This is a genomic window from Paenibacillus radicis (ex Xue et al. 2023), assembly GCF_024722015.1.
Lineage (GTDB): Bacteria > Bacillota > Bacilli > Paenibacillales > NBRC-103111 > Paenibacillus_S.
In genome coordinates this window covers 115343-170104 of record NZ_JANQBD010000021.1, presented here as the reverse complement: position 1 = coordinate 170104, position 54762 = coordinate 115343, and the positions used below count along the sequence as shown (strand labels likewise).

Annotated in this window: 41 protein-coding genes, 1 pseudogene and 1 riboswitch (1 of these 43 running past the window's edge); of the genes and pseudogenes, 8 read left to right on the top strand and 34 right to left on the bottom strand. The window is 44.9% G+C overall.

Annotated features, from left to right (window positions below; all coding sequences use genetic code 11):
• Positions 1–247: 247 nt before the first annotated feature.
• From NV381_RS26335 to NV381_RS26255, 17 genes and pseudogenes are all read right to left on the bottom strand, one after another.
• Positions 248–1552: a polysaccharide deacetylase family protein gene (locus NV381_RS26335; protein WP_258216274.1), complete on the bottom strand. Its 1305-nt coding sequence runs from the start codon at positions 1550–1552 to the stop codon at positions 248–250.
• A 281-nt stretch (positions 1553–1833) separates the two neighbouring features.
• Positions 1834–3015 (bottom strand): MFS transporter, encoded by a 1182-nt coding sequence (locus NV381_RS26330; protein WP_258216273.1) that lies wholly within the window; start codon positions 3013–3015, stop codon positions 1834–1836.
• A gap of 12 nt (positions 3016–3027) precedes the next feature.
• Positions 3028–4032, bottom strand: coding sequence for an ROK family protein (locus NV381_RS26325; protein ID WP_258216272.1), 1005 nt, complete (start codon positions 4030–4032; stop codon positions 3028–3030).
• A 148-nt stretch (positions 4033–4180) separates the two neighbouring features.
• Positions 4181–5155, bottom strand: a complete 975-nt coding sequence (locus tag NV381_RS26320; RefSeq protein ID WP_258216271.1) for an SGNH/GDSL hydrolase family protein — start codon at positions 5153–5155, stop codon at positions 4181–4183.
• Between the two features lie 684 nt (positions 5156–5839).
• Complete coding sequence (locus NV381_RS26315) at positions 5840–7240, bottom strand: sulfatase-like hydrolase/transferase (RefSeq protein WP_258216270.1); 1401 nt, start codon at positions 7238–7240, stop codon at positions 5840–5842.
• A gap of 58 nt (positions 7241–7298) precedes the next feature.
• On the bottom strand, positions 7299–8942 hold the full coding sequence (locus tag NV381_RS26310; protein WP_258216269.1) for an ABC transporter substrate-binding protein: 1644 nt from the start codon (positions 8940–8942) through the stop codon (positions 7299–7301).
• 14 nt (positions 8943–8956) lie between these two features.
• The gene (locus NV381_RS26305) at positions 8957–9850 is read right to left on the bottom strand and encodes a carbohydrate ABC transporter permease (protein WP_258216268.1); all 894 of its coding nucleotides are present in this window, start codon (positions 9848–9850) and stop codon (positions 8957–8959) included.
• Positions 9851–9866: 16 nt separating this feature from the next.
• On the bottom strand, positions 9867–10841 hold the full coding sequence (locus NV381_RS26300; protein WP_258216267.1) for an ABC transporter permease: 975 nt from the start codon (positions 10839–10841) through the stop codon (positions 9867–9869).
• A 96-nt stretch (positions 10842–10937) separates the two neighbouring features.
• Positions 10938–12743, bottom strand: a complete 1806-nt coding sequence (locus NV381_RS26295) for a cache domain-containing sensor histidine kinase (RefSeq protein ID WP_258216266.1) — start codon at positions 12741–12743, stop codon at positions 10938–10940.
• The gene (locus NV381_RS26290) at positions 12743–13765 is read right to left on the bottom strand and encodes a response regulator (RefSeq protein ID WP_258216265.1); all 1023 of its coding nucleotides are present in this window, start codon (positions 13763–13765) and stop codon (positions 12743–12745) included. Before NV381_RS26290 ends, NV381_RS26295 begins: the two co-directional genes overlap by 1 nt.
• Positions 13766–14316: 551 nt before the next feature.
• Positions 14317–16731, bottom strand: a complete 2415-nt coding sequence (gene helD / locus NV381_RS26285) for an RNA polymerase recycling motor HelD (protein WP_258216264.1) — start codon at positions 16729–16731, stop codon at positions 14317–14319.
• Between the two features lie 659 nt (positions 16732–17390).
• Positions 17391–18500: a GerAB/ArcD/ProY family transporter gene (locus tag NV381_RS26280; protein WP_258216263.1), complete on the bottom strand. Its 1110-nt coding sequence runs from the start codon at positions 18498–18500 to the stop codon at positions 17391–17393.
• A gap of 33 nt (positions 18501–18533) precedes the next feature.
• Positions 18534–19742, bottom strand: coding sequence for a Ger(x)C family spore germination protein (locus NV381_RS26275; protein ID WP_258216262.1), 1209 nt, complete (start codon positions 19740–19742; stop codon positions 18534–18536).
• Complete coding sequence (locus NV381_RS26270) at positions 19739–21355, bottom strand: spore germination protein (protein WP_258216261.1); 1617 nt, start codon at positions 21353–21355, stop codon at positions 19739–19741. The genes NV381_RS26275 and NV381_RS26270 overlap by 4 nt, the downstream gene beginning before the upstream one ends.
• A 223-nt stretch (positions 21356–21578) precedes the next feature.
• Positions 21579–22997 (bottom strand): group II intron reverse transcriptase/maturase, encoded by a 1419-nt coding sequence (ltrA, locus tag NV381_RS26265; protein WP_258216260.1) that lies wholly within the window; start codon positions 22995–22997, stop codon positions 21579–21581.
• A 76-nt stretch (positions 22998–23073) separates the two neighbouring features.
• Complete coding sequence (locus NV381_RS26260) at positions 23074–23319, bottom strand: hypothetical protein (protein WP_258216259.1); 246 nt, start codon at positions 23317–23319, stop codon at positions 23074–23076.
• Between the two features lie 301 nt (positions 23320–23620).
• A pseudogene (locus NV381_RS26255) lies at positions 23621–24743 on the bottom strand (amino acid permease).
• 136 nt (positions 24744–24879) lie between these two features.
• On the opposite strand from NV381_RS26255, the gene NV381_RS26250 reads away from it, so the two are divergent.
• Positions 24880–26235: a cytochrome ubiquinol oxidase subunit I gene (locus NV381_RS26250; protein WP_258216258.1), complete on the top strand. Its 1356-nt coding sequence runs from the start codon at positions 24880–24882 to the stop codon at positions 26233–26235.
• Positions 26232–27251 carry a cytochrome d ubiquinol oxidase subunit II gene (locus NV381_RS26245; protein WP_258216257.1) on the top strand — a complete coding sequence of 340 codons (1020 nt, stop codon included), beginning with the start codon at positions 26232–26234 and terminating at the stop codon, positions 27249–27251. Before NV381_RS26250 ends, NV381_RS26245 begins: the two co-directional genes overlap by 4 nt.
• Before the next feature lie 84 nt (positions 27252–27335).
• Here the strand turns inward: NV381_RS26245 and NV381_RS26240 are convergent, their stop codons facing one another.
• From NV381_RS26240 to NV381_RS26225, 4 genes are all read right to left on the bottom strand, one after another.
• The gene (locus NV381_RS26240; protein ID WP_258216256.1) at positions 27336–28418 is read right to left on the bottom strand and encodes a Gfo/Idh/MocA family protein; all 1083 of its coding nucleotides are present in this window, start codon (positions 28416–28418) and stop codon (positions 27336–27338) included.
• Between the two features lie 233 nt (positions 28419–28651).
• Positions 28652–29377, bottom strand: a complete 726-nt coding sequence (locus tag NV381_RS26235; RefSeq protein WP_258216255.1) for a response regulator transcription factor — start codon at positions 29375–29377, stop codon at positions 28652–28654.
• A 45-nt stretch (positions 29378–29422) separates the two neighbouring features.
• Entirely contained in the window at positions 29423–31222 is a 1800-nt protein-coding gene (gene pnpS, locus NV381_RS26230) for a two-component system histidine kinase PnpS (protein WP_258216254.1), read from the bottom strand.
• A gap of 364 nt (positions 31223–31586) precedes the next feature.
• On the bottom strand, positions 31587–33119 hold the full coding sequence (locus NV381_RS26225) for a fumarate hydratase (RefSeq protein ID WP_258216253.1): 1533 nt from the start codon (positions 33117–33119) through the stop codon (positions 31587–31589).
• A 269-nt stretch (positions 33120–33388) separates the two neighbouring features.
• Here NV381_RS26225 and NV381_RS26220 point away from each other — a divergent pair, with 269 nt between their 5' ends.
• Positions 33389–34543, top strand: coding sequence for a polysaccharide deacetylase family protein (locus NV381_RS26220; protein ID WP_258216252.1), 1155 nt, complete (start codon positions 33389–33391; stop codon positions 34541–34543).
• Between the two features lie 41 nt (positions 34544–34584).
• Positions 34585–35175 (top strand): 5'-deoxynucleotidase, encoded by a 591-nt coding sequence (yfbR, locus tag NV381_RS26215; protein ID WP_258216251.1) that lies wholly within the window; start codon positions 34585–34587, stop codon positions 35173–35175.
• Between the two features lie 202 nt (positions 35176–35377).
• On the opposite strand, the gene NV381_RS26210 is transcribed toward yfbR, so the two are convergent.
• From NV381_RS26210 to NV381_RS26195, 4 genes are all read right to left on the bottom strand, one after another.
• On the bottom strand, positions 35378–35935 hold the full coding sequence (locus tag NV381_RS26210) for a YdeI/OmpD-associated family protein (protein ID WP_258216250.1): 558 nt from the start codon (positions 35933–35935) through the stop codon (positions 35378–35380).
• Complete coding sequence (locus NV381_RS26205) at positions 35922–36380, bottom strand: VOC family protein (RefSeq protein WP_258216249.1); 459 nt, start codon at positions 36378–36380, stop codon at positions 35922–35924. The genes NV381_RS26210 and NV381_RS26205 overlap by 14 nt, the downstream gene beginning before the upstream one ends.
• A 238-nt stretch (positions 36381–36618) precedes the next feature.
• Positions 36619–36741 carry a hypothetical protein gene (locus tag NV381_RS26200; RefSeq protein WP_258216248.1) on the bottom strand — a complete coding sequence of 41 codons (123 nt, stop codon included), beginning with the start codon at positions 36739–36741 and terminating at the stop codon, positions 36619–36621.
• Between the two features lie 233 nt (positions 36742–36974).
• Complete coding sequence (locus NV381_RS26195; protein WP_258216247.1) at positions 36975–41735, bottom strand: alginate lyase family protein; 4761 nt, start codon at positions 41733–41735, stop codon at positions 36975–36977.
• A 182-nt stretch (positions 41736–41917) separates the two neighbouring features.
• Here NV381_RS26195 and NV381_RS26190 point away from each other — a divergent pair, with 182 nt between their 5' ends.
• Entirely contained in the window at positions 41918–42808 is an 891-nt protein-coding gene (locus tag NV381_RS26190; protein WP_258216246.1) for an AraC family transcriptional regulator, read from the top strand.
• A gap of 94 nt (positions 42809–42902) precedes the next feature.
• On the opposite strand, the gene NV381_RS26185 is transcribed toward NV381_RS26190, so the two are convergent.
• The gene (locus tag NV381_RS26185; RefSeq protein ID WP_258216245.1) at positions 42903–43127 is read right to left on the bottom strand and encodes a hypothetical protein; all 225 of its coding nucleotides are present in this window, start codon (positions 43125–43127) and stop codon (positions 42903–42905) included.
• 448 nt (positions 43128–43575) lie between these two features.
• Here NV381_RS26185 and NV381_RS26180 point away from each other — a divergent pair, with 448 nt between their 5' ends.
• Positions 43576–43779 (top strand): hypothetical protein, encoded by a 204-nt coding sequence (locus tag NV381_RS26180; RefSeq protein ID WP_258216244.1) that lies wholly within the window; start codon positions 43576–43578, stop codon positions 43777–43779.
• Between the two features lie 90 nt (positions 43780–43869).
• Here NV381_RS26180 and NV381_RS26175 read toward each other — a convergent pair whose 3' ends face one another.
• The 3 genes from NV381_RS26175 to NV381_RS26165 all read right to left on the bottom strand — a co-directional run bounded on the left by NV381_RS26175 (position 43870) and on the right by NV381_RS26165 (position 48132).
• Positions 43870–44286, bottom strand: coding sequence for a hypothetical protein (locus NV381_RS26175; protein WP_258216243.1), 417 nt, complete (start codon positions 44284–44286; stop codon positions 43870–43872).
• Positions 44287–44407: 121 nt separating this feature from the next.
• Complete coding sequence (locus NV381_RS26170) at positions 44408–47542, bottom strand: efflux RND transporter permease subunit (protein ID WP_258216242.1); 3135 nt, start codon at positions 47540–47542, stop codon at positions 44408–44410.
• A complete protein-coding gene (locus tag NV381_RS26165) occupies positions 47539–48132 on the bottom strand; it encodes a TetR/AcrR family transcriptional regulator (protein WP_258216241.1) in 594 nt (197 codons plus the stop codon). Before NV381_RS26165 ends, NV381_RS26170 begins: the two co-directional genes overlap by 4 nt.
• Positions 48133–48340: 208 nt before the next feature.
• Between NV381_RS26165 and NV381_RS26160 the strand changes: the two genes are divergently transcribed.
• Positions 48341–48844 carry a GNAT family N-acetyltransferase gene (locus NV381_RS26160; RefSeq protein ID WP_258216240.1) on the top strand — a complete coding sequence of 168 codons (504 nt, stop codon included), beginning with the start codon at positions 48341–48343 and terminating at the stop codon, positions 48842–48844.
• A 14-nt stretch (positions 48845–48858) separates the two neighbouring features.
• Here NV381_RS26160 and NV381_RS26155 read toward each other — a convergent pair whose 3' ends face one another.
• Together NV381_RS26155 and NV381_RS26150 are read right to left on the bottom strand one after the other, a co-directional pair.
• Positions 48859–49236: a (2Fe-2S) ferredoxin domain-containing protein gene (locus tag NV381_RS26155; RefSeq protein WP_258216239.1), complete on the bottom strand. Its 378-nt coding sequence runs from the start codon at positions 49234–49236 to the stop codon at positions 48859–48861.
• Between the two features lie 615 nt (positions 49237–49851).
• Positions 49852–50043, bottom strand: a riboswitch (cobalamin riboswitch).
• Between the two features lie 140 nt (positions 50044–50183).
• Complete coding sequence (locus tag NV381_RS26150; protein WP_258216238.1) at positions 50184–51023, bottom strand: helix-turn-helix transcriptional regulator; 840 nt, start codon at positions 51021–51023, stop codon at positions 50184–50186.
• A gap of 162 nt (positions 51024–51185) precedes the next feature.
• Here NV381_RS26150 and NV381_RS26145 point away from each other — a divergent pair, with 162 nt between their 5' ends.
• Entirely contained in the window at positions 51186–52562 is a 1377-nt protein-coding gene (locus tag NV381_RS26145) for an MFS transporter (RefSeq protein WP_258216283.1), read from the top strand.
• Between the two features lie 73 nt (positions 52563–52635).
• On the opposite strand, the gene NV381_RS26140 is transcribed toward NV381_RS26145, so the two are convergent.
• From NV381_RS26140 to NV381_RS26130, 3 genes are all read right to left on the bottom strand, one after another.
• Positions 52636–53763, bottom strand: coding sequence for an NADH:flavin oxidoreductase (locus tag NV381_RS26140; RefSeq protein WP_258216237.1), 1128 nt, complete (start codon positions 53761–53763; stop codon positions 52636–52638).
• 268 nt (positions 53764–54031) lie between these two features.
• The gene (locus NV381_RS26135) at positions 54032–54499 is read right to left on the bottom strand and encodes a DinB family protein (RefSeq protein ID WP_258216236.1); all 468 of its coding nucleotides are present in this window, start codon (positions 54497–54499) and stop codon (positions 54032–54034) included.
• 41 nt (positions 54500–54540) lie between these two features.
• Positions 54541–54762 carry the end of an ABC transporter ATP-binding protein gene (locus NV381_RS26130; RefSeq protein ID WP_308862294.1) on the bottom strand. 774 nt of this gene lie beyond the right edge of the window, so only the last 222 of its 996 coding nucleotides appear in the window; its start codon lies off the right edge, out of view — the gene reads right to left on this strand; it ends in the stop codon at positions 54541–54543.

The window sequence follows — 54762 nt, the reverse complement described above, 5'->3', positions numbered from 1 at the left end:
ATTTCCCCATGCGACTTCAACCTCCTGTGGTAGGGTAGGTATAGATTGAAGCTCTTTGTCAGGTGCTTCGTATCTTCGATAGTTGCTGGGGATTTCCCTTCTTTAGTGGATTATATTACACGCCAGACTTTATAAGTTTTCAGCAGAGCTGAACAAGTCTGATATTGCAAGAAAAGCTACAACTTAGTCACGAATGTATCTTCCTCGAAAGGGCTTCGATCAGAAGCTTTTCTTATTATTCTTTGATTTATTTATAAGCATGAATGCCTAACAAGGTCTCCAAATTGACGATGGAAAATCCTTTCTTCTGCAGCTGCTCAATGATTATTGGCAGTGCTTTGATATTCACCGTTTGTACTTTGCTGGAGTGCATTAGAATAATGTCCCCGTTTCTTACGTTGGAAATCACATTATTTACGATATTGTCGCTTTCCTTTTGAGACCAATCCAGTGTGTCTATGGACCAAAGTACAACGGTGAGTCCCTCTTTTTTCACGGCGGCTAATACATTATCATTCGTTGCCCCGTAGGGCGTACGCATGATAGATGGAGTTTTACCAATTACGGATCGAATAGCGTCTTCTGTTTCTTTCACATCGGTATGAATTTGATTCGCATCCAATTTGGTATAGTCATCATGTTTAAAACTGTGATTTAGCACCAAATGCCCGTTTTCATAAACTTTTTTGACTACGTCAGGGTACTGGTTTACTTGTTTTCCGATAAAGAAAAAGCTTGCTTGTACCTTATATTTATTCAAAATATCCATAATAGCAGGCGTTGTTTGATCATCTGGACCGTCGTCAAAAGTGAGGGCGACCTTTTTTTCATCGGGACCGTTAATAAAAATATCTCCTTGATGGGATTTGGCAAAATCGACGATCGTTTTGCGCCAAGCGAGCATATCTGCCCAAGCCTTCTGTGTTAATTGATTGGACTTCCCTACAATGCTCAAAAAGTAATCCCCCTTGGAAGCAGGTGGCTTTTCCGGCCCCTTTTGAACGCTTCCTTCAGAGAAAACGGAGATATGATCAACATTGGATGTACCTTTTGGGATAATAAACTTCAATTGATATTTCGAAGCTGCGTTATAGCTATAGATATCATCCGTGCCGATTTCTGTTTTACTTTCTGGGGGGCCTAATGATTCTACAATGCTTTGGAGTGTCAAATTTTGAAGGCTTTGATCATAGGAGCGGCTGTCAAATACAAGCCGATTTATTTTATTATAACCAAAGGATGCTTGAGGTCCGGTAAAAGACGCGTACATTCCCCTGCCCGCTTCAACATCGGTATCCGGATTCCCCCATTGACCTTCGATTTGATCGATCGTACTTTGACCGACGGAAAATACGTTCTTCCAAGCCTTTCCTTCCCGGGCTGATTCCAATAATTGTTCAGGAAGGTCGGTATCCTTGGCAGGCGATGGAACCGTAGAGCTAATAGGAGCATGGGTTGGGTTAGGCAAGACTGTGGAAGATTTGCAGGAACATATAAAAAAAGTCATTGCAAACACCGTCAGCATCGGACAAATAAACCATTTCGTCTTCATAATACTGAAATCTCCCTCATCCTATTAAGATTGACCTTCTCTGGACATTATTTCCTGAAATTCCTCGGAAAATGCATTCACTGCAAGTATAACTGTTTTTTACGCAGGAGCCAGAATATTTCCGTAGTATTGTTGTGGTTTCGGGAATATGGCTCCAAACGCACTGCTTAGCATGATGCCATTTTTGGCTCTCAATCGAATGAACCCCCATCCTCACCGTACAGTGCAGCTTCCTGGAATGCTGCTCAACGATAAGGACGGGGGTTATTGGTTGTATCATCTTATCCTGCTTGGCGCCCAGCCACTGCACGATTGGTCTTCTCCGACATGTAGATCAGCAGCAGCAGAATCGCTAACAGGAAGTACGGAAACCAAGCAATGTTTACATGCTGCACGATCAAGCCGAATAGCGGCGGCATCAGTATTGTGCCCACATAGGCCGATGCCATCTGGACGCCCATGATGGACTGGGACAGCTCCTTGCCGAAGTTATGCGGTGTCTGATGCAGCATGCTCGGATAGATCGGTGCACAGCCAAGTCCTATCAACCATAGTCCGATTGGATAGACGAAATCCCCTAATGGCAGCACAAATAACAGCACGCCGACCGCTATACCGCCCAGTCCCAGACGAATCATGGTCACGTTATCAAACTTGGTGGACATGAAGCCCGAAGCTAGACGCCCCAACGTTATACCAAGGTAGAAGAATGAGATCCACTGTGCAGCCGTCTCCGCACTAATGCCGCGGTGAATAACTAAGAAGCTGCTTCCCCACAAGCCTGTCGTCGCTTCGAGCGCGCAATAAGCGAAAAAAGCTATGAGTGCAGGCTTCATGCCTTTGATCTTCAACAAGTCACTGCGCTTTATAAGTGCGGATGCAGCAGAAACTTCTTCTCCTGCTTTCATTGCTGCATCTGCCTTCCTCCACAACGGGAGTGTCAGGATGAGGATCACAACCAAGCTGATCTGAATAAATCCAATCGTCAGATATCCCATATTCCAGCTGCTATCGCTTATGAGGTACATCGACATAATGGCAGGACCCGCGGTCGCGCCAATCCCCCAGAAGCTATGCAGCCAATTCATATGCTTGGCTTTATAATTCAGCGCCACGAAGTTGTTAAGCGCGGCATCCACCGAGCCCGCTCCAAGTCCGAGTGGAATTGCCAGCACACATAGCCAGATAAAGGACGGTGCTATTCCGAAGCCGAGCAATGCAACTGCTGTCATTAGCACACTAACCGCGGTAACGCGCCCTGTCCCCCATTTTCGAATAACCGGTTCACTGTAGAAGCTTGAGACAATGGTGCCCCCTGCTATGATCATAGACACGATACCGGCATAGGATACAGGCACCGCGAGATCACTTTGCATAGCCGGCCATGCAGACCCCAAGAGGGAATCCGGTAAGCCAAGGCCAATAAACGATAAATAAATAATGATCAGCAATAATGTCATCATATGAAGGTCCCCCTACTCTCTCCTATTCTCCAGTTCATGCAGTGATATTTGAATTAACCCCTGCTCAAAGTGATTCTCGAATTGATTCGAAATCGCCACTTGTATGCAGAAGCTGTCTCGAAGAAGCTGTTCTGCATATTTCTTAACCGATTGGTCATTCCCTTCGCTCCAGAAATCCCCATACAGTATAATCTGGTTCGGGGCAAGCACAGTACAGATCATAGCTACAAGTTGACCTACGGCTTCGGTAAGCTGCTGTTCATCACTATAATCCAATGTGAGCCAGTCGCATCCTAATGGATAATGTCCAACCTCACCCGCATAATTCTGATAACCTGTATACACCCCTCCATTTATGATGATGCCTGCACCCGGAGGGTAGCTTCTTGGAAAATATATTCCCACCACTGTTTCCGATTCACCTTCAGCGCAATGCTGATGGTAGTAGCCGTTTACAGCTCCGTTAATGTCATTGACAAAGATGACAGGCACACCATAGCGAGCTTCATAATACGGGATAAAGGTGCTGCCCACTAGCGCGGGGTGGTCATTGATCGTAACTATCCCATCCTGCTCCGCCCCTGGAAGACCAAAAGCAATTAAGTGAATAGTCGGAAACTGTGCAAACACGCGATCTAGAGCTTCCTCGAAGCTTGATACCAGCACCTGCTCCATATATTCGGCTTCCTCATAAACAGATTCTTCAAAAAGGTTCACAACGAGCAGCTTCATATAATTCCGTTTGTCCTTCTGATATCCGTAAAGGATGACCGCGTGCTGATAACCACCCATATAATGATACAAGCTTGAAGGCCGTCCGCCGTTGGATGGCACCATCTCCCCCTGGTGTACCTCGCCAGCGGCGATCATATCCATGAGAAGTGCATTAATGGTCACCACGCTTAGGCCTGTCTTCGCTGCAAGCTCCTGCTTCGTCGCTTGGCGCATATATTTGAGCGTATGGCGGACAAGACGCTGGTTCATCATTTTGACGAGTAAATTGTTGGCCCCCTTCATAATTCCTCCCCTTAATAAACATCTTATTAAATGTTCTTTAATAAGTATATTAATCACAGTCTCGGCTGATGTCAATGAAAAAAAGAACCGCTCCTTCGTAAGAGAATTACAAAGAAACGGTTCTAATTCAAGACTTCCTTATTAGTTGTTAAATATTCAATTTACCCCGTATATGATTAGCCATAATTTTATATCCTTCAGCGTTCGGATGCAGTTGGTCTGGTAGTTTGTCAACAAAGGCTTCTCCAAAAATATCCAAACCGTCTACATAAGTAAGATTTGAATCCCCGTAAGAGGTTAGAATATTCACCGCTTCCCGGATTTCTTTCCTCATTGTAACCAAGGTCATCCCTACTAAGTTTTCGTCTGTTTCTCTGTGAGGACAATAAATAGGTGAAAATAAAAATAGGGGTGTGCTGCGATGCTTTTCCCGAATGATCGATACCATGCCAATAATTGCAGAACGAAACGTCCGAATATTTAAGCTATTGCCACCCATTACATTAATGCCGAGGCACATGGAAATGACGTCTGCGGGAAGGTCACGGATGACGCGAGCAACCATTGGTTCCAAATGACATTGTCCGCCAAAACCCATGCAGGTCAGGTCCCAGCCTTTGTTGCGTGCTACGATTGCCGGCCAAGTTTGAGCCGGACTTTCAGCTGCGCTGCATTGTGTAATGGAGCTGCCGTATGCAACCCACCGTGGTTGATTGTTTGACAAGGGAGTGGCCGATGCCCCATCATCAACTTTTAGTGCTTTCACAACAACGGCAGCCTTTTGTGAAAAATAAATTTCAATCCTCTTCATACCGCCTGGTAAGTTTGTAAATAAACAAATTTTTTCTCCTGCAAGGAGAGTCTTGGTATCGACTAATTCATCTTCAATAACTATATCAAACAGTATATCTTTATCCGTTATACCGACATGCAGCTCCACTGAAGTGGAATCGCTTAGAAAAGCAAGTCTAACACCCGCTGTTTCCCCTGCCTTCTCCACTAATTCAGATGCAAATAAGCTGAGCTGATCATGTGGCAACCGCCATGGCCGGAGTCCGGTGTCATTCGTTTCTATTGAAACGGCCCCCCGAAACCACTCTTTATTTATTTCGATAGTTTGCATTTTTCCATTCACCTTTCTATCGTTATTTGAGTGCTATTATTGTGGCTCTAAACCGAAATCAGCGCTTGACGAAGCCATCCGATTCTATCTCCGTGTCCAGCCTAACCCTAGACAAAAACTTAAGAACGGTAATGACAGGGCATACGACTTTATTAGAATTAATTCGATTCGAAGCCCCTGCCTTCTCCCAAAAACCTGCATCTATACAGCCTTTGGGCCGGTATATCCGAAGTCTTATTAAATTCATGCAAATATGCATTTATTTCTTTATTCTTAGCTCAATCGGAGCGTTTTCCATGAAAATGGATGTACTTTTGCAGGTCTGTTCTCACTACAGCAATTTCGGCAGGAAAATAACTGCATGTTTGCAGGATTTTGTGAGACTAGAAGCCGGAGGAGGGTCAAGTACTGATTTTGAGGCTGAGCTATTATTATATTACAATATTTCGATCTAATATTTCCCAGTAATTTCAAACAAGCTCTCCGTGAAATAATTTTGATTAGATGGATAACGAAAATAGGCTGCCTTCATTGTGATGAATAGTTTTTATTGGGAATGAGATAAACATCTTGTCATTGACGCATCACAAGATGTTTATCCCATAAAACAAAAAAGTCGCGATTTACGCGACTTAAAATTGATTGGAAATCTTAGATCATTTCATCGTTGGTCATTACTCCAATCTACGATGTAACAGGAATGACCGGCTTATTCTGTAAAATATCGCTGGAAGCTTGCATCCATAAAGCCAAGCCGGAGGCAAGCCGTTCGATCTCCCCGGCATTTGCCGGCTCTGCCGACAAATCTTGCGTTTCCCAAGGATCGTTTAGTAGATCGAACAACTGGATTCGTTCTGTTCCTGTGTTCGTTAATGGCGAGCGATAATAACGAATCAGCTTCCATCGACCGTCCGTTATCATCCGCTGGGTATCTCGATAAACCGAGCACACGATTCCGCGAACGCCATCGCTTTTCCCTGCAAAGATTGGACACAGACTTACGCCTTCCGTTTCCTCCGGCAGGTCGATGTTACATAGCCCTGCAACTGTAGGAAAAATATCGATATTGCTTGCCAGCGCAAGCTCCTGCTTGTTCTCCGGTACACCCGGCCCCCGGAATATAAGCGGAATGCGCACGCTGTGCTCGTAAACGTTCTGTTTGCCCATCAGTCCGTGCTGCCCGACTGCCAAGCCATGGTCGGCGGTATACACGATGAGCGTGTCGTCATAGATGCCCTTAGCCTTCAACGCTTCGACGACTCTACCGATTTGCGCGTCCAAATGGCTTATCATCGCGTAGTAATCGGCAATATGTTCACGAATTTCGCCCTCGTCCCTCGGCATTATAGCGAGTTTCTCGTCCCGAACCATCATATCACCTGTATCGAATGGATGCTCCCGCATAAAGTTCGGAGGCAGCGGAATGGCGGCTTTATCGTACATGCTTGCATAAGGCTCGGGCGCCGTTCGGGGATCATGCGGCGCTGTATAAGCCACATACAGGAAAAACGGCCGATCCTCCCGATAATCCTCAATAAACTTGACGGCGGAGTCCGTAAACAACTCTGTTGAGAACGTCCGTTCAATATATTCCTGTTCCTTAGGATAAGCCCCGCTCGGATCATAATCGTGTACGGGAACCTTTGTATGCTCGCTCATTCCGTGAAAAAGCAGCTTATCCCCTCCTTCGAAACTTCGGGCGAAGCTTGCCTTGTCGTTATGCCATTTGCCGACCGCATGAGTTTGATATCCAGCTTCGCGCTTCGTTTGCGGCATTAGCCGAACATCTGGGCGAATAACGCTCGAATGCTCCCGGTTCATCATGTCTTTGCCGATCATCGCCCGAAAGATCGATATGCCCGTATTGACGCACGCTCTGCTCGGCGCGCAAACCGCTCCGGTTAGGCCGCCGAATATATGCGTGTTACGGCAAGATGTCCCGCTTGCGGCCAGCGAATCCAAAACCGGTGTCTGCACGGTTTCATTGCCAAACGCTCCAATGGATTCACCACGATGATCGTCCGCTATTATAAACACTACATTAGGTCTTTCGGCTGAAAGCTTCTTTTTGATCTGCTCTTTCATCTTATGCTCACTCTCACGAGACAGGATTGTTGAATTCCGGATTGCACAAATATCACAATTACTTTTTCGATTTATACTGGGTATAAGCTTGCTGATAAATTTCCAGGTAACGTTTAATGTTCATTTTATCCAAGGTGCTCAAATAGTTGCTCCACTCCTTGTCAATGTCCAGCGAGCCTGTAACCGTTTTTGCAAAAAATTCGGTTCTGTAGTCCGTAATCGTCTTCTCAAGCGTGGCAAGCTCCTCCGCTTGTTCGTTGGTGAAGAACAATGGCGGCACAATTTTGCTCGGGTCGGTTTCGTAAGGCTCGTATTTTTTAGTTTCATTATACAAAATAAGTTCAAGCGAGTTTTTCGGATCAGCTGCCACGCTTAATCGCAACTCGTTGGTTCGCAGCGACGGCCCCGCCTGCGCCCAGTGTACGTTTTGCAGCTTGCCAAACGTAACAATTGGTTTCCATTTCGCTTGCTTCCCGTTAACTCCAATCTCTCCTGGCGCCGAACGCACCCACTCCTGATCAGGACGGCCCTGTGTGCTGCGCAGCGTCGCTTCTTCTGAAAGCAGCAGGTCAGCCATACGGAATGCGGCAGCAGGATTTTTCGCCTTATTGGTGACAACGAATTGACCGGTAGAGACCGCGTAAGGATTATATGCAGTTGAACGTATACCTGCCGGCCCTTTAAGTGGCGGCACGGAAATGTAGTCTTTGAATCTCGGGTTATCGACATCGACAAATACCGTTTGGTTTTGCGAGGCAATAGCTCCTACGATCGGGATTTCCGGGTTCAAGCCCATTTGTTTCAGTTGGTTTCTGTCCTGTGTAAACGTTTGCGGAGATATTAAACCCTCAGCATATAGTTTATTAATATACTTCAAAGCATCCTTCCACTCCGGTTGATTAAAGGCAACTTGAACCTTTCCATCCTTAACGAAGCGCAGGTTGAAATCCTTCTCGATAAAAGCGCTGGGCAGAAAAAGGTCCAATGTCGAGGATGGGCCGTTAGTAGCGCCAACAAGCGGAATCTCATCTGCCTTGCCGTTCCCGTTAGGATCTTTTTCTTTAAAAGCTTTAAGCACTTGATAAAATTCGTCAGTCGTTTCCGGCATTTTTAATCCGAGCTTGTCTAGCCATGGTTGATAAATCCACATCTTTTGACCGAGCGAGCAGTGGTAGCAATCATTAACCTGAGGTACCGAATAAATATTGCCGTCAGGCATAGTAATCAAATCTTTTACATAGGAAACCTGCTCGAACATCTTTTTCATTTCCACGCCATATTTATCAATATACGGGTTCAGCGGAATAAATACGCCATCCTTACCGTAAATTGACTGCTGGATCGGCGATACGCTCATATTAAGCAGCACATCCGGATAATCACCGCTTGCGAGTGAAACGTTAAGCTTCTCTGCAAATGTTTTTTCCGGAGCGACTTCCCAATCGATATGAATGTTCGTTTTCTCCTCCAGCCACTTGGTGAACTCGTTGGTTGCAAAATTTTCGACAATGCTGGAGCCTTTTACCATGACCTTAAGCGTCGTCTTTTCTTTCGTGATCGGGAATACGCCCGCTGCCGTTACTTGATCGTCACTGCTTGCTTCCTTCTTTTGAGCAGCTTCCTTTTGTCCACTATCTGCACATGCGCTTAGGAGCGCTAAAGACGTCGTAAGCGCTACTAAAGCTGTTAAACCTTTTTTCATGTAAAGACCTCCCTTTAGCCTTTTAATGATCCAATCATCATGCCTTTAACAAAATGCCTTTGTATAAATGGATAGATGATGAGCACGGGCAGCGTAGACACGACGATAAGGGAAAACTTCAACAGCTCCCGCAGACCATCCCTTGCCGCTTGATCGGCAACGTCAGTTATCATCGACGCATCGACCTCGTTTTGCACCAAAATATCCCTTAAAACCAATTGAATCGGATACAACTCCTGATGTTTTAAATAAAGCAGTGCGTTAAAATATTGGTTCCAATGTCCGACTGCATAAAACAAGGAGATTACAGCTATAATCGGACCTGACAACGGAAGCACGATTTTTCGCACAAACGTAAAATCGCTGCATCCATCCATTTGAGCGGCTTCAAGCAATTCATCCGGAATGGTCGTTTGAAAATAAGTGCGGGTAATGATCATATTCATAACGGCAAGAGCTCCCGGAATAATTAAAGACCACCTTGTGTCAATCATACCAAGCCCTTTCACAACCAGGTAAGACGGGATCAATCCGCCGGAAAACATCATTGTGAATACAAACAAAGCCATAATTGCGTTTCGTGGCATAAAATCTTTTCTTGAAAGCGGATACGCCGCAATGAGTGTAAAAAGCACATTGATCGTCGTTCCCACTACCGTATAATAAACCGAATTCAAAAAGCTCGACATAATTAAACGATGCTTAAATACCGCTTCATAACCCGCTAGCGTCGGCTCTACCGGATACAACCAGACTTTACCGGAAATAACCGCTGTGGATGAGCTGAAGGAAGCACTGACAATGTAAACCAGAGGGTAAAGAATCGTAATCGTAAAAATGGATAAGATGATGTAATTCAGAATTGTAAAAAGCCTGTCATCCGCACTTTCTTTAATGCTTCCCGTCATAGATGCGCCCTCCTTTTTACCACAGACTGGTTTGGCCCAATCTTCTCGCTATCCGATTGACGAGAACCAGCAGGACCAAATTAATTACTGATTTAAACAATCCAATGGCAGACGAGTAGGAATAGTTGATTGCTGTTGATGCCAAGCCAACTTTGTACACAAAAGTATCGATTACCTCAGAAGAGCTCATATTCAGCGGATTCTGCATCAGCAATACCTTTTCGAAGCCTATATCCAGCACATGACCCGTGTTCATGATCAGCAAAATAACGGCAACCGGCATAATACCCGGCAAGTCGACATGCCACATTCGCTGCACTTTATTCGCTCCATCCACAACAGCAGCCTCGTGCAGCGAAGGATCAACAGCTGCAAGCGCCGCCAGGTAGATGATGCAGGAAAAACCAACATTTTGCCAAATACCGGACCAGACAAAAACATGTGAGAACCATTCGGGTATGCCCATGAAATTGATTGCAGGGAATCCGAAATATTTCATAATCGTTTGAACCAGGCCAATACGTGGGTCCATCATTTGCAGTATGATGCCAACCATAACGACTACGGAAATAAAATGCGGCGCGTATGTGACCATTTGTACGGTTTTCTTAAAGAAACGAGCGTTTACGTAATTTAAGGAAAGCGCAAGTATGATTGGGAACGGAAACCCCGCAAGTAAACTATAGATGCTGATCAGAATCGTATTTTTCATAATTCGAACAAACTCATACGAATGGAAAAAACGATCGAAATGCTTCAAGCCTACCCATTCGCTACCCCATACCCCTTTAGTCGGAATATAATTTTTGAACGCAATCAAAGCCCCATACATCGGCACGTACTTGAATATGAGCAAATAAATAATCGGCAGCAGCATTAGCAAGTAGAGCTGCCAATGGCTGGTTGCGTTCTTCCTCAGTCTGGACAAGTAATTTTCCTTTTTACGGACAACTGTAGACAATGTGTTACTCTTGCTAGCCGAAACTTCCATAAACCCCTCCCTGTTTCGATGACCCTTAACTAGGTATCTTTGATGTCTTTCTTTGTTTAGAATACGAAAAAAGGGCCCGCCGAGCATTATGCTCATTTACACCGATATGACTTTATTTGCACTGGATGACGGCATGCGAATCGTAACCTTCGTACCCACTCCCCGCTCACTTTGCACGGAAAGCCCATACTGCTGCCCGAACACCATCTGAATCCGGTTATGCACATTGAGCAGCCCAATGCTGCCTTCAAATGTTGGTTGTGTATCCAACAGACTCTCCTCCCGGCTGTTCATGAGTCGTGTGCTTAATTGCAGCAGGGATTCTGCATCCATGCCGCAGCCATTATCTTCTACGGTCACATAAAAATCCGCTTCATCCTTCCAGGCGTCAATAATAATCGTGTGAGTATCCTCGATCCCATCGGGAAACGCATGTTTAAACACATTTTCGACCAAGGGCTGCAGCGTCAAGCGAACCATGCTGTCCAGAAAATAATCCGCGGGGATGCGAACATCGATTTCAAATTCGCGCTGGTTGCGGTATTTCATAATAGACATAAAGTACAGAATATGCTTAAGCTCGTTGACTACCGTTATTTCCTCCAAATCAGTGCGTATGGAATAGCGCAGCATATACGACAGAGAACGAACGATGTCTTTAATTTCGCTTGATTTCTGGATAACGGCGTAACAAATAATAATTTCCAAAGTGTTGTACAAGAAATGCGGATTAATCTGTAATTGCAGCGATTGAAATTCGGCCAGCTGCCGTTTCATTAAATTTTCTTGATTGCGCAGCTCGGTCTCGTAAACCCGTTCGACAAGCTCCTCCAGTCGGGAGACCATCGTATTGTAACTGGTAATAAGCTGATCCATCTCATCACGGCTTCCGGTCAGAGGTACTTTGGTCCACTGGCCTTTGGCCGTCTGACGCATCCCGTTTTCCAGTAGTCGAACTGGACGAACTATAGATTGACCGAAACGATAAGCTAGAAATGAGGCCAAAATCAATGTGACGATACCTACGATTAGCGTTGTTTGCCGCAAGTCTGAAATCGGCTTCCTCTGTTCAGCAACCGACATGCTTGCCACCAGCGTCCATCCGGAATAGTCGGACTTTCGACTAAAGAAAACACGCCCCGGTTCTCCGGGCAATTCAAATATTTGGTCTTTATTGGCTTCAACCGAATTGAAATGCATACCGTCAAGCTGTTTGCCGATTCGGCTCGAATCTGGATGATATAATATTTTTCCGCGATCGTTGACGATAAAAAAATACCCGGATTGTCCGAGCTTTATGCCCTTCCAGAGCGTGTTCAACTCTCCTATCTTTAGTTCGAAGCCCATAATGCCTTTAAATGATTTGGATGAGGTTCGGTCCGCCAATTTGCGAACGAGTGTGAGGTGACCGTCCAGAAATCCGGAGTCCTGGATCGTCAGCTTCCCGTTTATTTCATCGTCTTCCTTCATCTGTTCGACATATTCTTGAAAAGCTTTGTAATTAAAAGAAACAATGTGAATATTGAAATCCGTTGCCTGGAACCCGTTGTAACCGATGATGTACGTCATTGATATTTCCGGGTTGTTGATGAGGACCGGTTGAAATACCCCCTTCATGGCAATTTCGGATGTATAAAAGCCGGTAGTAGTATTGCGTGGAAGATCCAGAGCCTCTTTCACTACAGGAGACGTCAGAATAGATACCGTTGCCCTCTCGTAGTTTTTCAAATATAAATCGGTTTCATGTAAAACATTATCAACGATTTGAGTCAACAGCCCTTCATACTGATTCTCCAATTCATTGGACGACCGCCAATAGCCGGTGACCCCCACCGTCACCAAGGTCAGCGCGATAATAATGACAAAATAAATGTAAACCTTGCGTGCCAGCCTGTTATTCATTACTTGATCCCGAGCAGCCCGCGATATTCGGTAGGGGAATATCCGGTTGCCTTTTTGAACACTCTCGAAAAGTGTGGGTAGCTTTCGTAACCGACCTCGGTTACAATGTCGATGATTTTGTAGTGCGGAATGGCAAGCAGCTGTTTGGCTTTATCAATTCGTTTGCGCATCCGGTATTGCACGAAGGTTTCATTCGTCTTTTTCTTAAAATAATGGCTGAAATAGGTCGGCGTTACGCCTAGCTTCCCGGCAACCATGTCCAATGAAAGCTCCTCCTCGAAAAGATGCTCATCGATGTACTGGATAGCCGCCTCCAAAACATTGATTTTTTCATGATTGCGGTACTCGCTCAATCGCTGTATCCATATTCCGATTTCGGCCTGAAACCATTCATACGTAATCGTGATGACAGTGTTCTCCTCTAAAAGCGGCTTCGTCTCAAACCTATACGCCCCTCTGGCATTCAGTTTCTTGAGAAGCAGCCTGACAGCGTCGTATACCCGTTGGTGCTGCTGGATGTCCGTTTCAAAAGCAAACACCTCCCGCTTTCCCTCCTCAAGCAGTTCATCGGCCCTAACCTTGTCCATCATCCAAACCGCTTCCTCCAATTGATCGATCCATTGCTCAAATAGGGAGAAGGAAATAACCGCCGCATCCCGCATGGCGAGCAGTTTATCCAGCACTGGGAAAAGCTCAATTTCTGTAATAGGCTTCAGCAAATATTCCTGTACGCCGTACGACATACATTTTTGTGCATACGCAAAATCCCCATATCCCGAAAGCACAACAACTTTGGTGAAGAGTTTTAGCTGCTGAATATTTCGGCATAGCTCCAATCCGTCCATACGAGGCATCCGAATATCGGTCAACACAACGTCAGGTGGGTTAGCCACGATGTTCGACAGCGCTGACACACCGTCTGTAAACGTATCGATCTCACTAAACCGTTTATATTCCCCAATTAAAGTTTTGAGCCCAATTCCGATGATAGGTTCATCGTCAACAACAAAGATTCTCGCCATTCGCTTGCCCCCTGTTCTAAAAAAACGTTAACCTTTGATCGCCCCGACAAGAGCGCCATAGACATACTTTTGCAGGAAAGGATACACCAGCAGAATCGGTAAAGTCTCATCCATACCTCTATTATGTTAAGAATCCCTTTAGCTTGCCTACCCATTAAAACCTGAACATAGTCATCAAAATCGAAACTCCCTTCCGTTAATAATCCAAAATGGCTCAGCTTGGTTCTGATCCTGAGAACGGTCTTCCTGTATGAATCGGTACAACTGCACCAGCACTACCTTAATATGACAACTCAACTTCGTCAAATCAAGTGTTTATGAAAATTCCAATCTCCTAATCGATCAAATACCGGTATCACCGTGACGTGCTGTACAGACTAGCATGATTCCGCAAAAAATAGCCTTGGCCGACTAACGGCCAAGGCTATTTGCATATGAGCGAATCGGAGCCGATTCGCGATTAGTGACCCGCCATCATCGCCGGGTTCGGATTTGCAGAATCATGAGCGTAGCATATTGCGGCCGACGTCACCCCCCGATATGTCAATCAATCAATATGACGCTTTCTCGTACAAATTCGCAGGCAACGCCTGCAAGAACGGCGACCAATCGCTCGTCGTGTAAAGATGAAGCCGATGCATGGCCCGCGTACACGCCGTATAAAGAAGCTTGCGTTCGTTGTCCCTGCCGTAAGCTTCGGGCGAAGCTTCATAGACCAAGACTGCATCGAACTCGACACCCTTGGCGAGATACACAGGAATGACCATCACTCCTTTTTCAAAGTTAAGCGTCTCCTTCGTAATGAGCTGCAGAGCTTCGCCTCCTTGAATCCGTAACGATTCATGGGCTTCCCGGCTTTCAGCTGCGGTCTTAGTAATGACGGCGATAGAATCGAAGCCCTCGGCCCTGAGCGCCGCGATGTCTTCCAGAAGTTGCGCATCACGCTTCTCCCCGCCGTCCAGTCTCGTCAGAAGGGGCTTTTGGCCTCCCCTTTCAAACGGTGCAATTTCTTCCCCGTCTGGAAGCATCGATTTTGTAAATTCAACAATCTCCCTAGTTGAACGATAACTGCGTACAAGGGAGACAAGGCTTGTTTCGGCTTCACCAAAAAGGCGGACTAGCGACGAATCGGCTGCGTCCAAACTTGTAGCCTGCATGAAGATCGCTTGCCGGAAATCGCCGAGCACCGTCATCCGTGCACGGGGGAACAGCTTTTTTAGATATTCATATTGAAACGACGAATAATCCTGACCCTCATCAACGAAGACATACCGGATTTCCGTGTTCGTCCGGACGCCTTCGATCAGTTCTTTTATATACAAGTACGGAGTCGCATCCTCATGGAACAATTCGTTCCTGAGCAGCATTTCCTTGGTTTGTCTGCATATTTCAGGCCACAGCGGGGGGATGGCGGCCCCACTCGTTTTCTCACGATAAGCGGCTTCGTCGACAAACAATTGGCCATATATGCCTTTGACATCTATAAACGAGAGTTTCTTTACACTTTTCCTTAGCGGCTTAAAGCTTTCTTTCACGATTCTTCGGCGGAGCAGATCTTCCTCTCTCCGGGCGAAGTCAAAGTCACCTTCATCTTCCCGGCGCTTATTGTTAATTTTCTCGCGAATTGCGGCGAATTGTTCCGCAATGTCGAAGACTTCTCTCTCTTTATGCAGCATTCCGAAGACTTCCTCGTACTGCTCGGTGTCGAGATAATTCAACTCTTCCTGTACCCAAGGCGCTTCCCGCTCCATACGTTCCAGCGAAGCCAGTTCATTCAGCAGCCATTCCTGCAAGAGAACGACACGATTGAGCAACGGCAGGGAACGGTCATAACCGTAAAATTTCACTCTCATTCGCTCCGCGGTAATCAAGTCGCGGTCCCGAATCCGAATACCGTTGAATCGCATGCCTTCCCCTCCCAACCACATTCCATAGTTCTGCAGTGCTTGCAGGAAAGCTTCGGAAGCTTTATACTCGATCCCCTGAAGACGAGCCTCATATCCCGGCGCTCCTTGTGCGTTCAGTACATATTCGATCTGATCAAAGGGATCCTCCGGCCGTAACGAAGAACCTATCCAATAGTCGAGATATTCTTGAAAAGTTGTCTGCTGCATATTCTCTTCACCGAGTTCGGGAAGGACGGTGGAAATATAACTGGTAAACATCGGATTAGGTGAGAAAAGAACAATCTGATCAGCCCTGATCGTCTGGCGGTGTTTATACAGCAAGTACGCCACCCGCTGCAATGCCGCGGAAGTCTTACCGCTGCCGGCCGCCCCTTGCACGATAAGCATCCGGCTTTTGTCATTGCGGATGATAGCGTTTTGTTCCTTCTGGATGGTTGCCACGATACTCTTCATTTGCGAGTCCGCACCTTTGCCAAGCACTTGCTGCAGCAATTCGTCTCCGATCGTTTCGCTCGCATCAAACATGTTGCGGATTTTCCCGTTTTGAATCTGAAACTGCCGTTTGAGCTCCATCGTCCCTTCGATTCGTCCGGCCGGCGTGACATAAGACGCTCGACCTGGGGAGTAGTCGTAGTAGAGGCTAGCTATTGGCGTACGCCAGTCATAGATCAGAAAGCTCAATCCATCTTCGTCGACGAAGGAAGATACGCCGATATAGATCTGCTCGCTGAGGCCCAGGCCATCCTCCTGAAAGTCGATGCGTCCGAAATAAGGAGACGGGAGCAGACGTTTCATGCTTTTCCATTGCTGTGTCAACAGCTTGTGGCCGCGCTCCCGTTCGGCCAATACCGCGGACTGCTGGTTAATCGTGTAGAAGGTCTCTTCGAAATCTTCGTAAGTACTTGTGTTAATCGTAACTTCTTCCCAAAACCGCTTGCGGATGTCCGTAGCCTGATCGTGCAGCCCGGCAACCTCCGGCTCCAGTTCGGCGATTCTCGCCTGCAGCTTGTTCCTGACCCGTTCCAGCCGCTCCTGTTCCTGCCGCCAATTTGTATCCATATCTCCTGAACACACTCCTTCTTCCGTTTTTTGAGGTAAAAAAGAGCATTGACAAATCAAAGTTCCAGATGTACAATTAAAGTAGGATTAAAACTGGATTCATACTATTTAAAATTTTCATTAACGCTATTGATTATATCATAGTGTTATTTTGTGTTCAATCTATTTTTTGTTCCCCTCGACAGAGCTGAACACTGATCCGGATCGTGGACAATTTAAACAAATCACCGCGGAGTTAAGCAGCCAAGAGATGACCCTTGAATTTATCAGGGATCATCTTTTTTATGTCCACTACCCTGTGTTGTAAGCGGAGACGTATGCTCTCACTTTATTCGCGATTACCATTATTTAATCCAATAGAAATAACCCCGAATGGTTAACATAAACGATAAATTCAACGAGAATACGTTTGACTAACTTTATGATCGGGGTTACCGAATGATGAAAATATTGCTGCTTGCTTTCTTAATATTTGTATTAACCACTGCTTTTGCAATAACCATAGATCTGTTTTCGGGAATAAGTCTGAATTATTCACTCCGGGGTATGCTAAGCACAATAAAAATGTTTACGTCTACCGAGATCGTTATTTTGCTTATCATCGCAAGTATGTTACTAATACCACCTTTTCTTTCACAATTTATAAAGAAGTCACCGAATTAAGAGTTGTTTGAAGCGGGGCCCCAGTATTGCCGGATCCATGAGATTCCAAGCAGTAGTAAGGGGATAACCGTTTGTAAAGGAAATAATAAATAGAACGGAACGAGGCGGATTCCTTCATTCATGTGTTCCGTAAAATTGCTGGCAATCGTCATGGAACTGAAAAGAATGACGACGCCAATCGGAAGCACAAGTTTGTTTTGTTCTTTAATCTTGAATAAATCTGCCACCGCCAAAACTGATGCATAATAAAACATGGCGATCTTAAAGAAATCACAAATAATAAATGTCAAAATCGCTATCGCATCAAATCGCTGCAGGAAGTCTGCAATTTTTACGATACTGATTGTCTGTAACAAAGGGAACGCATTACGGCTTACCAAGTTGTAACCAAGCACGGAAATTTCAAGCGTAATTGTATAGCTTAATACAAGACCGCCTAATACCATGGCAAATAAACCAATTTTCATAGCTTTCTGAGGTTTTTGTAAATACGGAAGTAGCATCGTAAAGCAAATCATTTCCCCGAAAGGGAAAGCCAGTGTCTGTGGAAAAGCTTCTGTCCAAATCGGCTTCCATCCGTTTTCCAGTATCGGCAGCAAATTTTTGATATCCACAAGTCCGGATATCCAAACAAGCCCATTGCCCATGATACCCAAAAAGATCAGAATCAAAAAGAAAATTTCCCCTGTTCTTACCAAAACTAGAACCCCTTTATATAACACATAAGCAATAACAATGAACATGATAAAGTTAACTACGAATAGCGGCGTCTGATCATAAACAGCCGTTACCAGCAGGTCTCCGGCATCTCTCAAGTCCCTTGCTGCCCCATATATAAACAGGAGGAGATATATTAATCCTACAAGCCACCCGACATGTTTCCCGAGTATTTCCCTCAGATATCCGGTTAACGGCAAACCAGAATGCCTATGAAATAAAGAGACATAGACACTATACAGAATCAATCCCCCAATCAAACCAAGCAAAATGGCAATCCATGCATCCTTCTTCGCAGCCACCCCAAGACTCACAACAATCGCAGTTCCGAATTCAAATAGTAAGATGAGCACAAAGTACTGCCACATGTTGATTTTCGTTTTCTCCATAAGCATCAAACACCTTCCCACCGCTGCATGAACTTACTCTTTGTAGAAATACGGTTTTGTCACTAAACCGGTCCTGCGTATATAAGCTGTCACCGTTACATTTACGGGGACTTCAACAAAAGTAGTGTTCCAGTCATCCTTGAGCTGTTTCCATGTTTTCGGGTTTTCCATATTCACGTATTCTCCAAATCCAAAAATATCGCTTTTTGCTTTTTGTGCCTCCTTAACGGCTGCGAGCACCATTCGTTTCGTCTTCTCAGCCAACGCTTTCTCTATATTCATTATTTCATCAGGATCACTCAGATCCAGGCCGCATCTTACTTCGCCGACATCGCTTTCCTCTTTGATGTCGATGTAAATAGAGGGTTTTTCCCCTTTAACTTTAGCCTGCACTCTTGTTTTTGAACGAAGAACAACAATATCGAGTGCGTTTTTTTTGTTCTGACAATCGAGACTGACCATCGTACTCTTCATTTTATTTAATGTCCATACGGTACCGTATGCTTCGTCTCCATCCAACCACTTTACTAATTTCATATCCTTAAATATTGCGATGCCGCTAATAGCAAGTATAGCTCTTGGTTCACTTGTCCTAAAATTTGTTTGTTGACCCCCAATTTTGGGATTTCCAAGAATTTTAATACCGCTAATGCTAAGTTCTTTTCCTTCACTGACTATCATCTTTATGACGTCCACCATTTCGGTGTTCACATTAGACGACCATACGTATGTTGTTAATTTTATTTGATCCACGACGGAGTTTCCTGGTACTTTTTCAATAGGAGAAAGGAACGAGATTACAGATTCTGCATCCCCATTTCTGGCGACAAGAACATTTATGTTTAGCCTGGATTCAAAAAATCTTTCGAAAAAATCAAAAAGTTCCTGAATACCTTCTTGAGCTAAAGTCTCACCAATAACAACCAAACGAACATGAGAAAAATAAATTTTTCGAGGCAGCTGCTGCGAAGCTTTCAATGTAGCCTCGCGAATCGTCTTCCCCATCCCCCGATACACGTTTACAGGAAGCGAATATCCTCCGGCACCCCCACTTGGAGATTTACCTGCTACTTCTGAAGGGTTAATAATTTGAAAAGAGATGAGGTATTCATCATCTTGTAGTTTATCAATGCCTATGGCGGAAACGATGGAAAGCTCCGAAAGCTCCCTTCGGTTCCAGCACCCTGTAATCATCATTATTCCCATAAGAAATACGATCAGTAATACCCTGTTAACATTCATTGAGCTCCATCCCCATTTCTTTCTCCATGATTGCTTAAAGCGGATGGAGTCTCTTTCGAAGTCTGGGCATATTTCTTAACTCTGAACAGCTTGGACCTGGTGATGACCGACCAGAGAGGAAAACGAATAAAAGTATCTTTTTGATCGATTATATTGAAAGGTCCAAGTGGTGACAAATAAGGTGTCCCGAACGACTGTAAGCTGGTCATATGAGCCACAATAAAAATCATTCCCATGGTAATGCCGAAAGCGCCAAAGCTTGCCGCCAAAATCATCAGCACGAAACGAAGCATGCGGGCAGTAATGGCAATATTGAACGCAGGTGTGGCGAAACTAGCAATCCCGGTAATGGCAACAACAATGACCATAGCAGGAGAAACGATACCAGCTTGTACAGCCGCTTGACCTAAGACGAGCGCTCCTACGATGGAAACGGCCTGACCGACAGATCGAGGCATACGAACGCCCGCTTCTCGCAAGATTTCAAAGCTCAGTTCCATCATTAATGCTTCGACTAAAGCAGGGAAAGGAACCCCTTCCCTTGAAGAGACAAGACTGAAGAGCAGCTGGGAAGGAATCATTTCTTGATGAAAAGTGATCAATGCGATATAGATTGATGGTCCCATGACCGAGATGAAAAAGCTGACATAACGCAATAATCGCACAAATGTAGCAAAATCAAAGCGTTGGTAATAGTCCTCTGCTGATTGAAAAAATTGAGAGAAAATCGTCGGTACGATGAGTACAAAAGGTGTCCCGTCCACAAATATGGCCACCCTGCCTTCGATAATATTGGCGGCGATAATATCAGGACGATCCGTATTATAAATGGTCGGAAACGGCGTGAACGTCTGGTCTTCAATCAATTCTTCAATATTGCCGGACTCCATGATTGAATCAATCTCGATCTCGAGCAATCTCTTTTTAATATCTTTTATTAAATCTTCTTTGGCAATGCCATGGAGGTACAATATAGCCACATCCGTTCGCGTGACTTTACCGATTTCCATGTTTTCTAGCCATAAATTCGGATTTTTGATGCGACGGCGTACAAGTGCGATGTTGGTCCCGATTGATTCGATGAATGCATCTTTTGGACCGCGGATAACAACTTGTGTCGTAGATTCCGAGATCTGTCTTAATTCTCCTCCTCTGGTGTTGCCCCCAATGCCATTATTTGAACCGTCAATTAAGATGACCGTATCACCTGACAAACAAGACAACATCATTTCGTTCCAAGTTTCGATCGTTCTCAATTCATGGATCTCATGGGCATGATTTCTTAAAAAATGCAACAAGCTCTCGTGCGGATTTGCGTTTGCCAACCAATCTTTCTGATATTCTCCGTTCAGAAAATGTCCTACAAAATGAAAAATGGCATTTTTATTAACCAAGCCGTCCATATAGATCATTGCTACTTTAAGTACAGACTCGGTACCGAGAAGGAATTCGCGAATAATAACATCAGGGCTGGAACCGAATTCCTCCTTAATTTGATCGATATTCGTTTGCAAATCGCTGGATAGACTCCGCTTTCTAAAACTAGTTGCAAAATCACTTTTAGTTTGCTGGGATTTTTTGCTCCATTTGCGAATGTTTTTCCATAATGTCATACTCAAACCCCGATCTAAATTTTACCTTATTCTTCACTGAAGAGATTCACATTATACATAAACTAGAAGATTTGGGTATATCTATTGAGATTTCATTTTGATGAACAGTTCCATATTTCGCAATAAAATCCTTATTAAAATCGGGTAGGAGGCTGCTCATTAGTTGAGCAGCCGACCTCCCACACCACCGTACGTACCGTTCGGTATACGGCGGTTCCCTAGTTCACGCAGTAACTTGTCGATAATAATCCGAAAAGAAAAGGAATCCCAAACCTCTGATGGTGTTATTGCCGAGGGAGGTGGTGAGGATCGGGCTGATGGAAGTTCTCCAGTAGCCTTTTCGAGTATTCGCGAATTCCCATGCTTTCTGTTTCCGGATGCCGAGTGTTTGGAGCATCTTGAACTTCGTCCTCACTCGTTTCCATTGTTTCCAGTAGATCATGCGGATTCGCCTTCTCATCCATTCGTCCGTGGTTTTGAGCAGTTTCTTCATGTCCGCTATTTTGAAGTAGTTGACCCACCCCATAATGTAGCGTCCAAGCTTCTTTGCTCGTTCCTCATTGCCCATTCCATTGCTCCGCGATGTCTGCGCTTTGATCTTGGCTTTCATCTTTGCAATGGATTTCGGGTGAATTCGGACTCTCGTTTCCCCTTTTGCTTCGTAAAAGGAGAATCCCAGGAATTTGATTCCCCTCGCCTCATCCACCACCGTCTTTTCCCGGTTCACCTTCAGGAACAGCTTCTTCTCGATGAAGGGCAGAATGTTCTCAAGCGTTCGCTCGGCACTTCTTCGGCTTTTGCAGAAGATCAGGAGGTCGTCCGCGTATCGTACAAACCGATGTCCGCGCCGCTCCATTTCCTTGTCCAGTTCATTTAGCATAATATTGCTAAGTATTGGACTCAGATTCCCACCTTGCGGCACGCCGAGTTCTGTTTCCTCGAATTTGCGCCTCACCACGACGCCGGCTCTCAGAAATTTGTGGATCAGCGAGATGACTCGCCCGTCTTTGATGGTTCGTGATAACACTTCGATCAGCTTGCTTTGATTGACCGAGTCGAAGTATTTCTCCAAATCCATGTCCACTACGTACTTATATCCTTCCTGGATATGATTCTGGCTTTTCTCGATCGCACCGTGGGCGCTTCGCTTCGGCCGGAATCCGTAGCTATTTTCCGAGAACTGTCGTTCGTAGATCGGCTTGAGCACCTGCGCGATTGCCTGCTGGATGACCCGGTCAACTACCGTTGGAATGCCTAGATTTCTTTTCTTCTTGCCGTCTTCTTTCGGTATCTCTACCCTTCGGACGGGATTCGGACGGTATTTTCCGTCCAGAATGGACTGCCGGACGGCTTCTCCGTTTTCTTTGAGATATTGCAGAAGTTCATCTACTTTCATCCCATCGACTCCGTGTGCGCCTTTGTTCGCTCTCACCCTCTTGAACGCTTCGTTCAGGTTGGCTGCGCTCACAATTTCCTCCAGCAGTCCTTTCCTCGACTCGTTTGCGTTGGTGGTGTTGTTTTCGGTTATCCGTTCAGAACCGTACGCTCCTGCATATCCTCCGTGTTCCGCACTTGCTTTCCGCAGCGAGCCTTCCTTTTCGGGAAGTTGGCTGTACTTCTCTTCTGCCCCGGTAACGTTCATTGACTACCACCTCCTAAGGTTCGGCCCTTCCCTCGAACTGTCGACGGTTCGAGGTACTATGGCTTCTGCTGACTTCTCATGATAAATCTTGTTTCAACCGTGATTCGAAGCGGATCTCCTCACGTCCATGAGACCTCCCACGGTAAGACGATTCACTTTCCTTCCATGCACCCGCGCCATTTACACTGGTATGTCCGTGTAGTTTATTGGATTTCGTCTTGTTTAGCAGACTCGTCCCATATCCTGTGCCTGATGTCGTTCGTGTTCCTCGGGTCGGAATTTTGCCGCCAGCTTCCTTCAGATTCCACCTCGCGATGGACACCCTTGCTCTTGGCTAGTGGTTGGCAACTACAAGCCCCCACAACGGACTTTCACCGCCTAGTTAATCGCCATGCGTGGCGCACTAAAAAGGCTGCCGATATATTTATCGACAGCCAAAAGTAAGGTTGCTAACAACTAGGGTTCCCGTTAGCCATACACTAGCGTCTAGCTTAGGTGGCAATACGGATTCTGTTGCATCAAAAAGCGGCTGGAATTGCAGCTGCGATGTTTCCTGAAACCATAAATCGTAGTTCTCTGCTTTTTAAGATTTTCAAGGTAATCGAATACATACGCGCTTAGCCCTATTTCTTTAAATGAAACGGTACGGTGGTCACAATTACATCTTTGTTGAATAGCAAGAATGCTCTAATCAGTAAGCTTGATTGATTATGCAAGATATTGTGCCACGCTTTTTTTGGTATGAATTGGGGTATAACGACTGTAACTTGGTAGTTCGATTCACTTGCTTTGCGTTGGACTGTATCAATAAATTTAGCCAATGGGTTAATGATACTTCGGTAAGGTGAGTGTAATGTCACCAGTCTCACATCAGGCTGCCATTTGTTCCACTTTTCTTCAAACACTGCCTCATCTTCTCTTTCGAAAGGAACATAAACGGCAATGATCTGGTGGGGTGAAAGAGATTTCACATATTTTAACGAGTTCTCTACCACATGTGTAATACCTACCACAGGGAGAATCATTACATTGCCCTCAATTGGCACAACAGGTTCACAGGTTGTTAGTCTTAATTGGTCGCCTACTGCCTCATAATGTTTTCTATTTCGGTGAAAAAGATAAATGATTAAAGGCAAGAAAACTAACACTGACCAGACCTGTGAAAACTTGGTTGAAAAAACATTATACAGACGATAACGCTAATTACAGCACCTGTTGCGTTAATTATTAGTCATAATACCCATCCTTTGGGTTTTTGACGTATCCATTTTACCACCATTCCTGTCTGAGAAAGGGTAAAGGGGATAAACACACCAACAGCGTAAAGCGGGATGAGTTGTTCGGTTTGTCCTTGAAAAGCAATGATTAATATGATTGAAAAAATTCCAAGTATGATAATCCCATTGGAATATCCTAATCGGTCTCCAAGATTGTAATGAACAACACAAACGCAATGGCAATGGATATAGTATGAGAGTGTAAACTCGGAAAAGCAGATGCAATGGCATCTGTACCCGCTGACACACTTACTGCCACCGTTAAAATATAATCGACCAATAAGGAGCCTCCGGCGATTAAACCAGGGAGTATACCTAGATTTTCCTTTGATACCACATACGCTCCTCCGCCGTGGGGATAAGCAAATATAATTTGCCTGTAAGACAAAATAAGAGCTAATAATAAAATTAATACTCCAAAGGCAATGGGTATCGAATACCAAAATGCTGTAGGTATTATTATTGAGATTCATCATTTCGTAACCGTTTAGTCAAAACTCGTTCAAATATGTTGTGAAAAAAATCACATGTCCCGTTTATAATAAATAATATAACCGTTTGGGTAATACAATAACATGTACTACAAAATAAGGAGCTGATGTACCATGATGTCGTACGATCCGGCCGTGTACAGCCGAATACTTACTGGGCTAACGCTGGGCTTTCATATTATTTTTGCGACCATCGGGGTCGGGGTTCCAGTTATGATTGCCATCGCTGAATTTCTGGGGATAAAGCGTAAAGACCCTCACTATACGCTGCTGGCTCGTCGCTGGGCGCGAGGCTTTGTAATCACTGTAGCCGTCGGTGTTGTTACCGGTACATCCATCGGTCTGCAGCTGAATTTATTATGGCCAAGCTTCATGCAAATTGCAGGTCAAGCCATTGCGCTTCCGCTGTTTATGGAGACATTCGCTTTCTTCTTCGAAGCGATCTTCCTTGGCATTTATTTGTATACATGGGATAGGTTCCGTAATCCTTGGACACATTTTATAATATCAATTCCAGTTATAATAGGATCCAGTGCATCCGCTTTTTTTATCACCATTGTCAATGCGTTCATGAACACTCCCCAAGGGTTCAAGCTATCCGGTCGCACGATAATTGATATCGATCCGATAGTTGCTATGTTCAATCCTGCAACGCCTACCAAAACGGCACATGTACTCTCATCTGCCTATATGACCAGCGCCTTCGTGCTTGCAGCTATAGCCGCTGTAGCACTGCTCGCCGGTAAACGTCACATCTACTATCAAAAAGCGCTGAAGCTGACGATGGTTTGCGGACTAATCTTCTCCTTATCTACCGCTTTTATCGGAGACTTGTCCGGCAAATTTCTGGCTGAGTATCAACCGGAAAAGCTTGCTGCAGCCGAATGGCATTTTGAGACTGCCGAGAAAGCTCCACTTGTTTTTGGCGGTGTATTAGGTGAAAACAACGAAATTCGCTATGCCTTAAAGCTGCCCTATGCTCTAAGTATACTGGCCTATGGCAAGCCGGATGCCGTTGTTCAAGGACTGAACGAAACACCGAAAGAGCTTCGACCGCCGCTTTATATTCATTATTTTTTTGATATTATGGTTACCATTGGCGGCTTATCGATTGTACTATGTATCGCATACTTATGGATCAATCGCAAATCGCGCCAAAACACAGGAAAGCCACTGCCTCGTTGGCTGCTTCGCTGCATTGTGTGGTCAGGTCCGCTCGCCATGCTCGCCATTGAATGCGGTTGGATTTTCGCTGAGGCCGGTCGACAGCCATGGATTTTGCGCGGCTATATGAAAACCGTGCATGGTGCCACGACCTCTGCTAATGTGGACTGGATGCTGCTGCTTTTCTCCTTACTGTATATCGTACTCGGCTTCACCGTTTGGATCATACTTCGCCGTATGTTCCGTAGCTATACTCCTGAACAGGAATTGGAGCAGAATGGTATTGAAGGAGGCCCGCATAAATGAATATCGAGCTGATAGGAATTACCGTTCTCTGGATTTTTCTGTATGGATATTTGATTGTTGCCTCTATTGATTTTGGAGCCGGTTTTTTCAGCTACTACAGCATGCTTACCGGAAGAAAACATTTAGTGCATGGCATTATCGAACGCTACCTCTCCCCAGTATGGGAAGTGACCAATGTGTTCTTGATCTTTTTTATGGTCGGGATGGTCGGCTTCTTTCCGGATACAGCTTATTACCTGGGTACTACGCTGTTAATTCCAGGCAGCATTGCTATCATACTGTTAGCCATTCGTGGCTCGTATTATGCCTTCAGCACTTACGGTTCCAAGGATAATAAGTTCTATATGCTGCTGTACGGAGCCAGCGGACTGCTTATTCCGGCCTCTTTATCCATAGTGCTGACGATCTCAGAGGGAGGTTATATCGAGGAAAAGGGCAATCAGGTAACCTTGCTCTACAGCAAGCTTTTTACAAGTCCTTATGCCTGGTCTGTCGTTATTTTATCGCTCGTCAGTGTTTTGTTTATATCCGCAGCTTTCTTAACCTACTATGCTGACAAAGCTAAGGACTATAAGGCTATGGAAGTGCTGCGCGGCTTCGCTCTTGGATGGAGCATACCCACTATTCTTAGCAGTCTGCTTGTATTTTTCTCAATACAACGGCATAATCCTTGGCATTTTGAACAGATGCTTGATCTATCCTGGATGTTCGTGCTGTCATTCCTTTGCTTCATGGTCGCTACTTACCTGATTTGGCATCGCAAACGTCTCGGGTTAGCATTCCTGACGGTGATGTTGCAATTCGCATTGGCCTTCTTTGGATATGGGGCTTCGCATTTACCTTATATCTTATACCCCATGATCTCGATCCATGAGAGTATCACAAGTCCAAGTATGGGTATTGCGCTGATAATTGCCTTCATAGCCGGACTAATGCTGCTCATTCCTTCCTTGTACTTGTTGATGCGGCTGTTCTTGTTTAACGCAAATTATGTTCAGGGCAAGCATGGGAAATAAGGTCATATAAATTATTAAAAAAGGCCATCCACAAGTCATCCTACTTGTTGGATAGCCTTTTTTTATTCAAATCAAAACCATTTCTTAGTCAAAATATACAGCTTTACCTGTTTTGGAAGATTCATAAATAGCCTCAAGAATTTCGGATACAACACAAGCTTGCTCAGGAGTTACAACCGGATCCTTATCCTGCTCAACGGCTTCAAGCCATAAGCGTGCTTCCAAATCGGCAGGACTTTCTTTCTTCCCATCGTAGAAATCTACGCCTTTAGCATCCAATTGGATCTGATTCATGTATAAGCGGCTGTGTTTTTCTCCGTTAATACGAAGACCATCCTGCATGTCTGCACCGCCTTCTGTTCCGCACAAGGTTGTTTTGGCTTCACCTGTTTGCAGCATATTAATCGCCCAGCTGGACTCCAATACTATGGTAGCACCATTCTCCATAGTAATCATCCCGAAGGCGGAATCTTCAACGGTAAACTTTTCAGGATCCCAGGCTCCCCAGGCATTGGCTGAATTCGGTTTATGGGAAAGCTTGTGAAAAGCAGTTCCCAGCACTGCCTTAGGCTTATAATTGTCCATCATCCACAAGGTCAAATCCAGAGCATGGGTACCAATATCGATCAGCGGACCACCGCCCTGCTTCTCCTCATCCAGAAACACACCCCATGTCGGTACTGCGCGGCGGCGGATTGCATGTGCTTTCGCATAATACACCTCTCCAAGATCACCTTCGGCACAAATTGTTTTCAAATATTGGCTATCCGAACGAAACCTGTTTTGATAACCGATCGTCAGTTTTTTGCCTGTACGTTTCGCAGCTTCAACCATACGTCTTGCATCAGCAGCTGTTTTGGCCATTGGCTTCTCGCACATTACGTGCTTATCGGACTCTAGAGCTGCGATGGAAATTTCCGCATGGGAATCATTCGGTGTACAAACGTGTACAATATCGATAGACCCGTCATTTAATAAATCCCGATAATTTTCATATACTCTAGCTCCCTCTGCACCGAACTTATTCGCTGCATCATGGGCTTTGTTTACATCAATATCGCAAAAGGCGACCATTTCTGCATTGGGTTGATTTTTTAATGCGGGCATATGTTTCCCGTTTGCAATCCCTCCGCAACCTATAATTCCAATTCTAAACGTTTTCGACATATTTCTTGCTCCTCCTTCAGGATAAAAAGCAAATTTGTTTATCATTATGATCAAAATAACCTAGTCCTAGTATAGACAAGAAACCACCAAAAATATATTTCGAATCCTGTTAACCTTATATACGATTTTGGCTTATGCCCATTTCCCGGGAAATGGCCGCCTCAGGTTCAATTTTTTACAAACGCAAAAAAGCCCCTTGAATGTTTCATTCAAAAGGCTTGCCGCTTAAGTTACTAATTTTTCTTCATATTCGTATTTGTACTGACCAATTTATAGCCGACACCACGAATCGACTCGATCTGCACACTCTGCTGATTCATTTCGAGCTTCTTTCTTAATGAGCTTACATGCACATCTACCGTTCGTTGCCCACCGATGTAGTCAAAGCCCCATACGATGTTCATCAAATCATCCCTTGTTACAACAACACCTGGCCGCTGAACGAGATACAACAACACTTCGAACTCTTTGGGTCTAAGCGAGATGGATTCGCCATTCAGCATAACCTCGTATTTCTCAGGATAGATGTTTAGTTCACCAACAGTGATGACCTTCTCTCCTGCGGTATTCTTCTCTTGCAATTGCTCCTCCGACATCGTTCTGCGCAATACGGCAGACACACGTGCGAGCAGCTCAGCAACACCAAACGGCTTAGTGATGTAGTCATCAGCGCCGTATTTAAGACCTTGTACAACCTCTTCTTCCGCATTGCGAGCAGTCAAAATAATGACTGGAGTCTTATTGCCCTTTTGCCTTAGCTTGGATAGAATTTCAAAACCATTAATCCCTGGAAGCATAATATCAAGAATAATTAAATCAAACGACTGCTGAAGAGCAATCTGAAGCCCATCGCTGCCGTGATCCACTACCTTCGTCTCATAACCGTCCTGCGATAAATTATAAGATAGCAGCCTTGCTAATGTAGGCTCGTCTTCAATAACTAAAATAGTTTGTGGCATGGGAATCCCCCGCTTTAATTTCTGTATACACCAATCATAGCATGACTAATGAATAATCGGCAATTCGATAATGAACTTCGACCCCATACCGACTTCACTTTCAACCCTAATTGACCCACTGTGCAGCTCAACCAAATGTTTGACGATGGACAGCCCTAAGCCGGTACCGCCTGAAACTCTTGACCGCGCTTTGTCCACCCGATAGAAACGTTCGAAGATACGCGGCAAATCCTTCTTTGGAATGCCAATACCGGTGTCTGAAATGGTCATACGAATTCTTTCATTTTCGGATGCGCCCCCTCCGCCAAGAAGAGAGTCCACCTTCACTTTTACTTTACCACCTTCAGGAGTGTAATTGATGCCATTGGATAACAGATTGATCATAATTTGCCGCAGCCGGTCCTCATCTGCTTCAATGTACAAATTCTCGTCTACAATCATATCGAGCTCAATCGACTTTTTGGACGCTTCCGAATTCATAACATGCAGACAATTGCCTACAAAGGTTTGCATATGAACCGGTGAAAATTGCAGCGGAATACGTTTCGACTCGATTTTAGACAACTCCAAAATATCGCCGATGAGCCGGTTCAAACGCTCGCTTTCATCAAAAATAATTTGCAGAAACGACTTAGCAGTTTCTTTGTCGTTTAAGGCACCGGCAAGAAGCGTTTCCGCGAAGCCTTTAACTGCAGCGATCGGTGTTTTTAATTCATGGGACACATTCGCGACAAATTCACTCCGCATCCGCTCCAACCGCCGAACCGCAGTAATATCATGAAGCACTATCAATACGCCTACCCATTCTTCCTCACCTAAAGACATGGGGCTTAAGTTAATTTCCAGTATGCGCTCCGACGGGTAATAGAAAATCATTTCATCCCGGATATGCTCGTGAACGTCAAAACATTCCTGAATCAATTGGGTAAAGTCAAACTGCTGCTTTGCCTCATCAAATTTTTTGCCCAGCAGCTCCTGGGATGAGAAGCCTAATATATCCTCTGCTGAACGATTCAGCAGCACGATTTTTCCGTCACGGTCAATCATCATAACGCCGCTGATCATATTCTCCAGCACGCTTTTCAAGCGGCTTTCGTCCTCAATAATCCGGTTCATCTGCAGCTGCAGGCTGTCTGCCATTCGATTGATCGCATGCCCGAGCTGTCCAACCTCATCCTTCTTACGTCCATGAACGCGAGCTTTATAATTCATATTAGTAATTTGATGAGCTACCTTCGTAATCATTTCTATCGGCTTTGTAATGCTATAGGCCACACGAAAGCTAATTAATACAGCAAGCGCAAATACGACCAGCAGGCCAATTAGCAAACCCAGCCATACCTGTCTAATCGATGCTTCTACCTCAACCAAGCTCATAGCGAGACGCACGTAGCCCTTGATTTGATCGTTTTCCTTGACCGGTATTGCCACATACAGAGTATTGCGGCCAACTGTGGCTGAATAGCGCGAATCCGATCCGACGGTACCACTGGTTCTTGCTTCGACAATTTCCTTACGTTCCGAATGATTCTCCATATCAGCCGCTGCATGATCGGAATCGCCCAGAACCTTACCATCCGCACGAATGTAGGTAATGCGCGCATCAGCCGATTTCCTCAGCCTGTTGGCTTGATCCGTGTAATATCGAATTTGCTCCTCATCCGACCCATTCTTATTCCAATCCAGAGTGACCAGAATAATTTTAAGCTCTCGCTGCATGTTCGCTTTCAATGCTTCTATGTGCGAATCCTTCAGCATCTGAGCCATAAATAGACCTGCTATAAGGACGGAAGAACCGATCAGCACAATAAATATCAATGTAAGCCGGGCACGAAATTTATGCATCGTTCATTTGTCCCTTCACTTGAGGTTATATGAATAAATAGTTTACTCATTATCGTAGCTGTTCAATAGTTAGATAGCTAGTTTTTTTTTTGTAAAGGGAGTTAAGCTTAGGAAAAGAATAGCGGAACTTTTTTTCCTCTATCGTCTGAGAAGCACAAAAAACAGAGGAATTACGGAAGAAGCTGTTCCGTTATCCCTCTGTTTTTCCACATTAGTGCATCTATTTGCCCAAATAACGGAACTCCAACTTCCGCAATCTCCTTAAGTTAGAGGCGGCAGATGGAATAAAGGAATTCCCCGTTCCGTTATTCATCCTTCAGGTCTCGTAGCAGCAGCTTCGCCACTATCTCACATTAAATCCATTTTAGGAGAAAACCGTTTCCTTCAATTGTGCAAGCTTTGCAAAAGAATCCTTTTCGACTTCCGCATGCAGACTGTTACCATGTGAGTCCATAGTTACGATTGCGGCAAAACCTTCCGTTTGCAAATGCCACATCGCTTCTGGAATACCGAACTCCATGAAGTCGACGCCTTCAACCTTTTTGAAGCATTCAGCATAATACTGAGCAGCTCCGCCAATCGCATTCAAGTAAACTCCGCCATGCTCCTTCAACGCGGCTAACGTTTTGGCGCCCATACCGCCTTTGCCGATAACAGCGCGGATACCGAATTTTTTAATAATATCGCCTTGATAAGGCTCCTCGCGGATACTTGTGGTCGGGCCGGCAGCCTTGACATGCCATTCACCGTCAGCATCCTTGGCCATAACAGGTCCGCAGTGATAAATCGCTGCGCCATTTAAATCCAATGGAGCATCATGATCCATCAAATGCTTATGAAGAGCATCACGGCCTGTATGCATGATACCATTGATAATGACTACATCCCCAACGCGCAGCTCACGAATTTGCTCCTCGGAGATTGGCGTTTGCAGTACAACTTCTTTACGTTCGGTTTTTTCAGTGGAAGCCGCTGCTTCCTGATTCATAGGAACCGTTTCTCCGGTTCTGTAAACCCATTCTTTAATATCGCCGCTGTTTGAATCAAGCAGCACGCCTTGTCTGCGGTAAGCCCAGCAATTATAAGCAACGGAGACGAAGAAGCTCGCTGGAAGACGGTTCATAACGCCTACCTTACACCCAAGCAGAGTAACTTGACCTCCAAAGCCCATAGTTCCGATACCAAGCGAATTCGCGTTGCCCATAATGTAGTCCTCAAGCTTGCGCAGCTCTTCAATGGGATTCACATCGTCAACATGGCGAAACAGCTGATGTTTAGCTAGCTCGTAGCCTGTCGTCCGGTCACCGCCTATGCCTACTCCGATGAATCCCGCGCTACAGCCTTGACCTTGAGCTTGATAGATTGAATGCAGAATGCACTTACGGATTCCATCAAGATCGCGGCCTGCTTTGCCCAAGCCTTCAATCTCCATTGGCAAGCTGTATTGAATATTTTTATTCTCACAGCCTCCGCCTTTTAAGATCAGCTTCACTTCGACATCGTCTTTTTCCCATTGCTCAAAATGAACAACCGGAGTTCCGGGGCCCAAGTTATCTCCTGTATTAGCGCCTGTTAAGGAATCAACGGAATTGGTACGAAGCTTGCTATCCTTAGTTGCTTGAGCTACCGCCGCCAAAATTTGTTTCTTCATTACAATTTGGTTAGCGCCTACAGGACAATGTATAATAAAGGTCGGCATCCCCGTGTCTTGACAGATAGGTGAGACATTGCATTCCGCCATATGAATGTTATTAGCAATAGTTGATAAGGAAAGCGCAGAACGCGTTCCAGCGTCCTCCCGGATTTTAGCGGCTTGAATCGCTTCGCGGACATCAGCCGGTAGGTTCGTAGATGTTTCTACAATCAGTTTATAGACACTTTGTTGGAAATGCTGCATGAATAAAAACTCCTCTCAAAATGATAAGCCCGGCTTCCAAACCGGACGAATTAAGCATAGGTATATAATAGCATAATCCGACATGTTCAAAAACCGTGAAAATGGGGCGGTTTTGCGGCTTTATTTGGCAGCTCACCTTATCCCTTCGGTTTCCACAAACATTTCGATATTCTACTGTTCTCACAGAAGGAATCCTTACCTCGGACCTAGAATATGTTTTCTTACCTACTAGGAAATTTCGACTACCAGATAAGGAGTTACGATTGCAGATGAACAAACTCATTCTAAAAGCAGCGGCCCTCAGTATTCTCGGCCTTAGTATCATCCTACCGTCTCTTTATGCAGCCAATTCCAGCGTTATTTTTAAAGATCAAGTCGCTGTTATTATGTATCATCATGTTGATGACGAAGCGAAGAGCTCCGGGACCGTTACAACCCAGCTTTTTAAGGATCAATTGTCTCTGTTAAAAAATAAAGGCTATCAATTCATAACACTCCAGCAGTTTAAGGAGTTTATGCAGGGCGCTTCGGTTCCACATAATGCTGTGCTTGTAACCTTTGACGATGGCTATGAGAGCTTCTATACAAATGCTTATCCCATACTTAAAAGCATGCGCATCCCTGCGGTCAATTTTGTTATTACCGGGGATTTGGAGGATCCATTAGCCAGCTACATTCCGTCCATGTCCCGCGATGAAATTATTGAGATGACAAGTGATACTAATTTTATAGATCTTCAATGCCACACCAACAGCATGCATCAAAAATTACCTGACGATAGCGCCATGCTGGTAGGACGGATCATCACTAACGGCACAAAGGAAACGGAAGATGAATATAAGCAAAGGGTTCTTAGCGATACTGGACAATGTGTCTCTAAGCTCAGCGAGCTGTATCCGGAGCCTATCGATTCGTATGCATATCCTTTTGGCATTTACGACAAGCTATCCTCCCAATACATTCAACAGGCCGGAATGAGATTCGCTTTTACCATTGTACCGGAAATGGCTACGAGAGACCTGGAGCCTTTGCAAATCCCCAGGATCAATGCAGGTAACAGCGCTATTTCACCGGAAGGCCTAGAAACTTCTATCAGGCGAAGAGTCGTTGCGACCAATCATCCATTTAACGAAGTACCTCTAATGGACACCATGAGCCAATTGGGCGGCAAAGCTTCTTTAACCAACAAAAATCAAATACAAATTCAATATCAGAACACCACATGGGTAGGCTCCGTAAACAGTCAGAAGCTGACTTCACTAACCGGAGGCAAGACCATTAATCTGCAAAAACCGCTTTATATGAAAAATAATGTAGTTTATATCGGCCTGAAAGATTTGGAAACTGCTATCGGCGTACAAATTGTGTATAATCCAACAGTACAGAGCTTTTCCGTACGCCAAACACCTGTAATAAAAAAATAATCAATTCTCCGATGTTAAAAAATCAGATAGGATGAGACACGATGGATAGTCATTTTTTCGCTTATATGTACAGATTGCGCTACATTGAACGCTGGAGCCTGATGCGCAATGTAGTGAAGGAGAACGTTGCCGAGCACTCTTTTCATGTAGCCATCTTAACCCATGTATTGTGCACAATTGCCAACGAAGTTTATGAGAGAAACATCCCGACGGACCGAATCGTCAGCATGGCGCTGTTCCACGATGCAACCGAAGTATTTACCGGAGATATACCTACGCCAGTAAAGCATCATAATCCCAAAATATTAGCTAATTTTCGAGATATAGAACAGCTGGCCGCGGAGCGTATGCTCGATATGATTCCTGACAAGCTGCGTCCGGTCTATGAGCCATTGATCGATACGAAGACCGGTGAAAACAACGAATTAAAGAAATATGTAAAAGCGGCCGATTTACTCGATGCTTACTTGAAATGTGTGACAGAGCTATCGGCCGGCAATAAAGAATTCGGAAGCGCCAAGAAGCAGATTGAGCAGTCCATCCAACAGATGAACATGCCGGAGATGCAGTATTTTCTCGATAACCTGGCACCTAGCCTGGAGAAAACTTTGGATGAATTGTCGGAAGAATAGGTTCGTGCTTTCACAAAAAGGGCTTTGTAAAATTTCAGCCACTACTTATTTGTTTAGTTGGTAGCCAAAATAACCTTCACTTCAACTTTTAGTTGGCTGGAAGGTTATTTTTGCATTTTATGGATTTGTTTTGAATGCAGCTCGACAGCGATCTCCCCGTCCCATTTGTAGAAAGCTGTAGGTTAGGTTCCGCCGCGGCTTACTATCCTAAAAGGCGACCATCATCATTCCATTGTCCATAAATTTTATTTGCACGGGTATGTTCAATAAATTTTTTCAATCGTTTATGATACAACTCTGCATCGGACTGCACGGACTGGATATTGTCGATCCTGATTCTAACATATAGTTCTGGCAAGGCTTGAAAATTGCGATAGAGCTCTTTATCTTGACGCAATTCCAATAAAATAGCTTCATTAATCAAAAAATATTCGACTTTCATATCTGGCAACACTTTATTTCCTGCTTCTGTCATTAAGCCTAATTTATCTAACCGTCGGACACGTTCTTTATTGAGCTCTGACCAGTTACTGTTTTTCTTTCTGGGTGAAAATCGTTGCCCCGTTTGAATGTCATCCAGTTTTTTGCGCGTGCTGTCAATCCATCCAAAACACAGAGCTTCTTCAACAAAATCCAAATAGCTTACTGGATGATTTGTAGTTGTTATTAACCAACAATAATCTTCAGTACTGTGATGGTCACTTAACCACTCTCGCCATTCTTGTCGAGTGCGAGCTTGCACTTGTTTATCTATTACCATTACCCAGGTCACCTTCAGTTCTGAGATTCAGGATTTCCAAATAATGCGGATTGTACATGATACCTAGTACATTACCAAATGGGTCCGTGACGGAAGCCGTAATGAATCCTGAATCACCACGGTGTGTGAGCGGTTCGTATTCTTCAGCTCCCATGGCTTTCAAATTCCTAAGCGTTGCTTCTATATCATCAACATGCCAGTACATGACGGCACCACCAGGGCCAGCTGCTGCACGCGCAGGAGCGAACCGGCGATCGATCAGACCCAGTTCATGCTGGTAATCTCCAAGGCGAAACTCGGCATAGGCTAGCCGCCCATCTGGTCCTGAGCGTTCGAAGTAAGGCGCAATGCCCAGCAGTTCGGAGTACCACGCCTTTGCCGCCTCCATATTATCCGCCCAGTAGCTGATGGTCGCAAATCCTCGCAATGTTTGTTTCTGGCTCATACTTAATTTCCCCCTAAGGCAATTATTATCGGTTCACTATTGTTATTATAAGCAACCTATGCTGACACCTATATGTCAGTGTTTCTAATCTTCTTCAACTATCCTACCCATTCGTAAATGACGTATAGTCAGTGTAACGCTCATGTTCCTAAGCTCCCCCCTTATGTCTAACTGGAAAACATCCCGCTAATTCTGGGCCATATCGGTCCTTTTCTGTAAATAACGGTAAAACGTCCCGTTAATCTTCCTCCTCACAGAAAAATGATCCAATATTACCGATTTTAGATGGAGCTTTTCCCGTTATATCCCAAAATGATGGCGCGAAGGCAAAATTAGCTCCGTAAATTCCAGCTAAACCCATTCGCTGCCCTCCTAATTTCAAGGTTATCCGGCTGCACAGTCCTTGCAGGAAGAACGCCTTGTCAAGGTTGCAGAATCAAGTAAAAAATCCCCACAAAGTGGGGTCTTGCTTCGAAGTTGATTCAGATACTTTGCGGGGAGCCCCGAAACATATAAATTAGATTAAAAAAGCAGGCGGCACTTCACGGCCACCTGCTTTTCCTATTTGTTAATATGTTAGCGAGCTAGCACTGCTTAGTTAATAAATCCCTCATATTGCAGGAACCGTTTGAGCATCACAGCTGCCTCTGCACGAGTTGCGTTGGCTTGAGGTACAAACGTCGTATCCGTCTGTCCATTAATCAGCACCGCATCTACTGCTTGTGCTACGGCCTCTTGTGCCCATGCACTGATTATGCCCTGGTCGGCAAACTTCGCGAGCAGCTGCTTTGTTTTTCCACTGGTATCGTTCGATTTACCTGCGATAGTCATGGCTCTTGTAATCATTAGCGCCATTTGCTCACGAGTGATCGGAGCGTTTGGTTTAAACGTCCCATCCTCAAAGCCTGTAACGATCCCCGATTGCGCTGCCGCTACGATCGTGCTTGCATACCAGTCCTTGCTATTAACATCTGAGAACTTCGATGAAGGATCAGCATTCAATCCTAAAGCGCGGACAAGCAGAGAGGCAAACTCAGCACGGGTAATTGAACTTCCCGGTTCAAATGCCGTATCCGTCAAGCCTTTCACCAAGAGCTTGGATGCCAACAGCTCAACGTCCGCTTTTGCCCAATGACCGTTCAGATCGGCAAAGCTTTTGCTTGACTGCACGACTGTATAAATACTATTCGAATGGTTCTTGATCGTGACTTGAGTGTTTCCGTCCACCACATTAAATACAGCAGGTACGAACGTCATTTCTCCTGTAGTCGGGTTATAAAGCACGGCAGTCGCTTTAGTTGAGTCTACCGTTTGCGGAATCACGATTATTCTAGAAACATACGTATGATTAAACTGGTCAATGGAAACCACATTACCTTTAGCACTAGCAGTAATCTTGAAATCAAGGACTTTCGCTTGATCACCGCCAATTAACGTGAGTCCGGCTGCATTGGCTTTTTGCAGAATTTGCTCCCCGATAGCTCCGGAAACTTTTTCAATCGCTACTGTGATTTGTACATCCTTTATATCTACACCAAGGCTTTTCGCAACAGAGCCTGCATCAATCACTTTAATAGGCAAATTGTAAGTGGCCAAATCGGTCTTAATGGAAATGACCGTTTGAGGTGCAGATTGATTGCCGCTTTGAATAGCGCTGCCAGGTAACTCCACTTTTATTGCGGAACCGCTGCCTTTAACCTCCAACGTGATTTTCTGTTCGCTTGGATTTTTACCTTTTATTGCTTCGATTGCCTTATTCAACCCGGCTGCATCCACAGTAACAAGTTGAATTATACGCCCATCGCCAGTTTTTTCTTCTTTAACGGTAATAGATCCGCTATCCACTTTTCCAACTTCTGCATTTGAAGCATTCTCAGTGCTCTGGCTGCCAGCTGCCGGACTTGAGGAAGAGGAGCTATGGCTATAAGCAAGTGTTACTGCATTTACGCTAAGTGCTGCACTTTGATTTCCTGCCTGATCCATTGCGACGACTTTAAACGTGTAATTGGTTCTTGGCGTTAAACCCGAAACCGAATAGGTCGTTCCAGTTACGGTGCCCATCAGCGTATCACCATTGTAGACTCGGTATTCTTTTACGCCTACATTATCTGTTGCCGTCGGCCAGCTTAATAGCATTCCTGTTTGATTAACATTGGAATAGGAAAGAGTTGCATTACTCGGCCAAACCGGCGATGTTAAATCAGCCCCAGGCGTTGAAACTACATTTACCTTATAGTTCTGTCTGGTGCCATTCCCTGCTTCTACCGTGTAAACAACCGGAGCCGTAAAGTTGTTAGCTGTAACTCCACTCACCTGGGTCGTGGAACCCACTCTCACTTTTGTTCCGGTGGTGGTGAATGTTGCAGCCAAATCGGACACATTAGTACCGTAAGGCACCGTAAGTTTGATCTCCGTCCCATCGATCGTTCCGTTAACTTCCGGATTCAAACCTTTGAAGCTGAACTCAGTAAGTCCCTTTTGATTCAAATCGAAAAGAGGTTCACCTGTTAATTTGAAATCGTCAATGTTCATGTAACCACTACTGCTTTTATCCAATCTTAGTCTGAATAAAAAGTTAGGATTGCCATCAGCTCTGGCATCGTTAATTGAAAATGTAAACGGATAATTGCCGTAAGTATCCGTCAGCTTGGTGTGACTGCTGTCACGGGTTAGTTTATTTGCAACGTTCCAAGTAGCTCCGCCGTCTATTGACCATTCGGAATACAGATTATAAGTTACCGTTTGATCTTGAGTCCTTGCCGCGAAAGAGCCTGAAATATTTTTATAATTGTTCAAGCTTATCGGTATTGTCACGGTAGAACCGTAAACCGTATCCTTTAACAGCCTTAAGGCCGCTGGCATGGATCTCGTATGCTGGGAATTGCCGTCCTTGATAAAAATACGTGCCGTAGATTTTATCGTGCCATTGTCATTAAACCCGCTGTACCATGTGAGTGGTTTCATCTCAGATACAGCTTGAGGCATTGGCTTTATCAAGTCGAACAAAGTTTTACTGCTATCTTTTAACAGGTCTATATCTATGCTTGGATCGTTTCTGTAATCACTGAATCCTGTTTCATAGATGGTAACCGGCAGTCTGTTCGGTAAAACATTCACTTTGATTGTATAGCTCCTGCTTGTACCCGATGGCGATAACACTGTATAAACAACCGGATTTGTGAAATCATTCGCCGTAAGGCCGCTTTCCTGCACTATGGAACCGACTTTGACGCTTTGGCCGGAGGTTTTAAAAGTAGCAACCAAACCTCTTACATCGGTTCCATTAGGCACATCCAGTGTGATTTCATCGTTATGGATCGTTCCCGTAACAGGCACATACAGACCTTGAAAACTGAATGTAACCAATTCTTTACGCGGAGCGGGACCCATGTTACCAGGAGCAATCAAATTTACGCGATGTGTATTTATTTGTGCCCCGAGCATTATTTCTGCCGCACTCCATAGCTTATCGTCTCCATACTTAACGGCAGCTTCCCGTAAATATCTTGCAAAGGCACTTTCATCTTCATCACGGAGCTCATCATAAGGCCATTGTGAAAAATCAATAATATAAGGCGCTATAAAACCATATGCATTGCGGATGCCATCTTCGGAATTCCAAAGATCAACGCCGACTTGATCACCCAAAATCGACAACATGGAGAAAGGAATTAAATTAAATAAAAAATAATGAAACGGACGCGTTCTTCTCAATTCCTCCGGCATCGTCCCATCATCCATGATTTGGGCTGAAATGCGAGGGATTGCCGTCGTTTGCAAGTAAGTTTTGGCATCATCTCGTTTGCCTAAATACATCAAATAGTTGACGAATTGCGCATCATACCATGTGCCGTGATTATTTATCGTCGCTTTTTCTGCTTGTGCGAGCGGACTTGTTTGTAACCATTCAACGTATTGCATTAACCAGCTTTTGAAACTTAGCGTATCCGAACTTGTCCAACTGGCTGAATTCGAAATAAGCTCAATAGCATCAATAATTTCAAACAGCTTATCGGATTCCAGTACGCCTTCCTTTCTTCCGTTCTCAGCCCCTCCTACGCCTTGGGCATAATTCATATTCGGATTCATTTTCGTATTCGGGTCGATAAACCATGTTTTTAGCAGCAGGGCCGCACGTTCAGCGTATTTGCTGTCATTAGTATAATAATAAGCAAGAGAAAGCGTAGAAACCGTTGTTCGCAGCAAGGTGAAGCTTTGCTTGTCATATTTATCCGTGAGCCCTTCCGGATTGGTCTCCCCATCTTTGTTTATATACGGCAATCCATCAGGCTTGGTTAAATCCGGCCACCAGTAAGGCGCCGCGCTCCAATAATCATGTTTATCACCGTTCGGATTAGGAGGGGTCCCCGTCTTGTACATGACCGAATAGGGACCATTGGTCATTGCTACCTCTGCGTCCATAATCAATTGATTTACAGCTGCCGAATAATCGGTATTGCCGGGAGTCATTACCTTATTTTTAACCGCTTTCAGCTGGCCCGAATTAAATAATTGGGTGTTCGGGTACATATCCGGCTTAACGGATACAACTACATTGGAGCTGTTCTTACTATCGGTTGTTACGGTTTGAATAGCGAAATTGTATGCCTGATTAGCATTCAAATTCGTAAATGTTGCGGATTGCTGTCCCTTGTTAACAAGGACAGACCTGCTTCCGTCCGATAGGTCATAGACCTTAACCTTATCGAAGTCCAAATAAACTGCGCTAAGGACAGGATCCGTCCATTGGATCGTTGCTGTACCGTTTGCTTTGGATACGAATGCTGAAGTAACTGGGGCAGGCTCGGTTGGACCTCCCTCATTGTATAGCTCAAATTCGCTTAATTGAAAATTTGGAGATTGCGCGCTAAACAAGAACGTTACTCTTACATATTGCGCAGTCACAGTATTATTTAATTTCACCAATTCCGTCCTAGCTGAAGTACCCTTATTCGTTACCGTATCTTCGTAAGCTTTGATCCAGGAAGTGTTATTATTCGAATACTCAATCCTGACTTTACTCACACCATTACTTAAAGCCATTTGGAAAACGGCTTTATTAAATGATTTTACAGCTCCTAAATTAAGAGCAAACCAAGCCCCATTACCGGTTGGTTCACGCTCTGAAGAATTAGGCTGCCAATACGTCGAGATCAAGCCATCGTATACATTTGAAGCAACTCCAGCTGTTGCCTGAGTACTATAACCGGCCAACTTCGCCCCTAGCACTAAATTGTCCGAAGCCGCATTAGCAGTCGAAACAAACAAGCCTCCAGCTTGTCCAAGTACAGACAATACCAATAAAATGGAAAGAAGGCCACTTATTTTACTTTTAAATCGTCGTAGTACATTCACTGATATCAACCCCTTTTTATTATAAAACGCTTTCAAAAATAATCTTAACAAATTCTAATTGTATTTATTTGCGGAATCATTTCGTAATTTTGCGGTATTCAGAAGGAAAATGGTTTTTTATATGGAACTTAACTGTAACTGAATGAATTGGAAACCTGGAATCAGGAAGGGACACATACATCATGAATCGTTTGTCGATCAATCATTTCTTGCATTTCAAACCTTATTTTTACCATTATTCAAAAGAATCCATTGGTCCTACTCAGATTTTCCACGCACACCAAAGTATGGAGATTATGTTCGTTCATGCAGGCAAGGGCCGCGTTTTTCTTGAAGGTGACATTTATGACGTTGAACCAGGTACTCTGCTGATCTTCCATCCGTTTCAGCTTCATCGTGTGATTATGGATCCCCAAGTTCCTTTTACCCGTACCTTAATCTTATTTGATTATTCCGTACTGGAAACTTATCTTCATTCCTTTCCGCAGTTACGTTCATTTGTAAGGCTCTTTCTTGATTCCCAATCGGCAACTCACGTTATCGGGCCTATGAAGGAGTATAACATTCTAGAGGAATTATGCCGTTCGTTCGGACAACTACAGCAAGAAATGGACCAACAAGAGATTCCTCCTTTATCGGAAAAACGCATCGAATCTTTTGTGCTGTTTATTATTTCATTTTTGAATCAATTGCAAATTGCATATCGTGAACTGGATATATCCCCTGCCGGACAGCAGGGAACAGTCGTTCTTCCTCATCATGTTGAAAAAATTATGCAAGCCATCGAGGAACGATTTATGGATGATTTGACCATAGGGGAGCTAGCCCAGCAGTTGTATCTGTCCATGTATCATCTATCTTCGTTGTTCCGTAAAACGACCGGCATCAGCTTCTCTACTTCACTGACTAACCGTCGTATCCGTGAAGCTTGCCTTTTGCTTAGAACCACTACATATCCTCTCAAGGAAATCGGCAACAGGGTTGGGATGCCCAATACTTCCCACTTTTGCACGGTTTTCAAAAAAATCATGAATATTACCCCCATTCAGTATCGCAATTCACAAAGGGAATGAAGTAGTAGAAAAAAACAGCTCACCGGCACGATTCACGGGCCTTTGAGCTGCTTTCTCTGCTTACTTACCTTATTAGTTTATCCAATCACAATAATTACACAAACCTTCTGCCAAAATGACCAAGAACACCTTTTCCTGCGGATTTTGGATGTTGGGCTACCGTGGCAGAACTCGGTTCCCGATCGCGTTCGCCCCTTAGCAGGTCACCCTGATTGAGCATGGTGTGATCACCATTGATCATGCACCACTCAACCAAATATTGACGCATATTACGCTGCAGCTTGGCAGCCTCTGACTCCGGCTCCGCTATACTGAACAAGGTTCCGTCAGCTCATCCGGGTCTGCCGCCAAATCGAATAGCTCCTCAACTCCTACATACGTATGATATACATATTTCCACTGCTTATCTGCAACCATGGGGGTCGGGGGTCGGGCTTCGGGCTTCGGGCTTCGGGCTTCGGGCTTCGGAGTTCGGGGTTCGGGGGGTTCGGGTTCGAATTCGAGTTCGGCTTCCGGGTTCGGTTACAGCATTGCAAAGCAACTTAGCACGCCCACGCAAATAGCAGGAAAATGTCACGTTAATTGCTCCGAAAATAGCGTTTCTAGCCCTTTAACTGGAATTTCTCATGCTAATTCTACCTTATATGGCTGATATTATCCATATCACCCATATTAGAAGGAGTTTTTCCAGTTATATTGATTGCAAACGAAATCCAGGCTGGATTAGCGGGAGGATTTCCATCTATTCCTTTCTTTCATGTGGTTGAGTGCTGGACAACCCCCGAACTCTCATACGATTAACCGATATTGAGGAATTAGAAAAAGAAAAAGTTCGCAAATACAGCGAACAAGATCTAGCCGAGATGGCAGAGGTAGCGGAATATGCCGACGAGATGCTGAAGCAAGCTGTGAAACAATGCTGGCTGATCCCTTATAAAGTCCATTTTTGGACAGTAAAGGGGATGTCCTAAAAGTAGCTAATGCTACTCAAGGACATCCCCTAGCTCTAATTCCTGTATCCATTCATTATGTAAAAAAACATCTGCTGCTTGAATCGCAGCTTAAAAAGGGAACTTCATCATCGTTACAAGCAAGAAGAAAATCACGCCAGAGATGACGCTTATTTTCTTGATTTTGCCTATATGAGCCTTAACACTGGAGCCATTGTCATCAGCCAATGCTTTGCGCATCGCACTCCCAAGCACTCCGGTCAATCCGCCAAGCGCCAAGAACAGAACAACGGCTATAATCATCCAAGCCACCGAGAAACCGCTCTTGCTTACCAGGTATCCCCCCGAAAGCAGTGCGATGACAAGAGCCAACTGTCCTGAACGGTTAGTTGCGTACAAGACGTTCAAGAATCCTACCTGTGCAGCTCCTGACAATGCCTCGATGCGCATGGACAAGAAAGGAAACATCAGATACACACCCATTAAAATAGCTGATAGTACATGTAAATAAACGAACAAGTTATGCAATGGGAACCCTCCGTCTCTAAAAACACATTTTACGTTCAGTATACCCGATAAAGCGCCATCTAAGCAAATTATGGAAGGGGATTTGCTCATATTTTTCAAGACAATCCCCTCCAATTGTGGACTAACCGTGAACTGCGGTCTCTCCTCGTTTGGCCGCCCGCTTTTCCCTCCACGTTTCAAGGATTACGAATAGCGAAGGAACAACAATCAAGGTAAGTAAGGTTGAATAAATTAACCCTGATATGATCGTAATTCCCATAGGTCTCCATAAATTTCCGCCCATAATTGTCATCGGCAATAATCCGCCTATCGCTGTAGCCATCGTAAGCAGGATAGGCCGCAGTCTCGCTTTACCCGCCTCAGCAACTGCTTCATGCAAGGCTAATCCGCGTTTTCTTGCCTGCTCAATAAACTCGATTAATATGATGCCGTTCCTTACCACAATCCCAGCCAAGCTGACTAATCCCATCAATGCCATAAAGCCGATAGGAGAATTTGTCAGATACAAGCCGATTACGGCTCCACCAGCGGCCAAATAAACGGTAGAGAGAATCAAGAGAGGTATGGACAAGCAATAAAATTGCATAACCATTAAAATATAAATTAACAAAACAACAATGATGGATAGCTTTCCGATAGCGGCAAACGCATCGTTTCTTTCTTCATTCTCTCCGCCATATTCCACCGTATATCCAACCGGTATCGGGTAGCGGCTCATTTGTTCTTTTACTTCCTTTACGACATCGTCTGGAAGACGATTCTCCGTGTAGCTTCTGACAATAATCGTTCGTGTCTGATTGCGGTGATGAATAGATTTAATCATTTGACCGCTGCGGATATCACCAAGCTCGCGTACAGATACGGTACCGCCTTTTTGCATAGGGACGTACATTTTTTTCATCGTTTCCTGAGGGTCGGCACTATGTTCTTTTGCATAAAGAGTTACATCAAGCAGATCCTCTTCTTTTTGCATCGTAGTAACCGTCAGCCCCTCTGTTGCGATGCGTATCGTTTGTGACAGATCCTTCTCGCTAACTCCATAAAGCTGAAGCTTGGCGGGATCCGGCAGCAATTGGAACGTGTTCATATCTGTTCCCACATCATCCGAAACGCTGATTGTCCCTGGAATTCCCTTGAGAATGTCTTGAACATCATGGGACAGCTGTCTTAACTGGAGCAGATCGCCACCACTAATACGAATAGCAATCGGTGCTCCAACCGGAGGTCCCTGCTCAAGCTCCCGTGGCGTTATTTCTACATCCTCCGGAAAAAGCTTTTTTAGCTCCTGTCTCCAGGTGCTTATTACCTTCTGAGTATGTATCACCTTGGGGTCCGTTTTGACGAACAACTGGCCAATCTCTGTCCCTGTCCGATCTGATTCGGAATAGTAGAAACGTGGCGTAGTTCTGCCCGAATAGCTCGATACGAACACAACGCCAGGCTGCTGCTGCATCCAATCGGCTGCTTTTTGCAGCGTATATTCCGTTTCGGCGAGAGTACGGCCCGTCGGAAGCTTGAAATCAATCAGCATCTCAGCTTTCTCCGCAGGCGGGAAATACTGTACGCCTAGCAAGGGAAGCAAGCCGAAGCTGCTAGTTCCAATCAATAAGGCTGCTGTGCCCGTCAAGAGCGGGCGTTTGAGGAAGCGATGTATTTGCTTGCCGTAAAACACACTCAAACGTTGGATCGGTTTGCCCAGCAGTCCAGGTGTCATTGATGCACCTTGTACATCGCTCTCATGGAGCCTCATTTCAGAGGAGGCTGAAAGCCCTGGCTTTTTTTTGCGAAGCGCGCGTTCACCTGCCCATTGGCGGAAGATGGGGATGATCGTCAAGGACATCGCCATTGAAGCAGCCAAGGTTAGCGATATAACAACAGGCAAGGGTCGAATAAAGCTGCCAATATTGCCTTTTAAGAAGAACAGCGGCAGAAAGGCTGCCGCAGTAGCAATGGTAGCTGTAAGTATAGATATGGCTACATCCCGACTGCCTTCTAGTGATGCTACTGCAGGTGAATCGCCTAGCTGCAAGCGCCGTTGAATATTGTCATTTACAACAATCGCATCATCCACTAATATGCCAAGCACAATAACAATCGCAACAACCGTAATCTGGTTAAGATCTATCCCCATCAGCTCTACCGGAATAAAACCTACTGTGATAGAAATAGGAATCGCCAGCGCTACAATCCAGGAAGTTCCAAAGGTGAGCCCCATGGAGCAGACAAGAATAACGGCAGCAATACCAATCAATAACTCTCGCCCCAGCTCCTTAAATAAGTGATCAAGGCTTTCCTTCTGTGAGAACAAGGATTCCATCTGCACCTCATTCGGAAGCTGCTTGCGCAGCTCAGAGGCCTTCACATCAATCAAATGCTGCAGTGCTGGAATATCGGCTCCTTTTTTCGCATTAATAACTAAATCAAGCGTCGGTTTGCCGTTATGAAAAATACTGACTTCCGATTCCTTGGGACGCAGCTTCACATTCGCAACATCCCGGATTTTTAAAGCACTGCCTGCCGGAAGCCCCAGAAGCTCCGTATTGGCAATATGCTCAGCCGTCTTCCATTCCCCGGACATATCGACGTAGAAGGATTTAGCGCCTTTTTCTACCGTTCCCAAAGGAACCCGATCATGCTTGGTCATGAGCGATTGGGCAACAATCCCCCAAGGCAGCTTGAACGTATCCAGCTTATCTGTATCGAGAATAACGGCTACTTCCTGCTCAGGGAGACCAATGATATCTACATCGCTAACCCCAGGAACCGCACTAAGCTGAGTTTTCCAAATTTCCATCATTGGCCTCAGAGGCTCCAGCTGCTCCTTCTTATCTACGACAAAGTGAAGTATTTGCTCCGCAATCTTGCTCATATCGTCGTTGACGACAGGCTTTTCCGCCTCAGCAGGAAGCTCGCTCTCCGCGGATTGTACCTTTTGCCTCAAAGTATCCCAGGTTCGTTTAATGTCCGTATCCGGCTTGATCTCCACATTGATGACCGAAACATTAGCCATGGAGGTCGAGCTCATAATGGAAATGTCGCTCATTTCCTTAATCTTTTTTTCCAGCGGACGCGTAACCAACTGTTCTACCTTCTCAGGCGAAGCACCCGGATAAATCGTCTTGACAAGCGCCACGGTCACATCAATTTCCGGATTTTCCCTTTGCTTCAGCGTAAGTACATTGACAATTCCCAGAAGCATAGCCATGCAAAAGAACAGGAGCGTCACTTTACGGTACTTTAGCAATTTAGCAATCATTCGCCACCTGCATCCATTGGCCCCAACTCACATGGCGCATTTATACCTGTGAGAATTTGTGCTAACGATTCAATATGCGTTTCATCATACTTCTGGATAATAAAATATTGATAAGCAACCATCTCGACCATCCCTATTTTCGAAAAGGCCATAACCTCCAGCTGCTGCTCTGAATAGTTTGGAAAAGCACCCCATTCCATTAACGATTGCTTAATGACCAGCATAATCCTCCGGTAAAAAGCATCCGAAATATCCCCAATTTCTGAGGAAGCCGACCCGTGCTGCTTCAAAATTTTCAAAATGCTTTTATTATGATAATACACACGAAGCGTATCTTGCATCATTCGGTAAAATGCCTCATCCTTGACGTTCCCTGTGCAGTTTTGTTTAATGGTTACAGCGATTTCATCCAGACATGACTCGGCAATGCTGCGGAACAAATCCTCTTTACTCTTGAAATACAAATAAAAGGTCCCCTGGGCAACACCTGCTACACGTACAATATCCGATACCTTGGTAGTATGATATCCTTGCTCCTCGAAGAGCTTTAACGCGGCTTCTATAATGCCTTCTTTCTTGTCCTCACCCATGCGCCTAACCCCCCATTCCCACTTATTTATTTATGACTGACTGATCAGTCATTTTTATATTAACATCATTATCCAGTCCATGCAACTCATGCTGAGGGTATTATTTTCTACAGAATACTACTCCTTATAAAGCTTGTTTCATTGACACAGCAGATGTATAATTGTAACAATTTACTTGAATAATCGCTGTTAGAATGGAGCTGCGCCAATGAACATTCGCTGTTTGAATCCGGCAGATGCCGAGATTTATCGGGAGATCCGACTCAAGTCTCTTAAAGAAAATCCTGAAGCTTTTTTAACAACCTATGAAATACAATTAATAAAGCCTATTGAAGAATTCCAGCAAAATCTAGAGCAAACAGAATTAAAATTTACTCTGGGCTGCTTTAGTAAAGCTAATGAGCTGGCGGGAATCGTTACCTTCGTGCGAGAAAGCAATCCCAAAATTACACATAAAGGTACTATTTATGCCATGTATGTGAGCCCTGAATTCCGTGGTATGCGAGTGGGCTATGCCCTGCTAACCGAATTAATACAACGAGCCAAACAATTTCCAGGCCTAGAGCAAATTAAATTAACTGTTGTATCCAACAATCTTGCAGCCAAAAAACTTTATGAGTCCATTGGTTTCACTACGTATGGAACAGAACGAAACGCTATGAAAACGAACGGACAATACTGGGACGATGATATGATGGTCATAACCTTTTAAACCCAGTTGATCCTCTAGCTCTTCGCCTGGCTTCTGGCTTTAGTTGCGCCCGTGCTCCCTACTCCGGTTGCTTTGAAGCTCTCACTGTAAGAATATACCATCCTGTCTTGCAGCGGGTTGCCTTCAAGTAAATGCTCCCGAACTATACGTCGTCCAACATCCGGTGTTACGTCTTTATACCAAACCCCTTCGGGATATACCATCACTACGCATGCATCCTCGCAGCGCCCATTGCATCTCGTTCTTGTTGTATGTATTCGGCCGTCCGCATCCAATGCCGCAATTTCTGCACGAATTGCCGTTGTAACCTCCTCCCCCTGCTGTCGCAGGCAGCTGCCTCCATTGCAAATAAATACATGATGCGTTACATCAGATAAATTCCAAGTCGTCATTTTTATTAAGCCTCTCTTTCCTAATTCCCAATCCCAAAAAAGAAAAGCTTCTGATCGAAGCTTCAAATCAGTGTGCTTGACCCTCCTCCGACCATCTATCCTCACAAAATCCTGCAAACAAGCAGTTATTTTCTAGCGAAATCGCGATTGTGAGAAAAGACCTGCAAAAGTACATCAATTCTCATGGAAAACGATCCGTTTCAGCTAAGGATGAAAAAAATAAATGCACATTCGCATGAATTCAAGAAATCGGCCGATATGCAAATCAAATGGATGTATAGATGCAGGTTTTTGGGGAGGAGGCAATAGCTCGAATGGAATAATTCAAATAAAGTTGTGTGCGCTGTCGTTGCTGATCTTAAAGTTTTGTCTAAAGCTGAGCTGGGCAACGGAGACGAAATCGAATGACTTCGTCAATCTCTGATTTCAGTTTTGAGCCCAAATTTATACTTGGTACAAGCTTGTAGAAAAGCCTTCTATTCCAATACCTTTCGACGAAAATAAAAAAGACATCTAAACCCCTCAGCAAGAAAAATGCATGAAAAGGTAAAGATGCCATTAGCTGCTGTGAGCATACGACGGCCGTCTTTAACACTTCCCTATCTCCCGTAGGTTAGCAGTGTTGTCAGAACAGGCAGGTCTCCTGGCTCCGGAATTTACCTCGCAGCTGCCTTCCCAATCCAAGAAACAGAATCAGTGGCATGATAGCAGCGATTATTCCGATACAGTGGCGGGACCGCGTCGGCATTCAACCGAACTTCCCTATTACGCTCCATTGAATGAAGCACCTTGTTCCCACAATTTACAGTTATGATTGAACAACACTGATCATACATGAATATTAAGTTTTTAACAATTAAAAATAACTTATAAATAGTAATAATTACTATTTATAAGTTAAAGAATAGTTTATATTCTCAGCAACGTCAAGTGTTCGATAAAAATAATTACTCTAATAGAAGCTTGCGCAGCTTGGAGATCGTATCGTCATCGTTTGACGGTATATTGATCGTGACGGTAAGGTGGGGAGCATCCGATACAAGAAATGAAATTTGATCGAATACGATTAGTCCGACCGTTGGATGATAATTGATTTTCCTTCCTTCAGGTCCGTTCAGAACATCATGCTCTGGCCACCATGTCCTGAATTCCTCGCTTGCTCGATTTAATTCATCGATGAGCTCCATCCACCAAGGATCTCCTGCGAATTTCCCGTAATTGGCGCGAAACTGAGCTAACCGGTGTCGCGCATGAGTTTCCCATGTTTCCTGGAGCAACTGCCGGATATACGGTGATGTGAACGTCCGCCAGACAGAGTTGCGCTCGCGCATCGACATAACCTCATAATTCCCGTAAATCATGCTTGCAACCTTGTTCCATGCAACAACATTCAGACGCTGATCAGTAACAATGGCCGGACTCGTCCCCTGCAGATCAAGGAAGCTCTGCAACTTTGGGCTAATGATGCTTTCGCTTGGGATCAGATCAGCTGGCAGCTGCTGGAGGGCCAGCAGAAATAAATGTTTGCGCTCATTCGAATCAAGTTGGAGAGCCCGCACAATACTCTCCAGCACTTGAGCGGATACCTGAATGTTTCGCGCTTGCTCCAGCCACGTATACCAATCCACGCTGATGCCTGAAAGCGCCGCTACTTCCCCGCGCCGAAGTCCTGGCGTCCGCCGACGGCCTCTGTTAGGCAAGCCGGCCTGCTCGGGTGAAATACGGGCGCGCCGTGACTGCAAAAACTTAGCCAGCTCATGTAATCGTTCATTGGCTGATTGTTCCATTGTTTCACACCCGCTCCCCTTTGTCGGATTCTTATAGTAGGAGAATTAATCCTATGATAAACTCTCATCTCGTTCTAGTATACGATCTATTCTACACTTACTATTACAGGAAATGGTGAATAATTCAATCTTGTAATGAAAGGGGAATTCCGCTTGGAAAAAGTGATGCAAGTACAGTCTAACAGTTCCGGTAAGCTGGCAAAAGCGTTACTGCTTCTAGGACTTTCTCTAGGATACTTTATGGTACTCCTGGATATGACAGTTGTAAGTGTCGCATTACCTGCTATTCGTGCCGATTTGGGCGGAGGGATAGCCGGCCTTCAATGGGTGGTCAACGCCTACACGATCGTTTTCGCGGGCTTGCTGTTGTCGATGGGTACGATTGCCGACAAATTGGGGGCCAAACGAGTCTATATCAGCGGTCTGGTGCTATTTCTCATCGCATCAGCCATTTCGGCAGCTGTTCCGTCTCTTGGTGCACTTATCGGCTTGCGGGCGATACTTGGTGTAGGAGGCGCAGCCCTCTTGCCAGCCTCGCTCACCCTCTTGGCCCATACTTTCCCTGAACCGGCCCAACGTGCTCGGGCTCTCGGCATATGGGCAGCGGTAACGGGAATAGCGATGGCGGCAGGACCTGTCATCGGCGGACTGTTGGTCGATTCACTCGGTTGGCGCAGCATTTTTCTTCTCAATGTGCCGCTTGCTGTCATTAGTTTGATCATGACTTCGCAGTTCGTCAACGAAACCATCCGAAATCCGCGGCAAAGCTTTGACCTAGCAGGCCAAGTCTCGGCTATTACCGCCATTGTCGCTTTTTCCTTCGCCCTCATGGAGGGGGAAGCATACGGTTGGAGCTCCCCTGTAATTTGGGGGGCATTTAATTTGGCACTGTTATGCGCCATCGTATTCATAATGGTGGAGGCAAAAGGCAAAACACCGCTGCTTCCTCTGCGGCTATTCAGAAATTCCACCGTATCGGCGGGGATGATTGCCGGGATGGCGATAAACATCGGCATGTCGGGGATTCTGTTCATACTGCCATTATTCTTTCAACAGTTGCGCGGATTTTCGGCTCATATGGCAGGATTAGCGCTCCTTCCGATGATGATTCCAATGGCCTTCAATCCAATTTTCGCCGGTCGAATCGTGGGTCGAATCGGAGCAAGAATACCGATGACGATCGGGTTTAGTCTTGCTGCTCTGGGTACACTTCTGCAGGTATGGGTAGATGTGACTACAAGTTATGCACTTACCCTGATTGGTTTGCTCCTCATCGGTTTCGGAATGTCCTTTACGATTCCATCATTGATGGTAGCCGTTATCTCTTCTGTCCCTAAGGAACAAACCGGTGCAGCTTCGGGGGCGCTGAATTCAAGCCGACAGCTTGGCGCGACGCTGGGCGTTGCCATCCTCGGCTCGATTGTAAACGGCAGCGAATCTTTTATTGCCGGAATGCATATGTCACTCGTCGTTACAACCGTTATTTTGTTCGGCGGCAGCATACTCTCGTTCGCGTTTATTGGCCGCACAATCCGTTGAATAAACAAGACCGGAATACCTTGAATCCAAGGTACTCCGGTCTTGTTTACTGAGTTCATCTTTACTTAAACTATTAAGACAATGTTCCCAAAGCCTGAGGAGTAAATACTTTCAGCTCATCCGTCAGGCCATCGCGAATTTTAGCTGCCCAAGCAGGATCTACGAGCAAAGCGCGACCGACAGCAACCAGATCAAATTCATTTTTGCTTAGCTTTTCAATTAATGCATCCACGTTGGCCGTACCTGCGCTTTCACCTTTAAAAGAAGATATAAACTCATTGTCCAGTCCAACAGAACCTACAGTAATGGTAGGCTTTCCTGTTATTTTTTTGACCCAGCCGGCAAAGTTAAGGTCTGAGCCTTCAAATTCGGGCTCCCAGAAGCGGCGTGTAGAGCAATGAAACACATCAACCCCTGCTTCCACTAAAGGTGAAAGAAACTGGGAAAGCTGCTCCGGATTTTGTGCTAATTTCGCTTGGTAATCACTTGATTTCCATTGCGATATACGTATGATAATAGGAAAATCCGGACCTACCGCACGTCGGCATGCTTCCACAATTTCAGCGGCAAACCGGGTTCTTCTCACGAGATCCCCGCCGTAATTGTCATTGCGTTGATTGGTTTTCTCCCAGAAAAATTGGTCGATCAAATAACCATGTGCCCCATGCAGCTCGATTCCGTCAAAACCAATTCGCTTGGCATCTGCCGCTGCCTGTGCGTATGCTGCGATTACAGAAGCGATTCTGGCTTCGCTCATCGGCTCATTTACTTTCTCTCCTGTAGCAATGTCCAGACCAGAAGGACCGATTGGCAATTCTTCAGGATTAGGAATGGCACCAATCTTACGATCCGTACCAATATGCCACAGCTGCGGCATAATAAGTCCACCCGCTTCATGAACCTGAGAGACAACATTAGCCCAGCCGTTCAATGCATCCTCACCATGAAAATTGGGTATATTAAGATTATTCGTTGCTGCCGGATCATTAATTAATGTGCCCTCCGTAATAATGAGGCCTACGCCATTCTCTGCACGGCGGCGATAATAAGCAGCCACATCTGGACCCGGCACTCCTCCAGGAGAGAAGGCTCTGGTCATAGGAGCCATTACGATACGATTCTTCACCTTCAGGTTCCCTATTGTAAAGGGTTCAAACAACGGCCCTACTTTTGGGGTTGATTGTGTCTCTTGATTGTTCATTCCTTATTACCTCCAATGCAATATTAATATTCCTATTGAAACTGCCACACAACGAACTGTCATATTATTTATTACAGTTAACAAAAATAACTATATCACACTTTTTCTCAAACCGCTACTACTGACTTCATGTAAAAAAGAAAGAACGTTAACCGAAGTATTAACGTTCTTTTATCCTATAGTAGCCTTAATGTCCCATCCCTGCCCAATTCAAATAGCTCCATTATTATCTTTCTCCTTTTACAAGCCATTCAGACGTAATGTAGCTCTACTGATAAGCGTTTTTAATCCTATCAATTTGCAGTAGATGAGTGTCCACATGCTTAATAAACGATTGGAAGGACTGAAGAAGCGTTACCGTCTCTCCTTTAATATTGATGCCTGTTTTACTCCAAGCCTCTGCAGGCAGCCGATCAAAGAGCAGACTGTTATAAGTAAGAAGAACTCCGAATACATCAAGAATGTCGTTTGCCGAACCCTCATTCGCCTTACTCTCGCTGACCCAAGGATCCTGCTGGAACGGCGGCAATTGCACAGCCTCTTCAGAAATAAGCTTTCGGATACGAAATGAAAATACGATGCTGTGATCCGTCAAATGAGATAGAACCTCGGTTACACTCCATTTATCAGGGGCCGCTTTCCATTTCAGCTGATCTTCCGTTAATCCTTCTGTAGCTGACTTCAGCTTATGATACGTGTCCTTATAGCTTTGAATATCAATTGTCGTCTGGCTCATTATACATTCCTCCATTTATAATAATAAAGCTTTCGCTCATGCTAGCATGGATAATGACATGCAGCCCAATGGCCTTGCCGAAGCTCCTGAAGCTCCGGCTGAATTTCCTTGCATCTTGCCGTGGCCGCCGGGCAGCGGGTATGAAACCGGCAGCCTGAAGGCGGGTTGGCCGGAGAAGGAATTTCCCCCTGCAGCTCGGCAAACTCACCTTTACGAGCCGGGTCAGGTAAAGGAATCGAAGCAATTAGCGCCTTTGTATAATG

What these genes read in the sequence shown, in the direction of transcription:
- NV381_RS26330 (WP_258216273.1), bottom strand. Translation starts at nt 3,015, where the DNA reads ATGATGACATTATTGCTGATCATTATTTATTTATCGTTTATTGGCCTT.
- NV381_RS26210 (WP_258216250.1), bottom strand. Translation starts at nt 35,935, where the DNA reads ATGGTAATAGATAAACAAGTGCAAGCTCGCACTCGACAAGAATGGCGA.
- NV381_RS26190 (WP_258216246.1), top strand. Translation starts at nt 41,918, where the DNA reads ATGAATCGTTTGTCGATCAATCATTTCTTGCATTTCAAACCTTATTTT.
- NV381_RS26290 (WP_258216265.1), bottom strand. Translation starts at nt 13,765, where the DNA reads ATGGCGAGAATCTTTGTTGTTGACGATGAACCTATCATCGGAATTGGG.
- NV381_RS26315 (WP_258216270.1), bottom strand. Translation starts at nt 7,240, where the DNA reads ATGAAAGAGCAGATCAAAAAGAAGCTTTCAGCCGAAAGACCTAATGTA.
- yfbR (WP_258216251.1), top strand. Translation starts at nt 34,585, where the DNA reads ATGGATAGTCATTTTTTCGCTTATATGTACAGATTGCGCTACATTGAA.
- NV381_RS26325 (WP_258216272.1), bottom strand. Translation starts at nt 4,032, where the DNA reads ATGAAGGGGGCCAACAATTTACTCGTCAAAATGATGAACCAGCGTCTT.
- pnpS (WP_258216254.1), bottom strand. Translation starts at nt 31,222, where the DNA reads ATGCATAAATTTCGTGCCCGGCTTACATTGATATTTATTGTGCTGATC.
- NV381_RS26270 (WP_258216261.1), bottom strand. Translation starts at nt 21,355, where the DNA reads ATGACATTATGGAAAAACATTCGCAAATGGAGCAAAAAATCCCAGCAA.
- helD (WP_258216264.1), bottom strand. Translation starts at nt 16,731, where the DNA reads ATGGATACAAATTGGCGGCAGGAACAGGAGCGGCTGGAACGGGTCAGG.
- NV381_RS26200 (WP_258216248.1), bottom strand. Translation starts at nt 36,741, where the DNA reads ATGGGTTTAGCTGGAATTTACGGAGCTAATTTTGCCTTCGCGCCATCA.
- NV381_RS26240 (WP_258216256.1), bottom strand. Translation starts at nt 28,418, where the DNA reads ATGTCGAAAACGTTTAGAATTGGAATTATAGGTTGCGGAGGGATTGCA.
- ltrA (WP_258216260.1), bottom strand. Translation starts at nt 22,997, where the DNA reads ATGAACGTTACCGGGGCAGAAGAGAAGTACAGCCAACTTCCCGAAAAG.
- NV381_RS26245 (WP_258216257.1), top strand. Translation starts at nt 26,232, where the DNA reads ATGAATATCGAGCTGATAGGAATTACCGTTCTCTGGATTTTTCTGTAT.
- NV381_RS26280 (WP_258216263.1), bottom strand. Translation starts at nt 18,500, where the DNA reads ATGGAGAAAACGAAAATCAACATGTGGCAGTACTTTGTGCTCATCTTA.
- NV381_RS26235 (WP_258216255.1), bottom strand. Translation starts at nt 29,377, where the DNA reads ATGCCACAAACTATTTTAGTTATTGAAGACGAGCCTACATTAGCAAGG.
- NV381_RS26250 (WP_258216258.1), top strand. Translation starts at nt 24,880, where the DNA reads ATGATGTCGTACGATCCGGCCGTGTACAGCCGAATACTTACTGGGCTA.
- NV381_RS26320 (WP_258216271.1), bottom strand. Translation starts at nt 5,155, where the DNA reads ATGCAAACTATCGAAATAAATAAAGAGTGGTTTCGGGGGGCCGTTTCA.
- NV381_RS26135 (WP_258216236.1), bottom strand. Translation starts at nt 54,499, where the DNA reads ATGAGCCAGACGACAATTGATATTCAAAGCTATAAGGACACGTATCAT.
- NV381_RS26335 (WP_258216274.1), bottom strand. Translation starts at nt 1,552, where the DNA reads ATGAAGACGAAATGGTTTATTTGTCCGATGCTGACGGTGTTTGCAATG.
- NV381_RS26305 (WP_258216268.1), bottom strand. Translation starts at nt 9,850, where the DNA reads ATGACGGGAAGCATTAAAGAAAGTGCGGATGACAGGCTTTTTACAATT.
- NV381_RS26310 (WP_258216269.1), bottom strand. Translation starts at nt 8,942, where the DNA reads ATGAAAAAAGGTTTAACAGCTTTAGTAGCGCTTACGACGTCTTTAGCG.
- NV381_RS26300 (WP_258216267.1), bottom strand. Translation starts at nt 10,841, where the DNA reads ATGGAAGTTTCGGCTAGCAAGAGTAACACATTGTCTACAGTTGTCCGT.
- NV381_RS26225 (WP_258216253.1), bottom strand. Translation starts at nt 33,119, where the DNA reads ATGCAGCATTTCCAACAAAGTGTCTATAAACTGATTGTAGAAACATCT.
- NV381_RS26160 (WP_258216240.1), top strand. Translation starts at nt 48,341, where the DNA reads ATGAACATTCGCTGTTTGAATCCGGCAGATGCCGAGATTTATCGGGAG.
- NV381_RS26155 (WP_258216239.1), bottom strand. Translation starts at nt 49,236, where the DNA reads ATGACGACTTGGAATTTATCTGATGTAACGCATCATGTATTTATTTGC.
- NV381_RS26220 (WP_258216252.1), top strand. Translation starts at nt 33,389, where the DNA reads ATGAACAAACTCATTCTAAAAGCAGCGGCCCTCAGTATTCTCGGCCTT.
- NV381_RS26295 (WP_258216266.1), bottom strand. Translation starts at nt 12,743, where the DNA reads ATGAATAACAGGCTGGCACGCAAGGTTTACATTTATTTTGTCATTATT.
- NV381_RS26150 (WP_258216238.1), bottom strand. Translation starts at nt 51,023, where the DNA reads ATGGAACAATCAGCCAATGAACGATTACATGAGCTGGCTAAGTTTTTG.
- NV381_RS26170 (WP_258216242.1), bottom strand. Translation starts at nt 47,542, where the DNA reads ATGATTGCTAAATTGCTAAAGTACCGTAAAGTGACGCTCCTGTTCTTT.
- NV381_RS26275 (WP_258216262.1), bottom strand. Translation starts at nt 19,742, where the DNA reads ATGAATGTTAACAGGGTATTACTGATCGTATTTCTTATGGGAATAATG.
- NV381_RS26140 (WP_258216237.1), bottom strand. Translation starts at nt 53,763, where the DNA reads ATGAACAATCAAGAGACACAATCAACCCCAAAAGTAGGGCCGTTGTTT.
- NV381_RS26165 (WP_258216241.1), bottom strand. Translation starts at nt 48,132, where the DNA reads ATGGGTGAGGACAAGAAAGAAGGCATTATAGAAGCCGCGTTAAAGCTC.
- NV381_RS26205 (WP_258216249.1), bottom strand. Translation starts at nt 36,380, where the DNA reads ATGAGCCAGAAACAAACATTGCGAGGATTTGCGACCATCAGCTACTGG.